56 protein-coding genes (1 of these 56 only partly in view) are annotated in these 56,991 nt (G+C 57.7%); 24 read left to right on the forward strand and 32 right to left on the reverse strand.

Features of this window, described 5'->3' with window-relative positions; genetic code table 11:
* Positions 1-280: 280 nt before the first annotated feature.
* Positions 281-2,137 (reverse strand): cobaltochelatase CobT-related protein, encoded by a 1,857-nt coding sequence (locus AC2TEL_RS20755; protein WP_480906727.1) that lies wholly within the window; start codon positions 2,135-2,137, stop codon positions 281-283.
* A gap of 3 nt (positions 2,138-2,140) precedes the next feature.
* Entirely contained in the window at positions 2,141-2,920 is a 780-nt protein-coding gene (locus AC2TEL_RS20760) for an IclR family transcriptional regulator domain-containing protein (protein ID WP_480844419.1), read from the reverse strand.
* A 185-nt stretch (positions 2,921-3,105) separates the two neighbouring features.
* Here AC2TEL_RS20760 and AC2TEL_RS20765 point away from each other — a divergent pair, with 185 nt between their 5' ends.
* From AC2TEL_RS20765 to AC2TEL_RS20830, 14 genes are all read left to right on the forward strand, one after another.
* Positions 3,106-3,609 (forward strand): cupin domain-containing protein, encoded by a 504-nt coding sequence (locus tag AC2TEL_RS20765; protein WP_480844420.1) that lies wholly within the window; start codon positions 3,106-3,108, stop codon positions 3,607-3,609.
* Between the two features lie 22 nt (positions 3,610-3,631).
* The gene (locus tag AC2TEL_RS20770) at positions 3,632-4,666 is read left to right on the forward strand and encodes a hypothetical protein (protein ID WP_480844421.1); all 1,035 of its coding nucleotides are present in this window, start codon (positions 3,632-3,634) and stop codon (positions 4,664-4,666) included.
* 110 nt (positions 4,667-4,776) lie between these two features.
* Complete coding sequence (locus AC2TEL_RS20775; RefSeq protein ID WP_480844422.1) at positions 4,777-6,285, forward strand: aldehyde dehydrogenase family protein; 1,509 nt, start codon at positions 4,777-4,779, stop codon at positions 6,283-6,285.
* Between the two features lie 129 nt (positions 6,286-6,414).
* Positions 6,415-7,467 (forward strand): maleylacetate reductase, encoded by a 1,053-nt coding sequence (locus tag AC2TEL_RS20780; RefSeq protein ID WP_480844423.1) that lies wholly within the window; start codon positions 6,415-6,417, stop codon positions 7,465-7,467.
* A 27-nt stretch (positions 7,468-7,494) separates the two neighbouring features.
* Positions 7,495-8,784, forward strand: a complete 1,290-nt coding sequence (locus AC2TEL_RS20785) for an ABC transporter substrate-binding protein (protein WP_480844424.1) — start codon at positions 7,495-7,497, stop codon at positions 8,782-8,784.
* Between the two features lie 67 nt (positions 8,785-8,851).
* Entirely contained in the window at positions 8,852-9,580 is a 729-nt protein-coding gene (locus AC2TEL_RS20790) for an ABC transporter ATP-binding protein (protein WP_480862918.1), read from the forward strand.
* Complete coding sequence (locus tag AC2TEL_RS20795; protein WP_480862920.1) at positions 9,573-10,295, forward strand: ABC transporter ATP-binding protein; 723 nt, start codon at positions 9,573-9,575, stop codon at positions 10,293-10,295. Before AC2TEL_RS20790 ends, AC2TEL_RS20795 begins: the two co-directional genes overlap by 8 nt.
* Entirely contained in the window at positions 10,295-11,161 is an 867-nt protein-coding gene (locus tag AC2TEL_RS20800) for a branched-chain amino acid ABC transporter permease (protein ID WP_480862922.1), read from the forward strand. Before AC2TEL_RS20795 ends, AC2TEL_RS20800 begins: the two co-directional genes overlap by 1 nt.
* Positions 11,162-11,165: 4 nt before the next feature.
* Positions 11,166-12,188 carry a branched-chain amino acid ABC transporter permease gene (locus tag AC2TEL_RS20805; protein WP_480862924.1) on the forward strand — a complete coding sequence of 341 codons (1,023 nt, stop codon included), beginning with the start codon at positions 11,166-11,168 and terminating at the stop codon, positions 12,186-12,188.
* Positions 12,185-13,015 (forward strand): intradiol ring-cleavage dioxygenase, encoded by an 831-nt coding sequence (locus AC2TEL_RS20810; RefSeq protein ID WP_480906731.1) that lies wholly within the window; start codon positions 12,185-12,187, stop codon positions 13,013-13,015. The genes AC2TEL_RS20805 and AC2TEL_RS20810 overlap by 4 nt, the downstream gene beginning before the upstream one ends.
* Positions 13,015-13,320 carry a YciI family protein gene (locus AC2TEL_RS20815; protein WP_480844430.1) on the forward strand — a complete coding sequence of 102 codons (306 nt, stop codon included), beginning with the start codon at positions 13,015-13,017 and terminating at the stop codon, positions 13,318-13,320. The genes AC2TEL_RS20810 and AC2TEL_RS20815 overlap by 1 nt, the downstream gene beginning before the upstream one ends.
* Positions 13,313-13,732 carry a Rieske (2Fe-2S) protein gene (locus AC2TEL_RS20820; RefSeq protein ID WP_480844432.1) on the forward strand — a complete coding sequence of 140 codons (420 nt, stop codon included), beginning with the start codon at positions 13,313-13,315 and terminating at the stop codon, positions 13,730-13,732. Before AC2TEL_RS20815 ends, AC2TEL_RS20820 begins: the two co-directional genes overlap by 8 nt.
* Entirely contained in the window at positions 13,717-14,709 is a 993-nt protein-coding gene (locus AC2TEL_RS20825; protein ID WP_480844433.1) for an AAA family ATPase, read from the forward strand. Before AC2TEL_RS20820 ends, AC2TEL_RS20825 begins: the two co-directional genes overlap by 16 nt.
* 40 nt (positions 14,710-14,749) lie before the next feature.
* Positions 14,750-15,577, forward strand: coding sequence for a 3-oxoadipate:acetyl-CoA acetyltransferase (locus AC2TEL_RS20830; RefSeq protein ID WP_480844434.1), 828 nt, complete (start codon positions 14,750-14,752; stop codon positions 15,575-15,577).
* A gap of 177 nt (positions 15,578-15,754) precedes the next feature.
* Here AC2TEL_RS20830 and AC2TEL_RS20835 read toward each other — a convergent pair whose 3' ends face one another.
* From AC2TEL_RS20835 to AC2TEL_RS20895, 13 genes are all read right to left on the reverse strand, one after another.
* Positions 15,755-17,257, reverse strand: a complete 1,503-nt coding sequence (locus AC2TEL_RS20835; protein ID WP_480906733.1) for an aldehyde dehydrogenase (NADP(+)) — start codon at positions 17,255-17,257, stop codon at positions 15,755-15,757.
* Between the two features lie 4 nt (positions 17,258-17,261).
* Positions 17,262-18,410 (reverse strand): fumarylacetoacetate hydrolase family protein, encoded by a 1,149-nt coding sequence (locus AC2TEL_RS20840; RefSeq protein WP_480844436.1) that lies wholly within the window; start codon positions 18,408-18,410, stop codon positions 17,262-17,264.
* Positions 18,407-19,189, reverse strand: a complete 783-nt coding sequence (locus AC2TEL_RS20845; RefSeq protein ID WP_480906736.1) for an alpha/beta hydrolase — start codon at positions 19,187-19,189, stop codon at positions 18,407-18,409. Before AC2TEL_RS20845 ends, AC2TEL_RS20840 begins: the two co-directional genes overlap by 4 nt.
* Positions 19,190-19,191: 2 nt before the next feature.
* Positions 19,192-19,815, reverse strand: coding sequence for a helix-turn-helix domain-containing protein (locus tag AC2TEL_RS20850; protein WP_480844438.1), 624 nt, complete (start codon positions 19,813-19,815; stop codon positions 19,192-19,194).
* Positions 19,812-21,161: a substrate-binding domain-containing protein gene (locus tag AC2TEL_RS20855; protein ID WP_480906739.1), complete on the reverse strand. Its 1,350-nt coding sequence runs from the start codon at positions 21,159-21,161 to the stop codon at positions 19,812-19,814. The genes AC2TEL_RS20850 and AC2TEL_RS20855 overlap by 4 nt, the downstream gene beginning before the upstream one ends.
* Before the next feature lie 15 nt (positions 21,162-21,176).
* The gene (locus AC2TEL_RS20860) at positions 21,177-22,148 is read right to left on the reverse strand and encodes an ABC transporter permease (protein ID WP_480844440.1); all 972 of its coding nucleotides are present in this window, start codon (positions 22,146-22,148) and stop codon (positions 21,177-21,179) included.
* A complete protein-coding gene (locus AC2TEL_RS20865; RefSeq protein ID WP_480844441.1) occupies positions 22,145-23,089 on the reverse strand; it encodes an ABC transporter permease in 945 nt (314 codons plus the stop codon). The genes AC2TEL_RS20860 and AC2TEL_RS20865 overlap by 4 nt, the downstream gene beginning before the upstream one ends.
* Positions 23,086-24,603, reverse strand: a complete 1,518-nt coding sequence (locus tag AC2TEL_RS20870) for a sugar ABC transporter ATP-binding protein (protein ID WP_480844442.1) — start codon at positions 24,601-24,603, stop codon at positions 23,086-23,088. Before AC2TEL_RS20870 ends, AC2TEL_RS20865 begins: the two co-directional genes overlap by 4 nt.
* A gap of 61 nt (positions 24,604-24,664) precedes the next feature.
* Positions 24,665-25,795 carry a substrate-binding domain-containing protein gene (locus tag AC2TEL_RS20875; RefSeq protein WP_480844443.1) on the reverse strand — a complete coding sequence of 377 codons (1,131 nt, stop codon included), beginning with the start codon at positions 25,793-25,795 and terminating at the stop codon, positions 24,665-24,667.
* 25 nt (positions 25,796-25,820) lie between these two features.
* Positions 25,821-27,104, reverse strand: coding sequence for a metal-dependent hydrolase family protein (locus AC2TEL_RS20880; RefSeq protein WP_480844444.1), 1,284 nt, complete (start codon positions 27,102-27,104; stop codon positions 25,821-25,823).
* Positions 27,105-27,442: 338 nt separating this feature from the next.
* Complete coding sequence (locus AC2TEL_RS20885; protein WP_480844445.1) at positions 27,443-27,868, reverse strand: GlcG/HbpS family heme-binding protein; 426 nt, start codon at positions 27,866-27,868, stop codon at positions 27,443-27,445.
* A 10-nt stretch (positions 27,869-27,878) separates the two neighbouring features.
* The gene (locus AC2TEL_RS20890) at positions 27,879-28,349 is read right to left on the reverse strand and encodes a MaoC family dehydratase (protein WP_480906742.1); all 471 of its coding nucleotides are present in this window, start codon (positions 28,347-28,349) and stop codon (positions 27,879-27,881) included.
* Entirely contained in the window at positions 28,346-29,362 is a 1,017-nt protein-coding gene (locus AC2TEL_RS20895) for an aldo/keto reductase (RefSeq protein WP_480844447.1), read from the reverse strand. Before AC2TEL_RS20895 ends, AC2TEL_RS20890 begins: the two co-directional genes overlap by 4 nt.
* A 158-nt stretch (positions 29,363-29,520) precedes the next feature.
* Between AC2TEL_RS20895 and AC2TEL_RS20900 the strand changes: the two genes are divergently transcribed.
* From AC2TEL_RS20900 to AC2TEL_RS20915, 4 genes are read left to right on the forward strand one after another with little or no spacing between them, the layout of a single operon-like run.
* Entirely contained in the window at positions 29,521-30,666 is a 1,146-nt protein-coding gene (locus AC2TEL_RS20900) for an acyl-CoA dehydrogenase family protein (protein ID WP_480844448.1), read from the forward strand.
* Entirely contained in the window at positions 30,663-31,433 is a 771-nt protein-coding gene (locus AC2TEL_RS20905; RefSeq protein WP_480844449.1) for a 3-ketoacyl-ACP reductase, read from the forward strand. Before AC2TEL_RS20900 ends, AC2TEL_RS20905 begins: the two co-directional genes overlap by 4 nt.
* Before the next feature lie 9 nt (positions 31,434-31,442).
* A complete protein-coding gene (locus AC2TEL_RS20910) occupies positions 31,443-32,591 on the forward strand; it encodes a dihydrodipicolinate synthase family protein (protein WP_480844450.1) in 1,149 nt (382 codons plus the stop codon).
* Positions 32,592-32,595: 4 nt separating this feature from the next.
* On the forward strand, positions 32,596-33,456 hold the full coding sequence (locus AC2TEL_RS20915) for a sugar phosphate isomerase/epimerase family protein (protein WP_480844451.1): 861 nt from the start codon (positions 32,596-32,598) through the stop codon (positions 33,454-33,456).
* A gap of 21 nt (positions 33,457-33,477) precedes the next feature.
* Here the strand turns inward: AC2TEL_RS20915 and AC2TEL_RS20920 are convergent, their stop codons facing one another.
* Genes AC2TEL_RS20920 through AC2TEL_RS20935 form a run of 4 tightly spaced genes read right to left on the reverse strand, consistent with a single transcriptional unit; the run spans position 33,478 to position 37,416 of the window.
* Complete coding sequence (locus AC2TEL_RS20920; RefSeq protein WP_480844452.1) at positions 33,478-34,734, reverse strand: glycerate kinase type-2 family protein; 1,257 nt, start codon at positions 34,732-34,734, stop codon at positions 33,478-33,480.
* A complete protein-coding gene (locus AC2TEL_RS20925) occupies positions 34,735-35,046 on the reverse strand; it encodes a Dabb family protein (protein WP_480844453.1) in 312 nt (103 codons plus the stop codon).
* Positions 35,047-35,071: 25 nt separating this feature from the next.
* Positions 35,072-35,839, reverse strand: a complete 768-nt coding sequence (locus tag AC2TEL_RS20930; protein WP_480844455.1) for an enoyl-CoA hydratase/isomerase family protein — start codon at positions 35,837-35,839, stop codon at positions 35,072-35,074.
* A 5-nt stretch (positions 35,840-35,844) separates the two neighbouring features.
* A complete protein-coding gene (locus AC2TEL_RS20935) occupies positions 35,845-37,416 on the reverse strand; it encodes an acyl CoA:acetate/3-ketoacid CoA transferase (protein ID WP_480906745.1) in 1,572 nt (523 codons plus the stop codon).
* A 145-nt stretch (positions 37,417-37,561) separates the two neighbouring features.
* Between AC2TEL_RS20935 and AC2TEL_RS20940 the strand changes: the two genes are divergently transcribed.
* Positions 37,562-38,380 carry an aldo/keto reductase gene (locus AC2TEL_RS20940; protein ID WP_480906748.1) on the forward strand — a complete coding sequence of 273 codons (819 nt, stop codon included), beginning with the start codon at positions 37,562-37,564 and terminating at the stop codon, positions 38,378-38,380.
* A 74-nt stretch (positions 38,381-38,454) separates the two neighbouring features.
* On the opposite strand, the gene AC2TEL_RS20945 is transcribed toward AC2TEL_RS20940, so the two are convergent.
* From AC2TEL_RS20945 to AC2TEL_RS20980, 8 genes are all read right to left on the reverse strand, one after another.
* Positions 38,455-40,059: a GMC family oxidoreductase gene (locus tag AC2TEL_RS20945; RefSeq protein ID WP_480906751.1), complete on the reverse strand. Its 1,605-nt coding sequence runs from the start codon at positions 40,057-40,059 to the stop codon at positions 38,455-38,457.
* Positions 40,056-41,558 carry an aldehyde dehydrogenase family protein gene (locus AC2TEL_RS20950; RefSeq protein ID WP_480844458.1) on the reverse strand — a complete coding sequence of 501 codons (1,503 nt, stop codon included), beginning with the start codon at positions 41,556-41,558 and terminating at the stop codon, positions 40,056-40,058. The genes AC2TEL_RS20945 and AC2TEL_RS20950 overlap by 4 nt, the downstream gene beginning before the upstream one ends.
* A gap of 28 nt (positions 41,559-41,586) precedes the next feature.
* Entirely contained in the window at positions 41,587-42,144 is a 558-nt protein-coding gene (locus tag AC2TEL_RS20955) for a hypothetical protein (RefSeq protein WP_480844459.1), read from the reverse strand.
* Positions 42,145-42,164: 20 nt separating this feature from the next.
* A complete protein-coding gene (locus AC2TEL_RS20960) occupies positions 42,165-43,202 on the reverse strand; it encodes a zinc-dependent alcohol dehydrogenase (protein ID WP_480844460.1) in 1,038 nt (345 codons plus the stop codon).
* Positions 43,199-44,140: an ABC transporter permease gene (locus AC2TEL_RS20965; protein ID WP_480906754.1), complete on the reverse strand. Its 942-nt coding sequence runs from the start codon at positions 44,138-44,140 to the stop codon at positions 43,199-43,201. Before AC2TEL_RS20965 ends, AC2TEL_RS20960 begins: the two co-directional genes overlap by 4 nt.
* Before the next feature lie 10 nt (positions 44,141-44,150).
* The gene (locus AC2TEL_RS20970) at positions 44,151-45,659 is read right to left on the reverse strand and encodes a sugar ABC transporter ATP-binding protein (RefSeq protein ID WP_480844462.1); all 1,509 of its coding nucleotides are present in this window, start codon (positions 45,657-45,659) and stop codon (positions 44,151-44,153) included.
* Positions 45,660-45,668: 9 nt separating this feature from the next.
* Positions 45,669-46,634, reverse strand: coding sequence for an ABC transporter permease (locus AC2TEL_RS20975; protein ID WP_480844463.1), 966 nt, complete (start codon positions 46,632-46,634; stop codon positions 45,669-45,671).
* Between the two features lie 95 nt (positions 46,635-46,729).
* A complete protein-coding gene (locus AC2TEL_RS20980; RefSeq protein WP_480906756.1) occupies positions 46,730-47,833 on the reverse strand; it encodes a sugar ABC transporter substrate-binding protein in 1,104 nt (367 codons plus the stop codon).
* Positions 47,834-48,099: 266 nt separating this feature from the next.
* On the opposite strand from AC2TEL_RS20980, the gene AC2TEL_RS20985 reads away from it, so the two are divergent.
* The 5 genes from AC2TEL_RS20985 (at position 48,100) to AC2TEL_RS21005 (ending at position 53,181) form a co-directional block, all read left to right on the forward strand.
* Positions 48,100-48,753 carry a TetR/AcrR family transcriptional regulator gene (locus AC2TEL_RS20985; RefSeq protein WP_480844465.1) on the forward strand — a complete coding sequence of 218 codons (654 nt, stop codon included), beginning with the start codon at positions 48,100-48,102 and terminating at the stop codon, positions 48,751-48,753.
* Between the two features lie 178 nt (positions 48,754-48,931).
* Positions 48,932-50,182 (forward strand): ABC transporter substrate-binding protein, encoded by a 1,251-nt coding sequence (locus AC2TEL_RS20990; protein WP_480844466.1) that lies wholly within the window; start codon positions 48,932-48,934, stop codon positions 50,180-50,182.
* A gap of 81 nt (positions 50,183-50,263) precedes the next feature.
* Positions 50,264-51,181: a carbohydrate ABC transporter permease gene (locus tag AC2TEL_RS20995; RefSeq protein WP_480906758.1), complete on the forward strand. Its 918-nt coding sequence runs from the start codon at positions 50,264-50,266 to the stop codon at positions 51,179-51,181.
* Positions 51,181-52,062: a carbohydrate ABC transporter permease gene (locus tag AC2TEL_RS21000; protein WP_480844468.1), complete on the forward strand. Its 882-nt coding sequence runs from the start codon at positions 51,181-51,183 to the stop codon at positions 52,060-52,062. The genes AC2TEL_RS20995 and AC2TEL_RS21000 overlap by 1 nt, the downstream gene beginning before the upstream one ends.
* A 3-nt stretch (positions 52,063-52,065) precedes the next feature.
* Positions 52,066-53,181: an ABC transporter ATP-binding protein gene (locus tag AC2TEL_RS21005; protein WP_480844469.1), complete on the forward strand. Its 1,116-nt coding sequence runs from the start codon at positions 52,066-52,068 to the stop codon at positions 53,179-53,181.
* 171 nt (positions 53,182-53,352) lie between these two features.
* On the opposite strand, the gene AC2TEL_RS21010 is transcribed toward AC2TEL_RS21005, so the two are convergent.
* The 5 genes from AC2TEL_RS21010 to AC2TEL_RS21030 all read right to left on the reverse strand — a co-directional run.
* A complete protein-coding gene (locus AC2TEL_RS21010) occupies positions 53,353-53,649 on the reverse strand; it encodes a putative quinol monooxygenase (RefSeq protein WP_480844470.1) in 297 nt (98 codons plus the stop codon).
* Positions 53,649-54,218 carry a flavodoxin family protein gene (locus AC2TEL_RS21015; RefSeq protein WP_480844471.1) on the reverse strand — a complete coding sequence of 190 codons (570 nt, stop codon included), beginning with the start codon at positions 54,216-54,218 and terminating at the stop codon, positions 53,649-53,651. The genes AC2TEL_RS21010 and AC2TEL_RS21015 overlap by 1 nt, the downstream gene beginning before the upstream one ends.
* 337 nt (positions 54,219-54,555) lie before the next feature.
* Positions 54,556-55,551: a zinc-binding dehydrogenase gene (locus AC2TEL_RS21020; protein ID WP_480844472.1), complete on the reverse strand. Its 996-nt coding sequence runs from the start codon at positions 55,549-55,551 to the stop codon at positions 54,556-54,558.
* Between the two features lie 18 nt (positions 55,552-55,569).
* Complete coding sequence (locus AC2TEL_RS21025; protein ID WP_480844473.1) at positions 55,570-56,643, reverse strand: ABC transporter ATP-binding protein; 1,074 nt, start codon at positions 56,641-56,643, stop codon at positions 55,570-55,572.
* Positions 56,644-56,653: 10 nt separating this feature from the next.
* Positions 56,654-56,991, reverse strand: partial view of a carbohydrate ABC transporter permease gene (locus AC2TEL_RS21030; protein WP_480844474.1) — the end only. It continues 487 nt past the right edge of the window; 338 of the gene's 825 nt are visible here — the last part of the coding sequence; its start codon lies off the right edge, out of view; its stop codon occupies positions 56,654-56,656.

A 56,991-nucleotide genomic window follows, 5' to 3' on the forward strand; every position in this document is an offset into this window, starting at 1 on the left:
GTCATTCACCCGCGGCATCTGACATCGTCAACAGCCAAAAGTTTGCAACAGATCCGTCAAAAACGCTTTTGTTGGTAGCTTTGGCTGTCCAATCCCAATCGAGATGTTGAGCCGAAATTCTCAACAACGCAATTGAGAAGGACCGACGTTTCATCAAGCGTAGGATACAGTCAGAACTCGGCCTAAAGTGTTTTTCATCTTCTTCTGCAAGCGGCACCGGCCCTAGGTCTGTAAGTTCCGAGCCCGCCTTTTGGTTGCGACAATAAAATATGCCGGGAACTCACCACCGACCCGGTAACAAGAAATTGTCCATCACCTCGACAACTGCATCGGCTAGATCCTCGATTTGATCAATACGCCGGTTGATAGGATAGTAGTTCGACACATCGTGCCTTATCCCGATGGCACAAAGTTCAATGTTCATATTTGACTGAACCCGCGCTATGACCTGCCGCAAGTGCTTATCTAGAATAGTCTTGTCTTCATTTTTCTCCAATGTAGCCTGATCAACCGGCGCGCCATCAGACAGCACTATAAGCACTTTGCGCCTTTCCGACCGTTGCGCCAATCGCCTGACCGCCCAATCCAGTGCTTCCCCGTCGATGTTTTCCTTCAAGATGGAAGGCATCAACATCGCACAAATACTGTCGCGCGCGCGGCGTAGGGGCGTAGCAGCATCCTTGTAAACGATGTGCAGCACGTCATTTAGGCGACCCGGCGACGTTGGCTTCCCCGCTCTCAACCAATCCTTGTACGATTTTCCTCCCTTCCAGGCCGAGGTGGTAAAGCCGAGGATCTCGGTCGAGATTGTGCAACGCTCCAGTGCAGCCACCAGAAGTTCGGCGACAATGCAGGCGGTTTCCACCTGCTTACCCCTCATCGAACCGGAATTGTCGATCAGTAGAGTCACGGCGGTATCTCGAAATGGGCTGTCGGTTTCCTGTTTGTAAGCGTGTTCGAAGCCCGGGTTGATGACCACACGGTCCAGTTTTGCCGCGTCGATCAGCCCTTCTTCCAGATCAAACTCCCATTGTCGCGTTTGCTGCGCGAGAATTCGACGTTGGAGCCGACTGACAAGGCGCGTGACTTCGGTACGGTATTCTGACATGCGCGCATCGAGCCTGAGCCGCGCCTCACGCAGACTGGCAGAGGGAGCAAGGTCGTTGGCGTGAACCACGCGATCATGTTGCGTCGTAAACACGCGATAGGGCCTGGGTTTCACTGATGGGCTTGCCGAAACCGGTTGTTGTAGGTCGTTGATGTCGTTTTCGACCTCGCCCGGCTCAAACAGCGGAGCATCGGCCAGGTTGTCGGACACGCGCCGTTCGCTGCTATCCGTTCCTGAATCATCATCCTGATCCGTCAAGGCGCGCCGTTCACGTTCACCGGCCGAGGGCAACTCGGCCAACAAAGCTGCAAGGAAAGATTTGGATTGCTCGGCAAAAGCCCGTTGGTCGTCGATCTCGCTCGCCATCTTGGTAAATTGCACCTGATACCGTTCGCGCAGCCACCTGTCCCACATACGGAACCCTGCGGTTTGCAGGCTTGGCTCGGGGGTGCCCAAGAAACTGTCGCGGCAAACCATGCGCAACGCCTCGGCCAAAGGCAGCAGCGAAGCGAGATGAGCATGCAACAATTGCGCGCGCTTCAGGCGGTCGACCTGCAGGGCGACAAGATTGTTGACCACGCCGGGAAAAGCCGAGGCTTCCAGCGCCTCGCAGCGCAGGTGTTCGAGAAGAAGGAACAGCCGTGCCCGGGTCGAGTCCTTGGGCGACAGTGTCAGATGCAGATCGGGGTCATGATGCACCAGAAAGCTTGCGCTGGCATCGCATTGCCCCCGTAGTGCCACCAGATTTGCGGCGTCCGGTTCGAGTTTCGGCAGTACGATACAATTCGTGTCGGCGCCGGCACCTGGTCCAAAACGCACCTCGACATCCTGCCCGACCATGGATCGCGCGGTGGCCGCCAGGCTGGCCTCGATGTCGCGCAACGCCTGATCCCGGTTTGCCTCTTCGCGCTTCTCGCTTTCGGATTTCAGGCTGTCAGGATCGGACCAGATCGTCAGCCACTCACCACCATGACGCACGACACCTTTGTCGTCGCGCTTCTGGATGGTGCTGCGGACCTCTTTCGTCACCTATCAGACCAGAAGCTGGGATATCTTGTCGGTGGCGGCCTCAAGCGCCGTCAGGCAGCGCGTTTCCAGATCGTCCAGCGATAAGTTTCCAGGATGGCCGCACACATTCACCGCCGCCAGCGTTTCGCCGTGATAGTTCTTTAACGGTACCGAAATGGCGACCAACGAGTTTTCAAGTTCGCGGTCGATCAGGCAATAGCCCTGTGATCGCACACGGCATATCGCGGCAGTAATGTCGTTGATATCAGTCAACGTATTTTCTGTATGCGCTTCAATGTGCGAGGCCAGAAGGACTTCTCGCACCTTGGTTTCCGGTAAAGCACCAAGCAGAACGCGTCCCATTGCCGTACAATAGGCCGGTTTCTGCGAGCCAATATCCATTGCCATCGTCATCACACGGTCGGTCTGAAACCGTGCAACGTAGACCACGTCCACGCCCTCCAGCACCGTGACCGACACTGCCTCATTCAATTCATCCCGCAGTTTTTCGAGGATAGGTGACGCCAGCGACAGCCAGTTTTGCGAGCTGAGATAGGAAAAGCCAAGCTCAAGCACCTTGGGCGACAGACTGTAATACTTGCCATCAGTATACATGTAGCCTAGTGCGTGCATGGTCAGAAGCAGTCGTCGTGCGCCCGCGCGTGGGAGTTCCGTGACGCGAGCCACGTCGGAAACCGTCATCTTTTCGGTCCCCTCCTTAAAGGATCGCAGCACGCGAAGTCCCTTGGCGAGCGATCCAACGAAATCCCGATTCGTGTGTTCTATTGGCTCCAGAACCGTCATTTTGGCGCTTTTTCCTCTCGATTCGCCTCAAATTTAACCGCATACCGAACAAATGGGCGTATTGCGAACATTTCCCGGGTCACTCTGTTGACGTAAAATAACGAACATGAGCACAGTTCGCAATATGAACAGCCGTTCGGAATGCGAACACATGGATCGGCTGAAATGCTAGGAGGAGATAGGCCGTGAGCCAGTACACCACAGATTTCGCCTCGATCGACGAGTATGACAGCGGATCAATCACCGTTATCAGCGAGGACAACAAGAAGAACTATGTCTTCTCGAACATGTACGAGGTTGCCGCAAAATCCGCCCCATACGAGCGCGTCGCTGTGGCCAAGAATTTCGAATACGTGATCGAGTCTACGCGCGCCGAAGGCACATCTCCCTGGTACACGGCCGCCCATGACGAGTTCGCCGTTGCGATGGACTACCCGGTTACGGTCGAACTGGTAAAACTCGAAGACCCCGATGCCGTTGTCGATCCCGAAAGCGAAGGCGCGCATAAGCTATCCGGTGATCCGCAAGGCCCCAAAATGGGCACGATCAAACTGAGCCGCGGCCATATGGCCCTGCTGCCGGTCGGTGCGGCATACCGTTTTAGCGCCGAAAGCCCAGCCACCCTTATGATCCAAACAATAGACGGACCCGTGACCCAGCACAAATGGGCCGAGTTCTGTCAACAGTAAGTTTCGCGGAGGAGACACCAAAATGGCTATGAAAGAAGATCTCGGCAACACCGAAATCAGCAATCCCCGCGGGCTGCCGCTGTCCGGCGGGTTCTCGGTCGACCCTGCCGATAACGTGACCGGATACAAATCCTTCAAGGCAGGCAAGTTCAATTTCCGCCGGGACGAGTATTTCGCCTATATCGAAACCCCGAAGGGCACCCACACCATGTCGGTGGACGTATTTCTGCGCGCATTGATGCGCGACGTGGCATGGGGCTTTTTCTACGGCACCGTGAATTTCGACCCGGTCTTCGGCACCACCAACTATTATGGTGAGGTCGAGATGTTCTACGGCACGCTGAACGAAGCCTATGTCGCCGATGGAAACGACTATATCGAGCGGTTCAAGGCTGATGAGCTGATGGAGATCTTCAAAGGCATGATCTCGGACTGGACCATCGAAGGGTTCGATCCCTTCGCGGCGCCTCGTGAAACCGGCACGCCCTGGGGCATCAAGAACGGAGATAATGACGATGCAGTCAGCCGCCAGCGCGTCACCGCTCGCCGAATGGTCGGCGTCCCCGGAGACACACCGCTGCGTACCGATGTGAACGGCTATCCCGTCAACGTCATGTTCGATGATGTCGATCAGGGTCAGCCCGAGGTGGATGCAGAGCCGGGTTTCGAGCATGAGGTTCAGGCCTATAACCTGTTCGGCTATCTCAGCCGCTCGGACGTGACCTGGAACCCGTCGGTTTGCTCGGTAGTCAAGGACAGCCTGTTCTGCCCGACAACCGAGGAATACATCCTGCCTGTCGAGCATGGCAATGACCGCTGCGAGTGGTTCATTCAGATGTCCGACCAGATCACCTGGAACATAAAGGACGGTGAGCGAGGCCGCCCCAAGGCGGTGGTGCACATGAAGGCCGGCGACGTGGCCTGCATGCCTGCCGATGTCCGCCATCAGGGGTTTTCGCCGAAGCGGTCCATGCTTCTGGTTTGGGAAAACGGCTCGCCCAAAATCCCGGATCTTATCCGTGACGGCAAAGCACCCAACGTAGCCGTCGATTTCTGATCTGAACAAATTTCCGGGCAGGGAACCGCTTTGCCCGGAGCAACCTCGAGACACGCGATAAGCGCTACCCGTGGAATGCCCGCTTTCCATGAACGGAGGAGATTTGCGCGATGACCATCCTGCCCGCCTTCAAGAACGCTGGGTTGACCCGGCCGATCCAGACCAAGCTGTTTATTGGCGGTGAATTCGTCGACGCCGTCGGCGGCGGCACGATCGACGTTCTGAACCCTTTCGACAACTCCAAGATTTGCGAGATAGCCGAAGCCCGCGAGGAAGACGTGGATCGCGCAGTGGAAACGGCAAAGGCCGCGTTCCCGGCCTGGTCGCGCATGGACCCCGCCGATCGTGGCCAGCTTCTGCTGAAACTGGCGGATGCCATCGAAGCCAATGCCGAAGAGCTGATCCGGCTTGAGGCGCTGGACACTGGCCACCCGGTGCGCGATGCACGCAAGCTCGACGTTCCACGCACCGCCCGCTGTTTCCGTTATTTCGGCGGTATGGCAGACAAGGTCGAAGGCTCGCTGCCGCCAGTCTATCCGGGCTTCATCAACTATGTGCAGCGCGAACCGCTTGGCGTGGTGGGGCAGATCGTGCCTTGGAACTTCCCGCTGATGTTCACCAGCTGGAAGATGGCGCCGGCGCTGGCCGCCGGGAACACGATAGTCATCAAGCCTGCCGAAATCACGCCGCTGTCGACGCTGCGTGTTGCGGAGCTAATGAAAGAGGTCGGTATCCCTGACGGCGTGGTCAATGTGGTGCCCGGTTACGGCCACGCCGCCGGCGCTCGCCTGGCGGAACACCCCGATGTGAAAAAGATCGCCTTTACCGGCTCCACCGCCACCGGCCGCCGCATCGTACAAGCCTCGGCCGGTAATCTGAAGAAGGTGCAGCTGGAGCTGGGCGGCAAAGGACCCAATATCATCTTCAAAGATGCTTTCCTGCCAGCCGCTGTCGGCGGATCGGCCTGGGCGATTTTCCACAACCAGGGTCAGGCCTGTATCGCCGGTTCCCGCATCATCATTCACGAGGATGTGGCCGATGAATTTACGGAAAAATTTACTGCGCTGGCCAAATCCATCCGTCTCGGCAATCCGCTGGATACAAATACCGAAATGGGTCCGCTGACATCGAAGATGCATCAACAACGGGTGTTGGAGTATTCCAGGATCGCCGTCGATGAAGGCGGCGAGATTGTCACCGGCGGCAAGGCCCCCGACTCAGCCGAGCTGAAGGAAGGCTGCTTCGTCGAGCCCACCGTGGTGCGCGCCACAATCGACAGTCGCGTTTGCCAGGAAGAGGTGTTCGGCCCTTTCGTCACTGTCTCGACCTTCCGCGAGGAAGAAGAGGCGCTGAAGATGGCCAATGGTGTGATCTACGGGCTGGGATCGGGCTTGTGGACGCAGAACCTGTCCCGTGCGCACCGTTTTGCACGGGATATTCAGGCCGGCATGGTCTGGATCAACTCCTACAAAGTTGTCCACCCGGCCTCGCCTTTTGGCGGCATCGGCGAAAGCGGCTACGGCCGGGAAATGGGGTTCGAAGTGATGCGCGAATACACCCAACCGAAATCGGTCTGGGTCAATGTCGATGCACAAATCCCACCTCATTACGAGCGCTGAGGGAGGCTGCGATGACTAAGAGTAACGACTCCGTCTGCTGCGGAAAATGCAAAAAGGCCGAACTCGGCACGTGCACGAAGCTGGAAAAGATGCTGGCCGCGCTGAAACCTCCGGCTAAGGAGAAAACCCGTGCAGTTTGACTATGACAGCTTGTCCTCACGCGTGATCTTCGGTGCCGGACGCTGCGCCGAAGTGGGCGAGGAGCTCGACCGGCTGGGCATCAAACGGGCGCTGGTCCTGTCTACCGCCGATCAGTCCGAGGCCTGCGCGACTTTTGCTGCCATGATCGGCGACCGGGTGGGCGCGCTCTATCCTGGCGCGGTCATGCATACGCCGGTGCAGGTTACGGAATCCGCGATGCATCAGATGGAGCAGATGAACTGCGACGGTATCCTGTCTGTTGGCGGTGGATCGACCATCGGTCTGGGCAAGGCCATCGCCTACCGCACGGATCTGCCGCAGGTCGTGGTGCCCACCACCTATGCAGGGTCGGAAATGACACCGATTCTCGGCCAGACCGAAGGCGGTGTGAAAACCACGCTGCGCTCGCCCAGGGTTCTGCCCGAGACCGTTATCTACGACCCCGAGCTGACGTTAACCTTGCCGGATTTCATCTCGGGCCCGTCCGGTATGAACGCCATCGCCCATTCGGTCGAAGCGCTTTACGCGCAAGATGCCAACCCGATCATCTCGATGATGGCAGAAGAGAGTATTCGCGCCCTCGGCGCGGCGCTGCCAAAAGTGATGGACGACGGCAGCAACGTCGACGCCCGTGCCGAGGCTCTATACGGTGCCTGGCTGGCCGGGGCTTGTCTCGGTTCAGTCGGCATGGCGATCCATCACAAGATTTGCCATACGCTGGGCGGCTCATTCGACCTGCCTCATGCCGATGTGCATTGCCTGATGATTGCCTACTCTGCGGCCTATAACCGCGAGGCAGCACCCGACGCAATGGCGCGCACTGCGCGCGCGTTGGGGGCCGAGGATGCGCCTTCAGCCCTGTATGATCTGTTGCAATCGGTCGGCCGAGTCAAATCGCTGGCCGAGCTTGGCATGACCGAGGCCGGGCTGAACAAGGCCGCCGATCTGGCGGTGCAGAACCCCTATTACAATCCGCGCCCCGTCACCCGCGATGGGGTACGCGAGATGCTGCAGGCGGCCTTTGACGGAACCCGCCCGTAACCAACAAACTTGCTAAGGGAGGAAGTAATGTTAATTCGCCAACCCGGTCTCATCGACCGCAGAACTCTTATAAAAACCACGCTTGCCAGCGCCGCGCTGACATCCAGCCTGTCCTTCACCCGCCGCGCCCACGCAGCCGACGGCGTGATCAAGATCGGCTATGTCAGCCCCCGAACCGGGCCGTTGGCGGCATTCGCGGAATCAGACGAATACATCCTTGCCGGGATAAACGCCGCGTTCAGCGAAGGTATCACCATTGATGGCAGCACCTATGGTGTTGAGGTGATCGTCAAGGACAGCCAGTCGAACCCCAATCGCGCAGCGGATGTAGCGGCGCAGTTGATCCTCGAAGACGAGGTCAATCTGATGGTCGTCTCATCAACCCCGGAAACCACAAACCCGGTCTCAGACCAGTGCGAAATCAACGGGGTGCCCTGTATCTCAACCGTAGCACCGTGGCAGCCTTGGTTCTTCACCCGTGGCGGCGAGCCGGAAACCGGGTTCGAATACACTTACCACTTCTTCTGGGGCCTTGAGGACGTCATTGCCGTCTTTACCGAGATGTGGGGGCAACTTGACACCTCAAAGGTCGTGGGTGGCATGTTCCCCAATGACGGCGACGGCAATGCCTGGGGTGATACGGAACTGGGCTTTCCCAAACCACTTTCAGAACTTGGCTATGACCTGATCGATCCGGGCCGCTATCAGAACCTGAGCGATGATTTCTCAGCCCAGATTTCCGCCTTCAAAAATGGCACTGCTGATATTGTCACAGGGGTCATGATCCCTCCGGATTTCACCACTTTCTGGACCCAGGCCCGGCAACAGGGTTACACGCCGAAAATCGCTTCGATGGGCAAGGCCATCCTGTTCCCGGTGGTGGTCGAGCAACTTGGCGACGCGGGGCAGAACCTCAGTTCCGAGGTTTGGTGGACGCCAAACCACCCGTTCTCATCCTCGCTGACAGGTCAAAGCGCCGCGCAGGTTGCGGACGGCTACACAGAGGCAACCGGCCGCCAGTGGACTCAACCCATCGGTTTTGCCCATGCCCTTTTCGAGGTGGCCGCCAACGCCTTGTCGCGCTCGGGCGATCCGTTCGACTATGACAAGGTGCGCGATGCTGTTGCAGAAACCAAGCTGGACACCGTCGTCGGCCATATCGACTTCAGCGCCGGGCCGGTGCCAAACGTGTCCAAGACCCCCTTGGTAGGCGGTCAGTGGCGTCTGGGCGGACCATTCAAATACGACATGGTGATCACCGCCAACGGGATCGCTCCAGAGGTACCGACCGGTGGGTCTATGGAGGCTATTTCCTGATCCACATGTTCCGCTCCGGGCATCTCTCCCCCGCTCGGGGCACAACCTGTATTCCGGAGGACGCTTCATGAGCGACATCCTGACATTGGAGTCAGTGTCTAAGAGCTATGGCAAGCTCAAGGTGACAGACGATCTGAGCTTCACGCTGAAAGATGGTGAGGCGCTTGGCGTCATCGGTCCAAACGGTGCCGGTAAAAGCACCATGTTCAATCTGATCGCGGGTGGCGTGAAACCCGATGCCGGGCGCGTGAACTATCAGGGCAATGACGTGACCGCCTTTTCCGCGTCGAAACGCTGCCGGCTGGGTGTCGGGCGGAGCTACCAGATCCCGCACCCCTTCGCAGGGATGACAGTTTTTGAAAACCTGCTTGTGGGTGGTGCCTTTGGAGACTCGGTTCGCGAAAGCGAATGTTACGACCGCTGCGTCGACGTGCTGGACCGGACCGGCCTGCTGCCCAAAGCCAATGTCCGCGCCGGAGCTTTGACGCTGCTTGAACGCAAGCGTCTGGAAATGGCGCGCGCATTGGCCACCAATCCCAAGCTGCTGCTGCTGGACGAAATCGCCGGCGGCCTGACCGAACATGAATGCCAAGAACTGGTCGATACCATCAAAAACATCCACAAGTCGGGCGTTTCCATCATCTGGATCGAACATATCGTGCATGCGCTTCTGGCCGTGGTCGACCGGCTGATCGTGATCAATTTTGGTGCCAAGATCGCCGAGGGCGATCCGAAGGAGGTGATGAACTCACCCCAGGTCAAGGAAATCTACATGGGGATTGAAGGCGATGGCTGATCCGGTTCTGCAAACCCGTGGGCTGACCGCCCACTACGGCGACTTTCAAGCCCTGTTCGGGATCGACTTCGAGATCTACGAGGGCGAAACGGTCGCCATCATCGGCTCGAACGGGGCGGGAAAATCAACCTTCCTGCGCTCGATCACCGGCATGATGGACACCACTAGTCAGGATATAACTTTTCTGGGCCGTCCGGTCGGTGGCACCGCTGCGCACAGGCTTGTCAAACGGGGGCTGGCAATGGTGCCCGAGGGGCGCAGGCTGTTTCCCTCTCTCACGGTCGAAGAAAACTTGCTTATTGGCTGCTACGGCCGCAGCGGACCAAAATGGACGCTGGAAACCATCTACGACCTGTTCCCGATACTTGCCGAGCGGCGCCATCACGGCGGCACCGACCTGTCCGGCGGTCAGCAGCAGATGGTGGCAATCGGACGGGCACTGATGTCGAACCCGAAGTTGCTGTTATGTGACGAAATCAGCCTTGGTCTGGCGCCCATCGTCATCAAGGACATTTACGAGGCCGTCCCCAAGATCAAGGCGCATGGCGCGACCATGATCGTGGTCGAACAGGACGTGAACCAGGCGATGGCCGTCGCGGATCGGGTATACTGCTTTCAGGAAGGTCACGTCTCGCTGACCGGTAAACCCGGGGACCTGACCCGCGAACAGATATCGGCCGCCTATTTCGGCCTTGAGGATGGGGAGGCTGCCTAATGGACTGGGTAAATGCAATCATACAGGGGATCCTGCTGGGCGGGCTCTATGCGCTCTTCGCCGCGGGGCTGAGCCTCATGTTCGGCGTGATGCGCTTCGTCAATATCGCACATGGTGATTTTATCGTGGTGGCGGCCTATGGCGCGCTGATCGTTGTCGCGGCCTCCGGGGTTCACCCGCTGTGGGCCATGCTTGTCGTGGTGCCAGGGATGGCCCTGATCGGATATGTGGGCCAGCGGGTGCTGCTGAACCGAACGCTGGGCGAAGATATCCTGCCGCCATTGCTGGTGACCTTCGGGTTTTCGATCATCATCCAGAATGTGCTGCTTGAGGTGTTTTCGGCCGACAGCCAGAAATTGCAGGCGGGATGGCTTGAAACCGCCTCGATTCCGATCAACCAGAGCATTTCCATCGGGGTCATGCCGCTGCTGATCTTCGCTTCGGCGTTGATCGTGATCTCCGGATTGCAGGCGTTCTTCTACAAAACCTCGCTGGGCCGGGTGCTGCGCGCCACGTCCGATGATCAGGATACGGTGCGCCTGATGGGGGCCAACAACGCCAAGATCTTCGGCTATGCCACGGCGATTGCCTCGGCTGTTGTCGGGATAGCCGGTGTCTATCTGGCGATGCGCACAAATTTCGACCCCTCGGTCGGACCCGCGCGCCTGCTGTTTGCCTTCGAGGCCGTGATCATCGGCGGGCTGGGCAACCTCTGGGGTACTCTTGCGGGTGGCATCATTTTGGGCGTGGCGCAGGCCATTGGCGCTCAGATCGATCCGGGGCTCCAGATCCTCGCGGGCCATCTGGCCTTTCTTGTCCTGCTGGTGGTCAAACCACAGGGCCTGTTCCCGAAGATGAAAGGATAATCCGATGAGCCTGAACTACACAGTCCAACGCTCGACCCGCGCCAGCCAGATATCCATGAGCATTGCCGCCGTCGTTCTGATCGTCCTGATCGCCGCGCCCTGGTGGGCCGGACGGGCCGAGCTGCGCCTGATGGTCGAAATCTTCTACTATCTCGCGCTGGCGCAAATGTGGTCACTGCTGGCGGGCTATGGCGGCCTTGTCTCGGTCGGACAACAGGCCTTTGTTGGTCTGGGCGGCTATTTGTTGTTTGCATTGGCAGCCTTCGGCGACGTGCATCCGATCATGGCGCTGGTGCTGGCGGGTGTGCTGACCGCGCTGGTCGCGATGCCCACTGCTCTTGTCGCCTTCCGGCTGCAAGGCGCCTATTTTGCCATCGGCACATGGGTCATCGCCGAAGTGTTCCGGCTGAGCTTTGCGCAAATCTCGGCGCTTGGCGGCGGCTCGGGCATGTCGCTGCCAGCGTCCATTGTCAAATCCATCGCTGCCAGCCGCGCGGGCCGCGAACATCTGGTCTACTGGGTGGCGCTCGGCATCGCGGTCGGAGCCATCGCGCTGGTGTTCTTCCTGCTGCGGTCGCGCTGGGGACTTGCAATGACTGCCATTCGCGACAGCGAGCCCGCATCAGAAAGCCTGGGGGTCGAAACCTACCGCACCAAGTTCATCGTCTATGTCGTAGCCGCCGGAATGACTGGGCTGGTCGGCGCGCTGATCTTCCTTCAAAAGCTGCGGATCTCGCCCGACGCGGCCTTTTCCGTTCAGGACTGGACTGCACTGGTGATCTTCATCGTCGTGATCGGTGGCATCGGAACCATCGAGGGCCCGATCCTTGGCACAATCATTTTCTTCATCCTCCGAGAGATCGCGGCGGATTGGGGCAGCTGGTACCTGATCGTGCTGGGCAGCATCGCGGTGTCGGTTATGTTGTTTGCACCCAAAGGCATTTGGGGCCTGATCAGCGCGCGCTACGATATCCATCTGTTCCCTGTAGGACGCCGCCTGATTGTCAAAGAGGAGAAACCCAAATGAGTTATTTTTCTGAAGACAATTCGGAAGCCGCCGTCATCAAACGTCTGGGCGACGACGTAAACCCAAGGTTCCGCCAGATCATGGAAAGCGCGGTCAAGCATCTTCACGGCTTTGTCAAAGAGGTCGAGCCGACCATGGATGAATGGTTTCAGGCCATTCAATTCCTGACCGCCACGGGCAAGATGTGCGATGACAAGCGGCAGGAATGGATTCTCGCCTCGGACACGCTTGGCGTATCGATGCTGGTCGACGCCATCAACCACCGCCGCCCGGATGGCGCCACCGAGAATACTGTCCTCGGCCCTTTCCACGTAAGCGGCGCGCCCGAACGGGCGCTGGGGGACAATATCTGTCTAGACGGCAAGGGCGCGCTCTGCGTGGTGTCGGGAACCGTGACGGATGAAAACGGCGCGCCGATTGCTGGGGCCAAGTTGGATGTTTGGCAAACCAACAACGAAGGCTTCTACGACGTCCAACAGCCGGGCGTGCAACCGGATATGAACATGCGCGGCCTGTTCACCACCGATGAAAGCGGCCACTACCACTATACGACTGTCAAGCCCCTGCCCTATTCCATCCCGACAGATGGACCAGTGGGCGAATTGCTGGAGGCAATGGGACGGCATGCGATGCGCCCGGCCCATATCCACTACATCGTCTCGGCGCCGGGTTACGAAACACTTGTGACGCATATTTTTCCAAAGGGCGATCCCTATCTGGACAGCGACGCGGTGTTCGGGGTCAAGGAAAGCCTGATCGTCGATTTCGTGGACGAAGGCGGCAGTATCTCTGCCCGGTTTGACGTGAAGCTCAAAAAGGTCGGCTAATGCCCTATTTCGTCGTTCATGCGCTGGATGCACCGGGCAAGGCCGAGGCGCGAGCCGCGAACCGGCCTGCCCATCGCGCCCGCCTGCGCCAGCATGACCATCCAGTGACCGTCAGGATCGGCGGGCCGTTGCTGGACGACAGCGACCAGATGTGTGGCTCCATGCTTGTGATCGAGGCCGCCGCACGTGCCGATGTCGAGGCCTATCTGGCGGGCGACCCGTATATTCTGGCCGACGTCTACGATCAGATATCGATCCACGGCTTCAACTGGGGGCTTGGACAACCGGAGGAAAATCATGGCTGATGCATTAAGCAAGCCGGACCCCTGGCTTTGGCGAACACGACCGCGAGCGCCGATGCCCGGTGCCGAGCTGGGTCCGCTGGATGAGATCGCGGTCGGTTCGGCCAAGGAATATGTTTTTGGCCGCGGCACGACGGTGTTTTCGATGTTTGTCGTGCGGCAGGGCGGCGACCGCGTCTATGGCTATCTCAACCTGTGCCCGCATTACTCGCAACCGCTGAACTACCGCAAGGGCATGTTCATGAACGATGATGGCAGCCGCATCCGCTGCACCATGCATTTTGCCGAATTCCGGGTCGAGGACGGATATGGCGTCTCGGGCGCGGCTGAACGGTGCTGGCTGGACCCGGTGCCGGTTCTGGTCAAGGACGGTATCCTTCATATCGCCACGCCCGATGAATGGGAGGCAAAGTGATCAACATCGAGGATCTGCCTGCCCGTCCTGACAGGGATGTATCGATCCGCGAAGTGTTCGGGATCGACACGGACGCGACGGCCGCGGCATTCTCCGATCCCTGCGATCATGTCCCCACGATCGACCCCGGCTACCTGTTCGATCCGGCGGCTACCATGGCGATCCTTTCGGGGTTCTCCGGCAACCGGCGCGTTCTGATTCAGGGTCCTCACGGGACCGGGAAATCAAGCCATATCGAACAAGTCGCGGCCCGTCTGAACTGGCCCTGCGTGCGGATCAATCTCGACAGCCATATCAGCCGGATCGACCTTCTGGGCAAGGACGCCATCGTGCTACGCGACAACTTGCAGGTGACCGAGTTCCGCGAGGGCATGCTTCCCTGGGCCTATCAGCACCCCGTGGCGCTGGTGTTCGACGAATATGATGCCGGACGGCCCGACGTCATGTTCGTCATACAAAGGGTGTTGGAGGCCGAAGGCCGCCTGACCATTCTGGACCAGAACCGGGTCTTGCACCCGCACCCGTTCTTCCGCTTGTTCGCCACTGCCAACACCATTGGTCTGGGTGACCTGACGGGGCTGTATCACGGCACCCAACAGCTGAACCAGGCGCAGCTGGACCGCTGGACCGTGACCCAGCGGCTCGATTACCTCGACGAAGCGGATGAGATCTGCATGGTCCAAGGCAAGGCAGCGTGGATGGCTAAGGATGAGAACCTGCCACTGATGGTGCGCATGGCCGGACTGACCCGCAACGGCTTTCGCACGGGCGATGTGTCCACAGTCATGAGCCCGCGAACAGTGCTGGCCTGGGCCGAAAATATCCGCCTGTTTGGCGATATCGACTACGCTTTCCGCACAGCCTTCCTCAACCGCTGCGACGAGACAGAGCGCGGCATCTTCTGTGAATATTATCAACGTTGTTTCGGCCGGGACCTGAAAGATAGCGATCCCGCGCCCTGGGGACGCGCGACCTGAACCCGCTGTTCAGACGCGCGCCCAAAATTCGGAGAAACCCATGCCCAAACCCTGCATCATCTGCGTTGCCATCACCGGATCGCTTCCAACCAAGAAGAACAATCCGGCGGTACCGATCACCGTTGAGGAACAGATCGAAAGCACGCAAGAAGCCTTCGAGGCCGGAGCATCCATTGTGCACGCTCATGTCCGCAACGACGACGAAACGCCAACAAGCGACCCGGAAAAATTCGCGAAGCTTATGGAAGGTATCAAAAAACACTGCCCTGGCATGATCATTCAACTGTCAACTGGTGGGCGTTCGGGAGCGGAGAGAGAACGTGGTGGAATGCTGCCGCTCAAACCCGATATGGCGAGCTTGGCGGTTGGCTCCAACAATTTTCCGACCCGTGTCTATGAAAACAGCCCAGATCTGGTGGATTGGTTGGCCGTGGAAATGCGGACCTACAACGTAAAGCCCGAGATCGAGGCTTTCGACCTGTCGCACATCCATCAGGCGGTGGCCATGAACAAAGATGGCCGTATCCAGGGTTCGCTCTACGTGCAGTTCGTCATGGGTGTGAAAAACGCGATGCCCGTGGATCGGGACGTGTTCGACTATTACGTGCGCACGGTTGAGCGTCTGGCACCCGATGCGGAATGGTGCGGTGCGGGTATCGGACCACATCAACTGACCCTGAATGAATGGTGCATTGCCGCCGGAGGCCATGCCCGCACCGGGCTTGAGGACAATGTGCGGTTGGACAAGGACACGCTCGCCCCCTCCAACGCAGCCCTTGTGGCACGCACCGCAAAACTTTGTGCAAAACACGATCGCCCTGTTGCAACGTGGCAAGAAGCCAGACAACTGCTGGGCCTTGCTGGTTGAGATTGGTGTTCACGAGCACAACCGGATCTTTTGCAAACTTTGACCGTTGACGCCCGGGAATGCAGATAGTGAATGGCCGCCAGTGTATTTCAACACCGATGCGTTGATCGCCTCGTTTCCTGCCCGTTGCGGAGCGTATTGGCAAAAAAGCCCAGACGACCTCTTACATACAGGGTATCAAGTGCCAATTCTGATCTCTGCGGGCACATTCTGATAACATACCGGTCGCAAGAAACGGCGGATCGAGAGTGTACCAACACTTGTTGCCCCGAAATTGGTCGATGCTGGATAAGGGCCGCCATGCACCATACTGTCGGCGACTTCGACTCCGGTCGGAAACCCATTGAACAAAACACGTCCGGCTTTGCGTTCCAGTATCGGCATTAGCTGAGCCGCATACTCGGTGTCTTGGGAGTCCATATGCATCGTTGCAGTCAACTGACCTTCCAGCGCACGTGCGATAGAGGTGAAAGCACTGACATTTTTGGCAACGACCACTACTCCCAAGGGTCCGAAGACCTCATGCGACAAGACCGGCTTGGCTTCGAAAGCATCAGCCGAAACCCTGAAAAGATAGGCTCCCGCAGCCCGGTTCTCTGTTGTTCCAGAGACCACTGTCGTCACATCTGGAGTCGATGCAATCCGATCCCGGCCCTCACAAAACGCCTGGGCAATGCCATCTGTCAGCATGGTTTGGGGGGCCGTTTCCTGCAACGAAGCGGCGGCCTCGTCAATGAATGCCTCAGCGTCCGGTCCTTCGGGCACAAAGGTAATTCCAGGATTGGTACAGAACTGACCCGCGCCCATGGTCAAAGAGGCAGCCCAACCTTTTGCGATCTCGGTGCCGCGCGACTTAAGCGCTCCGGGCAACAGGAACATTGGGTTGACCGATCCCAACTCACCAAAAAACGGGATAGGCTCAACCCTCGCCGCGCATAGATCGAACAAGGCGCGGCCACCGCGCAACGACCCCGTAAAACCGACCGCTTTGATGAACGGGTTCTGAACCAGTGCACCTCCTACAGCGATACCACCATCTTGCACAAAGCTGAAAACGCCCGGATGCAGTTCCAGGGCCTGCCGGGCGGCGTCGATAGCCTCAGCCACGATCTCGCCCGTGCCTGGATGCGCTGGATGGCCTTTGACCACCACAGGACACCCCGCAGCCAGAGCCGCTGCGGTATCACCGCCAGCGGTGGAAAAGGCCAAAGGAAAATTCGACGCGCCGAATACAGCCACAGGACCGATCGGGCGTTGGACCATCTTCAGATCCGGGCGTGGCAACGGCTGGCGATCCGGCAAAGCAGGGTCATGACGATAGTCCAGATAGGTACCTTCGCGGATATGGTCGGCGAACAGGCGCAGCTGCCCCGTGGTGCGACCCCGCTCACCTTCCAGTCTACCAGCTGGCAAACCTGTTTCAGAGCAGCCAATTTCGGTGATTTCTGCGCCGCGCTTTTCGATCTCATCAGCGATGCGTTCCAGAAATACAGCGCGCGTCTCGCGCGTAGAATAACCGTACGACCAAAAAGCGTCTTCTGCCGCCGCGCAGGCATTCTCGACCAGCGCCGGAGTACCTGCGGAATAGGTTTTGGCATCGCCGGTTGCAGGGCTGGATTGAAAGCTGCCTTCACCTGCGATCCATTCTCCGGCAACTAGGCTGTTTCCGTTCATGTCCATTTCCTTAGATTAGTTTGCGCGCGGCAAGATTTTTCATCAATGCGCTCGTGCCGAAAACCCAAGGTGGGCATTCAGTTGAAAGGCGGACGGTGTTGGCCAATGAACCCAGCATCGGGTTCGATATTTCGACGCGATCACCCATCTTATGAGTGAAACCGCCACCTGGCGTGTCACGGTCCTGCGTCGGCGCAAAGAGCGTGCCAAGCATAAGAAAAAACCCGTCAGGGTATTGATGATGCGCCCCACGCGCCTGTCCCACAAGGTCTTCCGGGTCCCGGCTGATCTCAGCCATCGAACTGGTACCATGCAACTCAAAACCCTCTTCACCAGTTACCTGCAATGTCAGTTCAGCCTGCCTGACGTCATCAAGATCAAAGCTGTCATCGAACAGCCGCAACATTGGGCCTATCGCGCAAGAGGCATTATTGTCTTTGGCTTTGCCCAGTAACAGGGCCGAGCGCCCTTCGACATCGCGCAGGTTCACGTCATTGCCAAGGGTCGCGCCTTTGATACGGGCCTCGCTGTCGACGGCCAGGACAATTTCAGGTTCCGGATTGTTCCAGGTTGAAATCGGATGTAGTCCGATGCTGGCCCCAAAGCCAACTGCGGACATGGCCTGCGATTTGGTGAACACCTCGGCGTCCGGGCCAATCCCAACCTCAAGGTATTGCGACCACACGTCTTCCGCGATTAGCGCGACTTTCAATGCCATTGCCTTGTCTGAACCGGGAACCACCGCGCGCAGGCTATCGCCCAGAATTTCGGTACAGCGGGCACGGATTGCGTCGGCTTTGGCCGGATCGCCCTTGGCTTTCTCTTCGATCACACGTTCCAGCATCGACGACACAAAAGTCACGCCACAGGCTTTAATCGGTTGTAGGTCGGATGGTGCCAGGAAATAGGGCTTGGAGGCGTTCGGAGACTCGCTCGAATTGGCGGCGATATCGTCAATGCGGCCAACATCCGTGCCGTCAATAGCTTGAACGGTCGAAGCCGCGTCGTCCAATTCCAGCAACGCCTGCATGGTCGGCACGACCGGTGAGGTGATGTCGAGCAGACGTTCTCCCCTTCGCACCACAAGCGCAGGACCTTGCGCTTGAGGCAGCCAGATCCGGCCAACGAACGTTCCAATGTCGGGTAAGTTCAGTGTCATTTGGTGTTTCCCAGAGAAAAGAGTTTGGACAGAAGCGCATCAGCCTGATCGCAGGTGGCCCAGGTCAGAGACAAGTGGTCCGCATCGTCGATTATATGCCAATCGGCGTTTTCGGGTTGCGACATCAGCGCTCCACCCCGCAGGTATTCGGGCGTTTCTGCGCCGCCGTTGATATAGAGAACGGGCGGACGGTCCGCTTGCGGTGACAGAGTGAATTCTGACACCTCCTCCGTGGACAAGGCCAATTCCGATTGCAAAAAGGAAAGCCGCACCGGGGCCAGGTCATACACTCCGCTGATCGACAGAACGCCCAATGTCCGCTCTGCAAGCGCATCATCGGTTAGGGCGGATAAGGCAAGATGCGCCCCGGCGGAATGGCCAATCAAAACGAACCTCGCGGTGGGGAAAGCCTCGGCCAGCGTGCGCAGAGCCGATTTGACGTCTTCCACGACATCGGTCAGCCGAACCTCGGGTATCAGACGGTATTCTGTGTTGGCGACGGCCGCCCCGGTGGACAGAAATCCCGGCATCATGAAGCGATGCGTTTCCGCCTGAAGCGCCCGCCAATAGCCGCCGTGGATGATCACTGGCAACACGGACTGAGGTCCCGTGCCCTCGACCCATTCCACCCATTGCCGCGGATGGTCGCCATAGGTGGCACGCAAAAACTGCACCTGTTTGGCGACGGCCTCACTGTCCTTCGCCATGCGGTTCAACGCATCGTAAAAATCAGGAATGACCTCGGAAAACTTGAATTGACGATCCCAGAAAGCCTGCATGTTCAGATCTCTTGCTCTTTGATCTGCTCGTATGCCTGTCGCAAAACCCGGGTCTCCACGTCGCTGGTACCGCGTGCCGCACTCAGAACCAGCCCCAACAGCGCAATGCTGCTGGTCGAGCTTTCGACAGGGATCAAGGCCACAGTCGTACGACGGGCGACCGAACCTTCAAACCAACGCAAGCCGATCTCGGAAACATCGCCGATGGCAAGATCGGGGATGGTTTCGAACCCGTATGACGGTTGCACCGGAATGCCACGCGTCTCGCGACCGACCGTGTGCGGACCCATGCGCAATTCCATATCCTGCGCGACAGCCAGAAAGGACGTAAGCTGAGTGCTCTGGCGCAGTTGCAGAAGAATGGGCTGCACCGGCGGTGCCATTCGGCCAATGCCAAAACCATGCAGACCAACCCGGATAGCGGACATGCCGGACAGGTAGTGGCCCTGAGCGTCGCGACGCAGCATCCCCTCGGCTTCAAGCGTGGCGGTGTGACGGTACCCACTGCTGGCGGGCACGCCCGCTGCTCGGATCAGTCCCGCCGGAGACGCAAATGCGTCGTGCCCCGGCGCCGTTATGAGCGCTTCAAAAACGTCGACGGCGCGAGCATAGGCAGAATGGGTCATCCTGTGGCACTCCCTTTGATGGATCGTTTGTCTCGACGCAAGGCCGGGCCTTGCGAAAGGATTGCATCGTCCGGCAAATCCCAGGCGACATGCAGTTCAGCCCAGCTGTCAGCCTTGACCGAAGTCGTCTCCAAGCCCCGCGGCAAAACGATCTGCACAGGCTCTTCCACGCGTTGCGGAACCGTGTTGCCTCCCAGAATATCCAGTGCCAACCCCAGCGCCCTTGCGCCCATGCTTGCCGGATAGTCGAGTGCGGCCATCGGCACCTTGTGATGGAGGCACAGTTTGTACATCTCGTTCAGGTCCCCACCGGTATGGGCAGGAATATTGAAGCCGCCATCCAGAAACCGTCGGACCGAGCCTACGCCCTGCAAGCCGCTGTCACACCAAACCCCGTCCGGTGGTCGGCGCGCCTCGGCCAATACGTTGTCAATTGCGTCATAACCACCTGCTTCGGTCCAATCGGTGTAGCTGACATTCTCAACCCTGATGCCTGGAAATTCGGAAAATACCGCCAGCGCCGCCTGTTGTCTGCGCAAGGCCGGGCTCGCCCCATCGAGCCCGCTCAGCATCCAGACGCGGCCTTGACCGGACAACGTCTCAGCCATCCACTGGGCGCTAATGCGCCCGATCCGGCTGTCCGATGCCGTGACAAATGAAACGAGCGATGACCGGTCATTCGGTCGCCGGTCGACTGCGACAATCGGCAGGCCCTCATGGGCCAGCTCTCCTAAACGGTCGCTGAGGGCCTGATCGTTGACCGAGGTGATGGATATCAGCAGAAGATCAATGCCCTGAGCAACAAGCTCATCTATCTGTTCAAGCTGCAAGGCCGGGTCATCCTGCGCATCCAGCACGATTAGCGCTTCGATCTGAGATTGCGCAATCCGCTCTGCATAATACAGGCTTTGTAGCATTGCGCGGCGCCAGGCGTTGCTTGTTGATGCGTTTGAAAAACCGATACGAAATGGGGTTGCGCGCCGATACCGGCTGGCGTCTACGGTTCGCACCAGCGCCGGGTCCCATTCCAGATCTGGGACGTTGCCTTTTATCTCTGCCCCTGGATTTCCCAGTCGCGCCGATAGCTTCTTCCCTTCCATGGTTTCAGGCACCTCAAGTGCGGCGAATATCATCTGCCGGGCTTTTGGCCCTAGACGCAGAAATCCGTGGTCGAAACGCTCCAGCCAACCCGCTGCCACCATCGCCCTCAGCAGGCCAAAGCCGGTAGAGCGGGTAACGCCCAGATCTTCGAGGATGTCATGCGTGCGGCGCGGCGTATTGCCGGCGTCGAACCCTTTCAGGACCGCCGCAATGCGTTGCACGTTTGATTTCTCATCCTGAGACATGGGCGCCTTTCCGGATCAGCCTTGCGACCGTTTCATGTAAACGGCTGCGGCGAGGATAATCAGCGTGCCCTTGATCACCAACTGCAACTCGATGGACAGACCAAGGATCACCACGATGTTGAACAAAGATACAAGGATCAACGCGGCCAGCAAAACGCCAGGGACAGAGCCCTTGCCACCCGAGAGTGTCGCGCCGCCGATTACGGCTGCGGCGATGCTGTCCAGCTCGTATCCACGTCCGGTCCAGTTGTCGACAATGCCGACATAGCCCACCAGAAACAGTCCTGCGATGGCCGCAAGTACGCCAGAGATGACAAAGGCCATAACAACCAAAAATCGGGTCGGTGCGCCGGTCATATAGGCGGCCTCCGGGCTGTCGCCATAGAGTTTCAGGCGGCGGCCAAAGACAGTCCGTTCCAGCAGCCAGTGCATCCCGAAACCAACGATGGCCAAGGCGATCAGCGCAACGGGTATTCCAAGAATGTCGCCGCTCGCGAGCCATCGGAAGGTATCCGGCAAGGTCCCGCCCGGAGCGCCCTTGGTATAGGCAAAACGCACCCCTTGCAGCACGATCATGGTGGCCAACGTCGCAAGGAACGGAGTCACCTTTCGGTAGGCGACGAGATAGCCGTTGATCGCTCCGATAAACCCGCCCAGCAGCAGGCCGACGATGAAGATGACAGGCGTCGAGTCGATCAGTGAGGTCGACAAAACCGCGACCGTTGCCATGATCGACGCGACAGACAGGTCGAGCCCTCGGACGATAATGACGATCATCTGACCAATAACAACAAAGCCTAACGGTGCGGTCTGGATCAGAATGTCCTTCAGGTTTGCCGGTGTCAGGAACCGGGGAGACAGCATGGTGGTCACCGCCCAGATCACGGCTAGGAATCCCAATAGGATCAGCAACTCTCGGCGCTGGGTCGCGCGGACCGTATTGCGATTGGGTTTAGTGTTTGCGGGGTTGGTGGCCGTCGTGGTCATGACTTGCACTTTCCTGCAAAAAATGAAACAGCGGCGATGATGATCAGACCTTCGGCGATCCACTGGTAGTAACTGGAGATGTTCATGAAATTCAGAACATTTGCCAGAAACGCCAGTAATATCACGGCCAGCGCGGTTCCCAGAACGCCGCCTTTACCCCCGGCCAGAAGCGTACCGCCGACAATCACTGGTGTAATTGAGCGCAGATCGAACCCGACACCCGCGCGCGGATCGCCGACCCCGAACCGTCCCGTCATATACATGGCGGCCACGGCGCAGAGCAGCCCGGACAAGGCATAAATTGCCACTTTGGTCTGCTTCACCGGCAGGCCGGAGACAGCGGCGGCGTTCTCATTGTCACCAATCGCATAGATGCGGGTTCCGAAACTCGTGCGCCACAGCATGAAGCCGATCAGCAGGTACAACGCGATGACGAACATCATGCCGTAGGGCATCACGCCGAGACGGCCATAGGCGAAATCTTCGAAGAACAACGGCACCGAGCCCGATGGCTGCCGGGTGATCAACAGCGCCGCACCCGCAAGGATGGTCGAGGTACCAAGCGTAGTAATCAGGGGATGCACGCCGACATAGGCGGTAATGCCTCCGTTAATCATACCGATGAGGATGCCAAGGGCGACCACAGCAGCCACCGCCAACAACAAGGTCCCCGTTGTGTCCCCGGCTATGGCTGCGAAAACCACACAGAGGAAGCTTAGCGCCCCGGCATAGCTGAGGTCGATGCCACCAGAAAGGATCACGACGGTCTGCGCCAATGCGACAATAGCTAGGGCAACCATCTGGTCCTGTACATTGGCTATGTTGAGCGGCGTCGCGAAACGGTCTGAGGCCGATATGCCAATCACGAAGACGATGGCAATCAGTGCAACAACGACTAGATGAACGGGCTGGGCGCGTGTGGCGCGGGCGATCGTGCTCATGCCGCTACTCCGTGATGGGTTGAGGTTTCGGCAGCGGCGACGGTGATGATTGCCTCTTCGGTGATCTCATCACCGACCAGCTCTTTCGCCAGTTCTCCGTCGCGCATAACGTGCACGCGGTCACAAAGCCCAACGATCTCGATCAGTTCGGACGAGATGACCAGCAGGGCCATACCTTCATCCGCCAACTCACGCAGGGTCTTGTAGATCTCTGATTTTGCACCGACATCGACGCCCCTGGTGGGCTCGTCCAGGATCAGCAGTTTGGGCCGGTTCTCAAGCAATCGCGCGATCAGGACCTTTTGCTGGTTACCACCCGACAGCGCCGAGATCGGCAGGCCAACGTGATCCACCACCACGCCACGGCGTTCTTTCAGAACCGCGGCGCGACGCTCCTCATGCCCCGGTGGGATGGCGTTGTGGTGCACGCCGAAGCCCGGTGTCGTTGCCGCGAAGTTTCGCGCGACCGAGGAGTTCAGGAACAACCCGTCATCTTTGCGGGATTCGGTCAGCATCAGTATGCCCGCCTCGATACAGCCCGCCGGATCGCGATGTGGTATTGGCTCACCCATCAGGGTTACTTGCCCGGTGGCCGGTGCGGCCCCGAACAATGCCAGTGCCAGTTCGGTCCGGCCCGAGCCGACCAGACCGGCCAGCCCAACAATCTCACCCGCGTGGACGTCCAGATTGGCGGGCGGAAGGTGCGGAGCCACAACAAGGTTCTCCACCTCCAGCACCTTCTCGCCCGCCGTTGGGTTCGCGGCCTTGTGCGGGAAGAGGTCACCAAGCTCGCGCCCCACCATGGCAGCAATCACGCTGTCATGGGTATAGTCCGTAGTCGGCCCTCTCGAGGTAACGACCCCGTCCTTGATCACCGTGATGTCGGTGCATATCTCGAAAATCTCATCCAGCCGGTGCGAGACGTAAACCAGCCCCATCCCCCGTTCCCGCAGGTCGTTGATGATGCGGAATAGGTGCTTGGTTTCGTTCTGGCTCAGCACGGCTGTCGGTTCGTCCAGGATCAGAACCTTAGCTTCAACCCTTAGAGCTTTGGCAATCTCGACCATCTGCTTGTCGGCAACCGACAGGGTTTCAACAAGATTGTCCGGGTTCAGAGAAATCCCCAGATCATCCAGCAGAGCCTGCGCGTCACGCTTCAAAGCCTTGCGATCGATCAAACCCAATTTGGTGCGTGGTTCGGCGCCAAGATAGATGTTTTCGGCAATCGACAAGGCCCCCAGCACTGAGAACTCCTGATGCACAACTGCAATCCCGGCGGCAAGGCTCTGGCGCGGATCGGACCAACCCGCTTCCCGGCCTTTGAACTCCACATGCCCGCCCGTTGGGACATACAACCCGGTCAGCAGTTTGATCAGCGTCGATTTTCCGGCTCCATTTTCACCGCACAGCGCAACGGCATGGTGACCATGGACTTCGAACTCGATCCCCTTGAGCACCTCGTTGGGGCCAAATGACTTGCTGAGACCGCGCGCGGCCAGATATGGCTGTGCCATTGTTCTCTCCTCCCGTGGTGGCGGGGCGATGCAATACCGCCCCTGCCTGTTTTGATCCCGGTTACTTGGGATAGACCGCCGAGAAGGTGGCCGGATCGTAGTCGTCCCCAACGCCCGAGGACATGATGACTGAGCCCGGCTTGTCCATCAGCGCATAATCCGCGACGAACACGTCCGCCTGCACGGAAGGCGTCTCGTGCCCTTCAGACACAACAACCTGCTGATTTACTTCGATCCGCTTTGGGATGCCCTTTCCGTCCAGAACGTCGAACAGAACCTCAAACGCGCGCGCGCCCATGGCTGGGGGGTAGTCAATGCCGACCATCGGCACGTCGTTATTCACCGACAGCTGATACATCGCGTTGAAGTCGCCACCCGTATGCGGCGGGATAGTTCCGGCCTCATATCCGGCAGCAAGGAAGGCTTCGATCGAGCCCGAGCCTTGCAGGCCCGAGTCTGCCCAGACGCCCGAAATCTCATCACCGTATTTCTGGATCAGTGCGGACATGATGGTTTTACCGTTGGCGGGTGACCAACTGGTGTATTGCGTCTCCAACACTTCCAACTTGGGAAACTGGTTGAACACCTCCATTGCGGCCTGAATGCGTGCTTCGGCAGGGGACGCCCCGGCCAAACCGCCCAACATCACGACCTTGCCTTTACCGTCCAGCTTCTCAGCCAGCCATTGAGCCGAAATCCGACCCAGCGCCTGATCCGAGGCAGTAACAAAGCTGATGAAGTTCTCGTCCGAGGGCACCGAACGGTCGACCAGAACCACCGGAAGACCCTGCCGCTTGGCGCGGCGAATGACCGGGTCCATCGCTTCGGCTGTTGCTGGCGAGATCAGCAGAATGTCAACGCCCTGTGCGATCAGATCCTGCACATCGGCAGCCTGTTTGCTGGGGTCGTCATTTGCATCGGTGATGATGAAGCGGCTCAGCTTGTCAGCGTTGCGCTCGGCTGCAGCTTCGATCCCATGCAGCATTGCCACGCGCCATGGGTTCGAGATCGAAGCGTTCGAGAACCCGATCGTATAGGGCCCTTCTTTCTTGTACTCGGCCGCGTCATAGATTTCCAACGCGCCGGGGTTCCACAGAAAGGTGCGCGGCACCCCTTGATATCCATCCGCCATCGCCGATCCGACAAACAGCCCCAGAGTCGCGGCCGCGGCCGCGGTTTTCAGAATACGCATGCGTTTCCTCCTTAACGTATTGATTTTATTCGGCAGCGCGGATCAAGCCGCTTGCATTGATGCCGGTTCGAGGGTCTTTGAACATCACCCCGTCCTTCATGATCATCGACAAGTTGTCCTGATGCTGCACGAGGCTCACATCCTTGGTAACGTCGCCTTTGACCAGCAGCAGATCAGCCAGAAAGCCCTCTTTGACCTGACCGATCTGATCCTCCATCTGCATCAGCTGAGCACCAACCATTGTGGCACAGCGCAGCGCCTCGATGGGTGTGTAGCCGAAATAGCGCACGAAATGTTCGAGATCTCGGGCGTTCTGACCCATCGGCGTCACAGCAAAACCATAGTCTCCACCAACGGCCACGCGCAGACCGCGTTTGCGGATTTCGTGATACGTGGCGCAGGTGGCGTCGAATTTGCGGAAAAGGTTCAGGTCTTCGGCCACTTCTTTGGTGATGCCCACCGCCTCACCTTCGCGGGTCGCGTTGTGAACCAGACCAAAGGCGGGGCCGAGGATGACGCGATCCTTGGCCTCTTCCAGCATGTCCAGCGCTTCTTCGTCTGCGAAGTCACAGTGGTAGATGCAATCTACGCCGTGACGCACTGCCATTTTTACCGACTCCGACGACCGGGCATGTGCCGCAACCGTCTTCCCGTACTTCCGGGCCACTGCCATGAAGGCGGCCAGCTCATCATCTTCCAGCGGTGTGATTTCGGCGCGCGCGAATGAGACGAACTCATCCCCCGAGATATTGATCTTCATATTGTCGACATTGTCGCGAACGCATTCACGTGCCACGCGGCGCATCTCGATTGGACCGTCCGCGACCAGACCGAAGCTTTCCTGATAGATGTGGCGCTTTCTCTCGTCGCCCAAACCGGCGGTTGTTGTAATTTCGGGGCTTGAGGCGCGCATCCGGGGTCCGGCCAGCATACCGGCATTAATTGCGTCCCGCGCGGTCACACCCAGCATTGGCTTTGCGGAGGCAGCTTCAAATATCGAAGTGAACCCATGGCTTAAAAGCAGTCGCAAATTCTGAGCCGTCAACAGCATATGCTGTTCCGGGCAAAGCTGGCCGAGTTCCCAAGGTTCGCCCACTCCGGTGAAACTGGGATGGCAATGACCCTCGACCATACCTGGCATCAATGTGTGACCGGTGCCGTCTATCGTCTCGCCGACATTTTCGGCGGAACGGCTTTCCCCTCTGGTGACCGTTGTAATTTTGTTGTCCGTTACGATAACGGTGCCCGGATAACAGTCGTCCGAAACGCCATCCCAAATATTCGCACCTGTAATACTGAACTGTGACATTGTCTCCTCCCAGTGCGCATACGTTTGCCGATGCGACGTGAAAAAAGATGCATCAGTTTCCCATCAAATACCGGTGTGATTCACGGGATGTTTCTCATATTTTGTATTAGTTCACTTTATGGTGCTTGATTTGAATGCAATCGAAAGGGCGGAATAGGTTGATGCCAGATTGACTGCAGCTCGCCACCCGTTCCCGCCGTCCACTTGGATGCAGAGGCAGCAAAGAAACGTTTTGTCAGGAAAATACTCTTCAGACCGAGACAGTATCAGGTCTTCGGCGCTGGATCATGTAACCGTTGCCGCCAACGCCCTTCAACGCAACAACGGTCAAACTCAATTCAATCGCCCGAACCAATCGCCGTCAGGCCAGCCTTAGCACACTGAATGTCGTCAGGACCGGCTGCACCCGATACACCCATTGCACCGATCAACACACCGTCTTCATAGATAGGAACACCGCCATCCCAGGCGCACAATCCCCGGCGGTTCAGCAAACCCATTTTCAAGTTCGGATGCGAGGACATGCGTTCGGCAAACGCCCGCGTGGATTTTCCCAGAACGGCTGTGCGCGCTTTGTCCTGCGCGAATTCGGCCACGGCGGCGGGCGCCGTGTTCATCCGTCCGGCGGCAACCATTTGCCCACCCGGATCGACCACAATTGCGGCAACAGACCATGCGTTCAGCGCCGCATGATCCAGCGCTGCCAGAACCGCCGCATTGGCCGCCTTATGCGTGATGACTCGTTTGGTGATTGATATCGACATGTACCCCTCGTCAGCCCTGTTGAAGTTGCAGGTCAAAAATCAACTCATTGGTTCCGTGCTGAACTCTCAGATCATCCTGATTGAAAACATCAAACTGAAACTCAGTGATCCCGCGTTTTCCCGATGCCGTAATGCGTTTTGAGACGACGATTAGCTCAGCCCGAATCGTATCACCCGCGAAGACGGGCATTTTGAAGCGCCAGTTCCACCCCAGCGAGGCCAGCCCGTCAGGCCGTGCATCGGACTGGAACTTCAACCCATCGACAACAGATAGGACCAGCAGCCCATGCGCCACTCGCGCCTTGTAGCCAAGCTGTCGGGCCACATCATCATCCAGATGCAGCGGGTATTTGTCGCCGGTCAGTTCAGCAAAAGCGGCAATCAGGTCTGCCGTTATCTCGGCAGACCCGGTTTTCATCACATCCCCGACCTGCAGATCGTGATAGCCATAGGTCCCTGCAGCCAGGGGATCAGCGGTCATTCCGGAACCGGAGCATCTTCGCGCAGCAAACCCTTGGTTTTCAGGTCTGCCCAGAACTCGGTCGGGATGTCATGGCTGAACCAGTTCAGGTTTTGATCCAGCTGCTCGACCGTGCGAGTGCCCGCCATGAAAGTCGGCACCGCCGGGTGCGCGACCACGAATTGCAGCGCGGCGGCGGGCAGCGGCACGTTGTATTCGGCACAGACAGCTTCGATGTTGCGAACCTTGTCCATGATATCAGCAGGGGCCGGAGCATAGTTGTACTTGGCTCCTTCCTTTGCACCCGTAGCCAGAATGCCCGAGTTGAAGCCGCCACCGACGACCACTGCGGCGCCGCGCTCTTCACAAAGCGGCAGGAACTTGTCCAAAGCGTCCTGTTCCAGCAACGTATAGCGCCCGGCCAGCAGGAAGCAGTCGAAATCGCGCTGTTCAAGTGCGGCATGGCACACTTCCCACTCGTTCACGCCGACGCCGATAGCTTTGACAACACCCTGATCACGCAGGCTTTCCAACGCTTTCCAGGCCTCATCCATGGCCTGCTTGAATACCTCGGGTTGCTCGGCGCCGCGCGTGAAAACGTCGATGTCGTGGATAAAACAGATATCCATATGCTCCAGCGCCATGCGCTGCAGGCTGTCCTCGAATGACCGCATGATCCCATCATAGCTATAGTCGAAATGCATGGTGAAGGGCGCGGCGTTGGTCCAGGGCTCGAAATTGATGTCCTGACGGCGCGCAGGTTTCAGCACCCGGCCAACCTTGGACGACAGGATGAAATCACCGCGGTCCTTCCAGCGCAGGCTGTGCCCCGTCCGCATTTCGGACAGGCCATGCCCATACATCGGAGCGGTGTCGAAATACCGAACGCCTTTGTCCCAGGCGTGCTGGATCATCGCGTCCGACGTTGCCTCGTCGATCTCGCGAAAGATGTTGCCAATCGGCGCAGTGCCAAAACCAAAGGCGGATACGTTCAGATCCACCCGGCCAAACTTGTTCAGTGTATTCGGATTCATGCAAGCCTCCCATATGCAAACCGGATCGCCGATAATTACGCAGTCATTAAGTAACTGGTTGGTTATTTACCTCATGTGGCAAAACCGATCAACCCACTTGACGAACCGCCTCGGGCACGCGTATTAGTAACTGATTAGTTACATCTTGGGGCACAGCTATGTTTCTGACGGAAACCCATATTCAAGTCCGCGATATGACCCGACAATTCGCAGAAGATGTCATCCGCCCTGCGGCGGAAGAACTGGATCGCGACTCGCGCTTTCCCGCAGAAATCTATGATCAAATGGCCGAACTTGGCCTGTTCGGCATCGGCGTCCCCGAAGAACTGGGCGGACCCGGTTTCGACACGGTGACATATGCGCTGGTGATGGAGGAACTGTCGCGCGGCTACGCCTCGATCGCGGATCAGTGCGGCCTGCTTGAACTGGTCACAACCCTACTGGTGCGTCACGGAACGGCGGATCAGCAACAGAAATGGCTGGGCGATCTGCTGGCCGCGAAACTGCGCCCCGCGTATTGCATCACCGAACCCGAGGCGGGCACAGACGTGTCGGGTATTCGCACCACTGCCAAACGCGATGGCGATGGTTGGGTTCTGAACGGCGGCAAGATCTGGATTCACAACGCACCCGTTGCGGATCTGGGGTTTGTTCTGGCCAAAACAGACCCCGAAGCGGGACATCGCGGCATGTCCATCTTTGTAGTCGACCTGCACGCCGACGGCGTTTCGCGTGGTCCGAAAGAGCTCAAGATGGGCCAGCGCGCCAGTCAGGTTGGGCCATTGTCATTCGACGATGTACGCCTGCCCGCTTATGCGTTGCTGGGCACAGAAGGGCGAGGCTTTCACATGATGATGAGCGTACTCGACAAAGGACGGGTAGGCATCGCAGCTCTGGCCGTTGGAATAGGTCAGGCAGGCCTTGAAGCCGCCACCGATTACGCGCAGCAGCGCAAACAATTCAACAAACCCATCTCAGACTTCCAGGGGGTTCAGTGGTTGCTGGCCGACATCGCCAAGGATGTCGAAGCGGCCAGACTGCTGGTTCATTCTGCCGCCTACAAGATCGATAACGGGCAAGATGCAACCAAGGCCTGTTCAATGGCTAAGTGTTTTGCCGGAGATATGGCGGTACAGCGCTCTTCGGACGCTGTGCAGGTATTTGGCGGGTCCGGATATATCCGCGGATTCGAAGTGGAACGCCTGTATCGAGATGCGAAAATCACTCAGATTTATGAGGGCACAAACCAGATTCAACGTATGATCATAGCTCGGGAATTGCTGACAAAAGGGGCAGCAACATGAGCATCAGCGCAGCACTTGTAACCGGGTCCTCCCGGGGGATCGGCCTTGCGGCAGCCGTGGCTTTGGCGCGCGAAGGCTTTGCCATAGCCGTCAACGGTCCCCAATTGGATGATGAACTGAGCGCCGCCGTGGACAAGGTCCGCGAATTCGGCGTTCCGGTTGTCGCCGCCGCTTTTGACGTTTCGGACACTGCCATCCACGATGAGCAATTGGCGGCCATTGAGGCCGAAATCGGGCCCCTTACAACACTGGTCAACAATGCCGGCGTCGGCGTGATGCAGCGTGGGGATCTGCTGGACGTGTCCGAAGAAAGCTATGATCGCTGCATGTCCGTGAACACAAAGGCGATGTTCTTCCTGTCGCAAGCTTTTGCCAGACGCCTTTTGGCGCGGGATCGGGACGCGGCGACCTTTCATAGTATCGTCAACGTGACCTCATCGAACGCTGTGGCAGTCGCTACCCCTCGTGCAGAGTATTGCGCCTCCAAAGCGGCAGCTGCGATGATTTCCAAAACATTTGCCGTGCGGCTTGGACCAGAAAACATCGCTGTATACGACGTGCAGCCCGGCCTGATTGCCACCGACATGACAGCCCCGGTGATCGATCAATACGACCAGCGCGCTAAAGATGGGCTGACCCTATTCCCCCGCCTGGGCCAGCCTGATGAGATGGGTACAATCATCGCTTCTCTGGCCAGCGGCAAACTTCCCTATACAACCGGACAGGCAATCTCGGCAGATGCCGGAATGCTTGTTCCCCGTTTCTGAGGTCACCCGATGAAGATCAAGCTTCCCGACACCACAGGCAAATTGCATGATTACACATTGGTCGGAACACCCGTTGCTCCCTCGAAGCTGACACCCAATTCTGCCCGCGTATTGTATTCTGCCGCGCATGTGGTGGTCGATCCGTTTGGAGACCACGACCCGACCGGCCACGCCCATGTCGACTGGGGCAAGACGATGGAGTTTCGTCACTATCTAGCAGGCATGGGCATGGGCATCGCCGAGGCGATGGATACCGCTCAGCGCGGCATGGGGCTGGACTGGGAGGGCGCATTAGAACTGATCCGGCGCACCAGGGAAGAACTGCCGGATGCGCTGGTCGCCAATGGCTGTGGCACCGATCATCTTGATCCTGCCGATGCACGCACTCTGGACGATGTGCGCCGCGCTTATCTGGATCAGGTCGAAGCCATCCAGAAGGTGGGTGGTCGCCTGATCCTGATGGCCTCGCGCGCGCTGGCGAAAGTGGCCAGAGGCCCCGAAGATTACATCGCCGTATACCGCGATGTTCTGGCCGCCTGTGATCAACCCGTGATCCTGCACTGGCTGGGCGAGATGTTTGACCCGCAATTGGCTGGCTATTGGGGATCAGACAGCTTCGAGGCCGCGCTGGAAACAGCCCTTGCGATCATCGAGGAAAACGCCGCCAAAGTGGATGGCATCAAGGTATCTCTGCTGGAAGCGGAAAAAGAGGTTGTCATGCGCCGTCGTCTGCCCGACGGCGTGAAAATGTATACGGGCGATGATTTCAACTATCCGGAATTGATCCAAGGCGACGATCAGGGCTATTCTCACGCGCTGCTTGGCATCTTTGACCCACTGGCCCCGGCGGCAGCCTATGCCGTCAGCAAGCTGAGCGAGGGTGACGCCAAAACATTCCGCGCCACGCTTGATCCCACCGTGCCGCTGGCGCGCCATATCTTCCGTGCACCAACGCAATATTACAAAACCGGCGTGGTGTTTCTAGCCTGGCTGAACGGCTTTCAGGACCATTTCATCATGCTGAACGGCGCGCAAGCAACGCGGTCCCTGCCCTATTTCACCGACTGCTTCAAAATGGCGGATGAATGTGGCTTGCTGCGTAATCCGGATCTGGCGGTTGAGCGGATGGGTAATTTGCTGAAACTTTACGGGGTCTGAGCGGATGCGCGATTTCTCGCAGGACCATTCCGCGCTGGCCCTGAATACGGCGACCCTTGGTCACAACCTTGAAGGCCATGGCGCTGGATGGTCCCCCGAGCGTGTCATCTATGCCTGCGCCGAGCGGGGATATGGCGGCATCACTTTCTGGCGGCGCGAGCTGGACGGGCGCGAGGCCGAGATCGGGCAGCGCGTTCACGATGCGGAAATGCAGATTGTAGGTCTGTGCCGAACACCTTTTCTGACCGGCCCTCTGGCTTTACCCACCGATCAGGAGATCATGGATGATTTCCACCTGTCCATTGATCAGGCTGCGGCCTTGGGGACCTCGGTGCTGACCATCGTCACTGGTGGCCCGGAACCGGGCACTAAAGGCGTTCTGGAAAGCCAGAAAATCCTGACCGACCGCGTTGCCCGCGCAGCCCCTTATGCGGCGGAGCGCGGGATCCATCTGGCACTGGAGCCGCTCAACCCGGCAACTGCAGGCAACCGCACCTGCCTGATGACCGCCGCCGATGCGCTGAATGTCTGCGACGCGGTGGGGGCCGACAATGTAGGCGTGGCGATCGATGTCTACCATGTCTGGTGGGACACGACGCTTGCCGAAACACTGGCGACCCGCGCGCAGGGCCGCATACTGGGATATCATCTGTGTGACTGGCTGGCCGATACGACGGACGTGTTGCTGGACCGGGGCATGATGGGTGACGGGGTTGCGGATTTGCGTTCCTTGCGCACCGCGGTCGAAGCTGCCGGGTATGCTGGACTGTGCGAGGTCGAGATTTTCTCGGCCCAAAACTGGTGGAAGCGCGACCCGAACGACGTTCTGGACACGATAGTTGACCGCTTTCGAAACTGTTGCTGAAAGGCCTGCGAGCCTGTCGGGTCATCGCACCAGAATGGCGCGAAAATCATTGACGTTTGTACCCGTGGGACCCGGTGAGAACAGATCTCCAATTGACTCAAAGGTCGAAAAGGCGTCGTTTTCGGCAAGATCCGCTGCCGGGTTGCGACCGGCGGCACGCATCCGGGCGCAGCTTGTTCCATCCACAAATGCGCCAGCATTGTCTTCCGAGCCATCGATACCATCGGTATCCGCCGCCAGCACCACAATTCCATCCATCCCGTCAATTTCCTGCGCCAGAGACAGCAGGAATTCGGTGTTGCGCCCGCCTTTTCCTTTTCCGCGCAAGGTGACCGTGGTCTCTCCGCCCGAAAGGATCACGACCGGCTTTCTGAAGGGCCGGTCCTTGCCCGCCACTTCGCGGGCGATCGCTGCGTGCACACGGGCCACGTCCCGAGCTTCACCCTCGATGGCGTCCGACAGGATCACGGCGGGAACACCCTGCGCTTTGGCAGCGCGGGCGGCCGCGTCCAAAGACAACCCGGCCGAGGCGATGACACGCACCTCGTTGCCAAAGAACCGCACATCCCCTGGTTCAGGGGCTGCGGCGGCAGGTGTATTAAGGTGGGCCAAAACCGACCCGGGCAACTCGATACGGTAATCGGTGATCAGGCGCAGTGCGTCATCGCGCGACACCCCGTCCGGCACCGTCGGGCCCGAGGCCACCTGCGCGGGATCGTCTCCTGGCACATCCGAGACCACAAGGGAAACCACCCGGGCAGGATGCGCAAGCGCCGCCAGTCGACCGCCCTTGATGCCGCTGACATGCTTTCGAATGGCGTTCATGACCGAGATCTGTGCCCCTGATGTCAGAAGTGCCCGGTTGAGGGCCTGTTCATCCGCAAGCGACAACCCGTTGGGCGGGCACGGCAGCAACGATGAACCACCTCCACAAATCAGCGCCACAACCAGATCATCCGGTCCCAAGCCGGACACCGCCTGCATCAAAGCCTGACTGGCTTGTACCCCGGCTTCATCGGGAACCGGGTGCGAAGCTTCAAGCACTTCGATCCCGGAACACGCGGCCCCATAGCCATAACGGGTAACGACCACACCGGACAATGGACCGTTCCACAATGTTTCGAACGCCTGCGCCAGTTGCGCTGCGCCCTTGCCTGCGCCGATCACAACGGTGCGTCCTTTGGGCGGGCCGGGAAGTTGGGTTTTCAGCGCCGCAAGCGGGTCGGCAGCCTCGACGGCCGCGTCAAACAGCGAGGTCAGAAACACTGTGTCTTTCATTCACAGCTCGATGTCGCAGACAAAGACACCCTCCGCGCCACCTTTCAGCTTTTCAACGATTCGCCCGCCGATTTCCTGATGGGTGCTGTCGTTCAGATAAACCTCGCGCACTGCCGCATCCTGAAAGTCGAACCAGAACATATCGTTGAAATCCCGCACAAGCGGCGTTTCGATCGAGACGTTCTTGCGATGCTGAAAGTCCAATATCCCGTCGATATGCCCGGAAAGTCCGCCCAGGTCGGAATACAATGCCGCCTTCTCTGCATCGCTTGTGTTTGCTTTGAAACGCAGGTGAACAAGGTGACGTATCATATTGAGCTTACCTTTCAGCGAGATGTTACCAGAATTTTGCTTTTTTGCGGTCCTTGAATGCGGACAGGCCGGTTTGCAACTCGGGCTGTGCGGCAGCAATACGACCGGCGAGCGCCTCAAAGACACGTTCGCGCTCTTCTCCTTCGGCGGCATTGATCAGCATTTTTGCCAGTTCAATCGCGACAGGTCCGCGATGGCGCATCCGTTCGACCAGATCGTCAACCGTAGCCAGACCCCGTCCCTTTTCAACTACTTGATCGACGATCCCTGCCGCCAGTGCCGCTTCGGCCGAAAACTCTTCGCCGAAGATAGCCATGCGCCGCACGAGCTGGGCGCCAAACCGACGCACCGCCCGCTGAGTTCCGGACCAGCCGGGGATAATTCCCAGCGCGGGCTCGGGTTGTCCGATCCGGATGTGGGATTCTGCGATGCGGTAATCCGCGCATGCTGCCAACTCAAGTCCACCGCCCAAAACATGGCCGTTGAGGACGGCGATGACCGGTTGACGCAAACGCGTAAGCGCGTCCAACGCCTGATGCCCATCCCGTAACCAGTGTCGGCCAAACCCGTCGGGAGAGCGGCTTGCCCACGCATCAATGTCGCCGCCCGCACAGAACGCCTTACCCGCGCCGGTCAGGATGACAACATGCGCATCGTCGGTATGTTCGATCTGACGGCAGATGGACAGAAGGTCATCCATCATGGCTTCGTCTATCGCATTCAGCCGGTCGGGCCGGTTGATGGTCAGCCGCGCAATGCCGTCTTTGATATCCAGCAGAAAGTGTTCCATCATGCTGTCTACAATTGCAGACCCATGGGGGCCGGATCAAACAGTTCCGCGTCCATCATCACCAAATCATCCGCCACCAACAACGGGGTCGCCGCCTGATCCAGAATGTCTTGCTGCAGGTCCACGCCTGGTGCGATCTCGGTCACCGTCAGGCCACGTTCCGTCAGTTTGATCACACAGCGCTCGGTCACATAGGTTACGTCCTGCCCCTGCGCTTTTGCACGCGTACCGGAGAATGAAATCTGATCGACCTCATCGACGAATTTGGCAACTTTTCCTTCCTGCAGGATGTTCAACTGACTGTCTTCAATGGTCATTTTTGCCCCGGCATTAAAATTGCCGGAGAATACAATCTTCCGGGCCCGCGCCGTAATATCCACAAAGCCGCCCGCCCCGGCCGTTCTGTGGGGTATGGCGGAAAGACGTGACACATTCACCGAACCGTTCCTGTCGACTTCAAGAAATGACAGGAGCGAGGCGTCAAACCCGCCGGCCTGAAAATAGCAGAACTGATGAGGTGACGGGACGAACGCCTCGGCATTGGCCGAGCAGCCGAATTTGAAATCCAGCAATGGCACGCCGCCGACTGCGCCCTGCTCGATCATCCAGGTGACTGAACCATGCAGCCCCTCCTCGACGAGAATGCGGGGGACATTGGCCGAGATACCAAACCCAATGTTCACGGCCCAGCCATCTTTCAGTTCTTTCGCAACCCGGCGGGCGATGACTTTGCCGACGTTAAATTCCGCCGTGCGGAAACTGTCGATTGGACGAGTCAATTCACCAGATATTGCTGGATCGTATTCTGTCGCCGTCGTCTGCAACTGATCCGGGGCCTCGACAATCGCGTCAACCAGAATGCCCGGCACATGGACGTCGTGGGGGCGAATGCTGCCGGCGGCGGCGATGCGCTTGGCCTGAGCGATCACGACACCACCGTTGTTCCGGGCGGCCAGTGCCATCTCCATTGCACCCAAATAGGCGCCTTCGTGCTCGAAACTCAGATTACCCTTTTCGTCAGCGGTGGTAGCTCGGATGATCGCCACGTTTGGGGCCTTGGATTTGAAATACAGCCAATCCTCACCTTCGAACTCCATGCGTTTGACGATCGGTTCGGCACGGGCCGCATCGTTCATGGCGCAACCTTCGATATCGGGATCGACAAATGTGTCCATCCCGACTTTCGTCAACACACCAGGCCGCTTGGCCGCCGCTTCGCGCAACATGTCAAAGATGATACCCGACGGGACATTATAGGCGCGCACCTGTTCACCTGTGATCATCTGCCAGATCAGCGGTGGCTCAGCCTTGCTGGGACCCGACGGGTACGACCCGCCAATGATCCGCGTCAAAAGACCGGGCTTGGAGATGTGATCCACGCCTTTGGTGCCAAACATATCACCAGCAGCAATGGGATGGATCGTCGTCAGATTCTTTGGCGCACCTTCCTCATCAAAGCGTTCGCCTAACCCCTTGAGTACCGCATCGGGGCAGCACAGACCACTCGACGAATTCACTGCTACTGTCGCCCCGTCAGGAACAAGGCCTGCTGCTTCGCGCGCCGTCATTTGCTTTGTCATGCGATCCTCACAAAGTAACTAACTGGTTATATGCTTATGCCCCGGCAGACGCCCAAAATCAACAAGAATAAATCACCGGGTGGAATTGACCTGACATCAAGTAACCAATAAGTTACTTACAAGGCTGATATCAGGGAGGACCGCAATGAATATCTACTTTCAAAATACCAATCAGCGCACTTTTGGCACGTTTCCACTGACAGGGAACGAACTTCGGGACGCCATGATGATCGCGGCAGAGGTTGGATACCGTTCGTTTGATACCGCGCAAATGTATGAAAACGAAAAGGAAACCGGCGATGCATTGGCAGAGCTTGGCCTTGCCCGCGACGAGATTTGCGTCACCACCAAAGTCCATCCTGACAGTTTCAGCGAAGCGGCATTTTTGCCCTCTGTTGAAGAAAGCCTAAAGAAACTGAGACTGGATTATGCCGACGTTTTGCTTTTGCACTGGCCCCCAGTTGGCGGCGACATCGCGCCATCTCTGAAACTGTTGGAACAAGCGCACGCGAAAGGGCTGGCCAAGAATATCGGCGTTTCGAATTACACGGCGCAGATGATGCGGGACGCAACTAAAATCATCGACACTCCGCTGGTAACGAACCAGGTAGAATTTCACCCCTTGCTGAACCAGGACACCTTGCTTGCCGCAGCCAGCGAAACCGGGATTCCGCTGTCGTCTTATTGCTCGGTTGCGCGCGGCGAAGTTTTCAAGAATCCGATCTTTGCCGAAATCGGTGAAGGCTATGGAAAGACCGTAGGTCAGGTCGTGTTGCGGTGGATTCTGCAAAAAGGCGTCTCGATCAACACGATGTCGACCAAACGCGCCAATATCCAGGCCAATTTCGACGTAATGGACTTCACCCTGTCCGGCATCGACATGGACCGGATCGATACATTGACCCATACCGGCTACAGAATCGTTACCGAAGATCTGGTGCCTTGGGCGCCTGAGTGGGACTGAATAAAAAAACGGCGGTGCCATTATTCGGCACCGCCAGTTCGGGGAGTTATCCAAGCCTTTGAGAGCGGAACAGCTCAGTGATTACCCCTGATCATGTCAGAAGCTTTTTCTGCCATCATTATTGTTGGGGCATTGGTGTTTGATCCAATCAGGCTGGGCATGGCCGAGCTGTCGCAAATCCGCAGCCCGTCAACCCCATGCACCCGCATTTGCGGATCGACCACCGCCATATCATCCACGCCCATTTTACAGGTGCATGTAGGGTGATAGGACGTGCGCCCAAATTGCCGCGCATAGGCTTCGAAATCGGCCTGTGTCTTGACGCTGTCATCCGGAAAACGGATCTGGCGGATGTATTTCTGCAAGCTTTTCTGCCGGAAAATCTCGACACTGTGCTTCACACCCTCGACCGAGGTTTTCAGATCATCGGGATGCCCGAGGAAATTGGGGTCGACCAGCGGCATGTCTTCGACCCGGTTTGACCGCAGCCGCACGGTTCCCCGCGCCTTGGGGCGCACAGTGTAGGAGTTCAGAGTGATACCCGAGCTGCCCTTGGGGACACTTGGCACACCGGCTTCGGCACCAGCACCTGCCAAGAAATGGAACTGCAAATCGGGCACGGGTGCGGATGTGTCACCATACCAGAACGCGCCGCCTTCTACCACGTTCGATGCCACCGGCCCCGACCCGAACAGGTAATACTGAATTCCGGCCCACGCCGCCCAATGCGGTTTATTGTATTTGTCGAGGCTTTGATGCCCGTTCAGTTCCGCGACGATATCGATCCCGAAGTGGTCATTCAGGTTCTCGCCGACCCCCGGCAGATCGTGTTTGACCTCAATCCCATGCTCGCGCAGGTGCGCGGCCGGGCCAACGCCCGACAGCATCATCAGCTTGGGCGTTCCGATGGCACCAGACGTCACCAGGACCTCCTGATCGGCGGTCACCGTCCGGACCTGCCCGACCTTGTCGTATTCTATCCCTGTTGCGCGTCCACCTTCGATCAAAATGCGATGCACCTGACAGCCGGTCTCGACCGTCAAGTTGGGGCGCGACAGCGCTGGTTTCAGATAGCCCACCGCAGCCGAACAGCGTTTCGCGTTCCAGATTGTGGTCTGATAGACCCCTGCCCCTTCCTGAACCGGACCGTTGAAGTCGGGGTTGTAGGGGATGCCCGCCTCCTGACACGAACGCACAAACGCGCGCGTCATTTCCTGCGGCGCAGCGATATTCGACACACCGAGGGGGCCTTCGGTTCCGTGCCAGTCGCCGGACAAGATGGCGTTGCGTTCCGAGCGGACGAAGTACTTCTGGATCTCCTTGAACGACCAGCCTTCGCAGCCCTCTTCGTTGGCCCAACGGTCATAGTCCGCGGGGTGGCCGCGGGTGAAGACCTCAGCGTTGATCGAACTGCCGCCACCGATGACCCGGCCCTGGGCATAGGGGATTTCGCGATTGTTGGCATTCACCTGCGGTACGGTCGTAAATCCCCAGGTGTGCGGCCCGTCGGTCATCTTGGCGAACCCGACCGGCATATGGATCAGCGGATGACTGTCCTTGCCGCCCGCTTCCAGCAACAATACCTGCGCATTGCTGTCTTCACTGAGACGGCTGGCCAGAACGCACCCGGCCGCACCGCCCCCGACAATCACATAATCGTACCCGCTTTGCGCCATCATTCCACCCAATGCGTCCGCTTGCCAATCTCGACATGGATCGATTTGACCTGCGTATATTCCTCGACCCCGTGCATCCCGGCCTCGCGGCCCCAGCCCGATGCCTTGAATCCACCAATGGGCAGTTCCGGACCTCCTGCCAACGTGGTGTTAACCCAGAACCGGCCCGCCTGAACCCGGCGCGAGATGGTCAGGGCCTTGTCGATATTCTTGGTCCAGACACTGGCGGCCAAACCGTATTCCGTATCGTTGGCAATCGCGATGGCATCGTCAATCGTATCGAACGGGATCACAACCAGAACCGGCCCAAAAATCTCTTCCCGAGCAATCGCCATATCCATTGTGACATCGGTGAAGACGACCGGATCTATGTATTGCCCGCCGGATATCTCGGGCGTAGTCCCGCCGGTCAGCAGGGTCGCACCCTCTTCCTGACCTTTGGCGACATAGGACAGGATAGTGCGGTTCTGCGCATCCGTGGTGATCGCTCCAGCTTGCGTGCGTTCGTCCAGCGGGTCACCGACGCGCACATTGCGCAGCTTGTCTGCCACCATCTTTGAAAACTCATCAGCGACAGAGCGTTCCACCAGCAGCCGCGCGCCGGAGACACAGCACTGCCCGGTATTGAATGCGATGCCAAAAGCGACGCCATCGGCGGCATCCTCAAGATCGGCATCCGCAAACACGATCTGCGGATTCTTTCCGCCAAGTTCCAACCCCAGCTTCTTGAAGTTGCTCTGGCCCGCAGCCGCAACCACCGACCGGCCCACAGCAGTCGAGCCGGTGAATGACAGCATGTCGACATCCATATGCTCGGCCAGTTTCTGGCCAATCACACTGCCCGATCCGGTGACCACATTGAACACACCATCAGGCAGCCCGGCTTCACTGAGAATCTCCGCAAGCAACAGTGTTGTCGCGCTGGTCACTTCGGAAGGTTTGGCGACAATCGTACACCCCGAGGCAAGGATATACGGCACCCGTTCACACAGGATCAGAAACGGAAAGTTCCAGGGCGTGATCAGACCTACAACGCCAACGGGTTCACGGGTGACGACTCCCATTGCCCCGTCACCGCTGTTGTTGAAGCTCTCTCCATGCAACGCGCGCGCAAGACCCGAGGCAAACTCGAACATGCCAACGGTGCCCTGAACCTCGGCCCGCGCCTGACTTATGGGCTTGCCGTTTTCCAGAGTTTCCCAATAGGCGATCTCATCCGTGCGGGCACGGATCAGCTCTGCTGTCTTCAGAAGAATCGCGGCACGATCAGCGCCGGACAACCCGCACCAGCGGCGATCATCGAAGGCCGCCCTGGCCGAGGCAACGATATTGTTCAGATCGTCCTCGGTGCAGCGGGGGATACGGGTTACGGGAACACCGTGACCGGGCGAGGATCGTTCGAATACTTCCCGGTCTCCGGCAGGCACCCATTGCCCGTCCACGAAGAAACCAAACTCCCGCGGCTCAGACGGCGGTTTCAGAATGTGGCTCTTTTGATCCATTTGATGTGCTCCATCATTGCGTTACGACTCAGGCTGACGCATCCAGCCTGTCGCGAAATTCATTCCATCCGCTATCAACCGAAGACGGCGCATCATGCCATTGGTGCAAGATCTCTCCGGTCGCGGGATCCTTGTCCGGGATTGGCAGCATCATGATCCGTTTGACGGCGGCCTGATACATCTCGGGCGTCAGGAATGCTTCCTGAATGTTGTCCCAGTCGCGGCCTCCGGCATAGCCGCCGCACATCATGATGTCGTCCGAGCGTCCAACCATCTCATGGCTGACACCGGCGGGCATGACGATCACGTCACCGGCTTCGATCCGCACTTTGGTCCAGCCTTCCACAGACAGGTTGAATTCCATCCAACCGGCGGCGCAGCCTAGGCATTCGTGTGAGGTCGAATGAAAATGTGGGTATTCGTAAACGCCGGGATACTCCCAGTTGTTGCCCCAGCCATTTGCGCGGAACCGCGCCTTGACCGCATCCACCCCGCCCCCGGGCATCGCTCCGCGATGGATCAACAGCGGGAAGCGGCTGTTGGGGATCATGCCTTCGGGTTTCGACATATAGACTTCAACGGTCATTTGCAGTTCCTCCCGTTTGACTAGTGCGCCATGACAATCTGGGTCTTCAAATCCATTGGCCGGTCAGGGAAGCTATCGAACGCCTCCTGAATGCGATCCAGCGGGTAAGCGGCACGCGTAAAAAGGTCGGTATTGATCCGGCCATGCGTCAGCAAAATCAGGGCATCGTGCATGTCCTGGCCCATACCTGCGACAGACCCTTTGATCGAGTTTTCCTGCAGGATTGTCTGCAGGATATCGACGGGCAACGTCTCACCGGCTCCGGTCAAGCCGAAGGCCGCGATGTGGCCGCCTTTGCGGATCAGTTGCATCGCCTGCTCATACAGGATCGGCAATCCAACGCTTTCGATGACGATATCCGCACCGCGCCCGTCAGTATGGTGCAAAACCGTCTGTTTCAGCTCCGAAGGATCGGAAACACCGGCATCCGCACCATTCTGCAGGGCCATGTGCACACGGTCTTCCGATACGTCAGCCACAATGATCGGAGCGGCACCAATCGCGCGCAATAGCTGCACATGCAGATTGCCGATCGGACCGGCGCCCAAAACCACAACGGACTGACCAAAGGTAACATTTGCCTTGCGGGCGCAGCGGACAACGCAGGCCAACGGTTCGGTCAATGCCAGAATATCCGCAGGGACATCGTCGGGGGTCGAAATGACCAATCGTGCAGGAACCGAGATATATTCGGCAAATGCGCCATCCATTGATATGCCCATTTGCTTCATTTCGGGGCAATTCAGGATTTCGTTGCGCCTGCACCAATAACAGGTTCCGCAACCAATGTTCATGTCCACTACGACCGGCGTACCAACGTCAAGACCTGTGACATCTTCCCCGATTGCCGCTATGGCGCCGGTGAACTCGTGGCCCGGGATCATCGGCAGGTTTTCCGCCGCATAGTGGCCATTGAAGATATGCATGTCCGTGCCGCATATGCCGACCCGCGATATGCGGACCAACACCTCGTCCCGGCCGGGCTCGGGGCGGGGCACGTCTCGCACCTCGAATTGTCCCGGCCTGATCAGGACTGCGGCTTTCATGGTCCCGGTCATTTCACGACTCTGAGTTTTGATCGATCGATCGTCAGGGCAATTGCCGCAATCAGGATCAGGCCAAAAACCATCTGCTGTTGCGTGGCATCCACCTCGAAATACAGCATCGAGGAGCGGATCACCGCAACGATCAGCGTACCGATCAGGGTGTTGATTACGCCGCCAACGCCACCGGTCAGGGGTGTCCCACCAACCAGAACCGCAACGATTGCAGGCAGCAGGAATCCGTTCGCCAGTGTGGGAGAGCCACCGGACAGCTTGACCGAGAACAGCAAACCCGCAATCGCCGCAAGTCCACCGGACAAGGCAAATGCCATGATCTTGATCCGGTTGACATTAAGACCCGAGGCGACAGCTGCAGGTTCACCCGCACCAACCGCCTTGAGAGCGCGTCCAAATGTTGTTCGCGATTGCAGAAACCACGCGCCCAGAACTAGGATCGCGGCAATGATCAGCTCACTTGGCAGACCAAAAACTGTCTCGGTCATCCAGCCGAAGGTCGCATCCCGCAGCGTCGCATCCATGAACAGGGCGCGCTGGCCCGACAGGTATTGCGCCGTCGAAAACGCGATACCGCCAACAGCCAGCGTTGAAATGAAGGATGGCACGAACAGTCGCGTCGTCACATAGCCCGAGACACTGCCCAGAACCACGCCCGACAGAATGCAGATCAGCGCCGCTCCAATGCCAAAGGTTGGCAAAGCGATGGTGGCCACAACGGTTGTCATATTTGCAATTGATTGGGCCGACAGATCGATACCGCCGATATAGATCGCAAAGGTCATGCCAAGCGCCATGATGAACAGCGGCACGATATCCGCCATCATCGAAATCAGATTGGCCGGGCGCAGGAAATTCGCGTCGGCAAGACCAACCACCAGCACAAGCGCCAGCAAGGTGATCCAGGGCAGATGGGGTTTGATGCGTTCAAAACTCATGGCGCGGGCCTCAGATCATGTGGTGGACAAGGTCATACAGCGACGGCTTGTCCCCCGGGCTGCAATCGAAACGTTTCTGTGCGACACCGTCCTTGAGAACGATGATCGTGTGGCTAAGCCCAATGGCTTCTTCCAGCGTATCCGCGACCAGAATGATGCCGACGCCGTCATCCGACATTTCGCGTACCATGTCATAGACATCCTCTTTCGCGCCGATATCCAGACCGCGCGTCGGATGGTCGAGCAGAATGATATCGGATCCGGCGGATCGCCATTTGGCCAGAACAACTTTTTGCTGGTTGCCCCCGGACAGCCCGCCGCAATCCTTGTAGACATCCGGCGTCTTGATCGCGAGGCGATCTATCCATTGGCGGGCCAGCGATTTTTCCTCACCAATCCGCAGCACACCGGAATTGGCATAGTTTCCCATCTGGCTGAGCGTCATGTTTTCATAGACATTCATTCCCGCGACGATGCCTTCGACTTTACGTTCGCGCGGGATGTAACCCACGCCCCCCGCGACACCTGCTTGCGCGTTGAACCTGCCAACAGCCTCACCCTTGAGCGTCACGGTTCCCAATGATGGCGTCTCAAGCCCGAAAATCGTGCGCAGGATCGCTTCGCGACCTGATCCTTCGGTCCCGACAAGGCACAGCACCTCTCCCGGACGCAATTCAAAGGAAATGTCCGAGTACTTTCCGTTCAGTGAAACGCTATCGAAGGCTACCAGCGGGTTTGCTTCGGCCTGATAGGGCTTCTGTTTCTGCTCGCGATAGTATTCCTTGTCCACATCCCGGCCGACCATCTTGTGCTGGATCGCATCTACATTGGCCTCGCCCTTAGTGACTACGTCGACAACCTCACCATCTTTCATCACATAGATGCGGTCGGACAGATCAAGAACCTCATCCATACGGTGGCTGACAAAGATGAACGACGCGCGGTTGGTGAGTTCGCGCACCAAACTGAACAACAGTTCAACCTCTTCCTTGGCCAGAACCGAGGTCGGCTCGTCCAGCAGGATGACCAGATCGCCGTCGATCCGCTCCTCCAGCGTCAGAACCTTGGCCAGTTCGACCAGTTGCCGTTGCGCGAAAGACAGCTTTGAGGTGACCATACCGGGGTCGATATCCAGTTTGACCTTGGCCAGTTGTTGGCGCGCGGCATCGGCCATGGCTTTCCAATTGATCACGCCATAGTTGACGAATTGCTGCTCGAACCCCAGAAAGATGTTCTCCATCACGGTCAGGTTGGTGATCAGGGATTGTTCCTGAAACACCATGCCGATGCCGTGATCCATCGCCTGACGCGGGTTCTGAAAGCGAACCTTTGTGCCATCGATGGTGATATCGCCGCCATCGGGCTGATAGGCGCCATAGATGACCTTCATCAGGGTCGATTTCCCGGCACCGTTTTCACCGACCAGCCCGACGATTTCGCCCCGTCCAATCTTGAAATCGACGGATTTCAGTGCGTGGACCCCGGGGAATTTCTTGTCAACGTTTATAAGTTCGTACATCTGCCGCCCCTATTTCACGAAGGTCACGGATTTACGGTCGGTCGACAGAACCACCGCAGCAATGACCAGAACGCCCAGAACGCCGTCTTGCACGTAGCCGGGTAACCCGATCACAACCATGCCGTTGTTAATGACGTTCACGATCAGAACACCCACCAAGGTGTTCCAGACACCGCCAATGCCACCCCACAGCGCGGTGCCACCCACGACGACTGAAGTGATCGACACAAACATGAAGTTCGACCCTGTTGCGGTTTCGGCAATCCCGATCCGGCCGACGGCCAGCAGCGCGCCTACCGCATAAAACACGCCAGCCAGCGCAAAGCCCATGATCCGCACACGATTGACGTTCAGGCCCGAAGCATGGGCCAGTTCCTCACCCCCGCCCACGGCATAGAAGTTGCGCCCCAGCGTTGTGCGAGACTGGATGAACCAAGCAATCAATAGGAAGATCAGCGCCACGTAGCACATGATCGGGAAGCCAAACCAGCGCTCGGTCAGAAGCGAGCGGAACAGATCATCCTCGACCCTGATCCGGTCTCCGCCGGTCAGCAGCAATGCAAACCCGGTGCCAACAAAACCCATCGCCAAAGAGGCCATGAAGGACGGAATTTTGAGCAAAACATGGACAAGACCGTTCACCAACCCGATTGAGGCACCAACCAGCAGAGCAAGCGGAAGGGCCAGCCATCCCCATGAGGCCAGCGTCCCGCCCATGGCGATAAACGCAAAGGCGAACACAACCGCGCAGACGGAAACAGTGCCCTCCATCGACAGGTCAATAGACCCCATGATGATGATGAAAGTCACGCCGATGGCGACCATCAGCGCCGGTGTGGACGAGATACCGATCCGCGCAAAATTTCGCAGCGAGAAGAAACGCGGCTCCATTGCGGTAAAGAACAAAATCAGGACGATAAGGACAATCAGGGGCGCCCATTTGATCAGAACATCCCGTTTCAGCACATTACTCATGTGCTTCCTCCCACTGAGTGAATTGCATAGCCGCCTGGTGAGTGTACCCAGCTCAGACGGACGGACCGGTGCGAACACCGGCCCGCGACGCCTTGCTAGTACTGAATCTGACCGTTCGACGTGGACCAGAAGTCTTTCCAGTCATAGGTCGGAACGCTGTCCAGATACTCTGCTTTGAACGCCAGCGCATCCTCAGGACGGACCATGATGGTCGGACCGTAGAATTCACGGTGTTCGTGCGGTTCTTCAGACGGTTTGAAATGACCAGTTGCCGCGTAATATGCGAGTGCCGCGGTGATACCGCCACCCCAATGTGGGTTTGTGAATACAGTGGCCAGAATCTTGCCTTCGCCCACCAGTTGCACAGCTTGGGGGTTGCCGTCATAGGACACGATCGGCATGTCTTCGATACCCTCGGCGCGTAGAGCTTCGAGCACGCCGTAAGCTATGGTGTCGTTGGCGCAGTGGACGCCTTTGATCTCGTCGCCGTAACGCGTCAGGAAAGCACTCATGACTTGGTTGGCTTTCTGCGTGTCCCAATCCGCCGGTTCGGCGGCCAACAGCTCGGCGTTGGGATAGTCTTTCAGTGCGGTCTTGAGGCCTGCCAGACGCTCGATAGCCGGGTTATTCGATGCAATACCGCCCAGATGCACAACGCCTCCAGACCCACCCATTGCGTCCAACAGTATGCGGGCTGTTTGTTCTGCCGGGCCTTCGTCTGACCAGCTCATGTGGCTGACATAGTTGTCGCCAAAGTCCCACGGATGCAGATCATCGGTTTTGTTCCATAGGGTCGAAACATAGGCACCCGCTTCCACGCACGATTCCACTACCGGACGGGCATTTGGTGCATCGTTGGTATCGATGGCCAGCGCCAGCTCACCGTTGGTTTTGGAAAGCAACGCCTTAACGTCTGCAAGCGACTTCTCTGACGATCCCTCGTTGATCAAATGTGTCAGGAAGTCTTTAGGCTTGCCCAGACTTTCAACAAAAGCTTCGCCACCAGAAACGATTTCGTTCCAATACGGATTGGTGCGGTTGCGATATGACCACGCAATCGTTGGATCCGCTATGGCGGCTCGGGCCACTCCACCCAGCATGCTTGAGACTGCAGCCCCGCCCAAACCGTAGGCAGAGGCCAGCAGAAAGTTGCGGCGGGTTATAGTCTCCTGCTCGATATACTTCTTGATAAATGACATAGCGTCCTCCCTTTCGATTAGCACTCGGGACCGCGGACATCCTTGTTCAGCCCCTCCCCGGCACATATCCGCGCAGCGGGATGCCGCGCCCTTAATGCACTAACTAGTTACTTCTTTACGAAGGGCTATGTCAAGCGTTAAGAATGGGGTAGAAACAGCATTGTACAGCCTGAAGCTGTGCTTTTTTGATTTCTGAAGGTCAGGCATAAGGAACGCATTGACCTAATATTTTCGCGCTGAAAAGCCTGTAAGAAAGGAAGCTCGCGGTGGTCGAGAATACAAAAAACAAAAAGAAAAGAGATGCTGAGGCGACAAAAGCGCGGATTCTACAGGCCGCTAAGAAGGAGTTCGCCAAACACGGTCTGGGTGGCGCGCGGGTAGATGAAATTGCCGAGCGTGCGAATGCGAACAAGCGCATGCTCTATCACTACTTCGGCAGCAAAGAGGATTTATTCCGCACAGTTCTGGAAGCTGCGTATCTTGATATCCGAAACGCAGAACGCAAGTTGAATCTCGAAAGCCTGTCGCCATCTGATGCACTTGAATCACTGGTACGGTTTACCTGGAAATACTACCTCAAAAATCCCGAGTTCATTACGCTCGTCAATAGTGAGAACTTGCACCGAGCACGACACATAAAGTCCCTTTCGAGTCTTCCAGAATCGACCAAAGGACTTGTTCAGATGGTAGAAAAAATTCTGAAGCGCGGCGAAGAAAGTGGTGAATTTCGCTCTGGCATTGACGCCACGCAGCTAAACATCACCATTGCCGCCATCGGGTATTATTACCTGACGAACAGGTTTACCGGCTCATTCCTGTTTCAACGTGACATGATGGACGAGCAGGCACTAAACGAGCGCCTGGACTTCAACGTCGATAGCATTCTGCGGATCGTTCAAAATGAACGCCCTCAAATGTAGAGATCTGATCGCAACGGGAGATTGAAAGGCAATTCTCCTGATCCACGTGCGCTCCGAATTTTGGCAATAATTTGGTGTGATCGTCGTTCGCAGGATATGTATTCTTGACTCAATGAAGCCTTGCGCCAATATTAGCAAGTAACCACACAGTTACAACAGTTTCATAAGGGAGGAAAGCATGAACAAGATAACCAGCATTATTAAACTTTCGACAACGGCTGTTGCCCTTTCCATCACAGCTGCACATGCCGAAGATGTGGAAGTTCTGCATTGGTGGACTTCGGGTGGTGAAGCAGCAGCGCTGAACGTGCTCAAACAAGACCTTGAAAGCCAGGGTGTAGGCTGGCAGGACATGCCGGTTGCAGGTGGCGGCGGCACCGAGGCCATGACCGTTCTGCGTGCTCGCGTCACCGCGGGCGACCCACCCACTGCAGTTCAGGCACTGGGCTTCGACATTCTGGATTGGGGTAACCAAGGTGCACTGGCGAATCTGAACGACCTAGCCGCCAAGGAAGGTTGGGATGACGTTGTGCCCGAAGCGCTGCAATTCTTTGCCAAAGTTGATGGCAAGTGGATTTCTGCACCGGTCAATGTGCATTCTACCAACTGGGTTTGGGCCAACAAATCCGTGCTCGACGCCAACGGAATTGCAGTGCCCGAAACCTGGGAAGATTTTGTAGCCGCAGTTGAAACACTTAATGCAGCAGGCGTTACGCCGATCGCGCACGGCGGCCAGGCCTGGCAGGATGCGACCGTGTTCGACGCGGTAGCAATGTCCGCGGGCGGGCCGGAGTTTTACAAAGCCGCCTTCATCGATCTAGATGAAGAGGCGCTGGGTTCAGACACGATGAAAGAAGCCTTCGACAGGATGGCGTTCATTCGCGAAAACGTCGACGATAATTTCTCGGGCCGCGACTGGAATCTGGCGACGGCGATGGTCATAAATGGTGAGGCCGGCTTCCAAATGATGGGTGACTGGGCGAAGGGTGAGTTCCTGAACGCAGGTAAAACTCCCGGCGAAGATTTCCTGTGCTTCCGTTTCCCGGGCACTCAGGATCAGGTCACATTCAATGCGGATCAGTTCATGATGTTCGATCAGGGTGGCACTGTTTCTGTAGAGCAGGCCGCACTGGCCAGCGCGATCCTGTCACCATCCTTCCAAATCGCGTTCAACAAGGTGAAGGGTTCCGTCCCTGCACGAACAGACGTGGATGGAAGCGAGCTGGACGCTTGTGGCCAGCAGGGTATGAAGGACCTTGCGGCGGCTGCATCGTCGGGCAACCTGTTCGGCTCGATGGCACACGGCCATGCTGCTCCAGCTTCGGTGAAGAATGCGGTCTATGACGTGGTCACCGCGCATTTCAACGGCGAGTACGACAGCGAAACGGCAGTTCTGGAATTGGTCGACGCGGTTTCCATCGCCAAATAATCTACTCTGGTAGGGCGGTCCTGATCGCTCGCCCTGCCTGCCCTTGCTATTTTCGCATAACCTGCCTTTCGGAGAGTTGCCATGGCCACGGCTGCCGAGGCGGATTTCAAAACCCGTCTACAGAACCGGATTCCCAAGCTTGTCCTTTCGCCGTCACTGGCAATGGTCCTGATCTTTGTTTACGGGTTCATACTGTTCACAGTCTATGTTTCTTTCACGGACAGCCGTATTCTACCGTTCGTCGACAAGGACGGGCAGCGCACCTTCGACCTGATTGGACTGGCGAACTACGAAAAACTGTTCAAACTGTCCCACTGGGAGATCGCGTTGACCAACATGGCCGTCTTTGCCGGCCTTTATATCGTTGTCTGTACGATTATCGGTCTGACACTGGCCATCCTGTTGGATCAGAAGATCAGAGGCGAAGGTTTTTTACGCCCACTTTATCTCTACCCCATGGCTCTGAGCTTCATTGTGACCGGTACAGCCTGGAAGTGGTTTCTGGATCCGGGCATCGGGCTTGAAAACATCGTGCAAGCCTGGGGGTGGGAGAATTTCCAATTCGACTGGATCAAAAACCGCGACTTCGCAATCTATACAATCGTTCTCGCGGCCGTCTGGCAGACTTCGGGTTTTGTTATGGCCATGTTTCTGGCCGGGTTGCGCGGGATCGACAATGAAATCCTGAAAGCCGCGCAGATGGACGGCGCGTCAAACTGGAATCTTTATCGGCGCATCATCATTCCGCAGCTCCGGCCCGCGTTTCTTTCGGCGTTCGTGATCCTCGCCCATCTGGCGATCAAGACTTTCGACCTTGTAATCGCGATGACCGGGGGCGGTCCCGGCAGGGCGACTGAGCTGCCCGCAACGTTCATGTATTCCTATACCTTCAGCCGCAATCAGATGGGGATAGGCGCGTCTTCGGCGGTCATCATGCTGATCACAATCGCAGCGATAATGATCCCCTACCTGTACGCTGAATTGAAGGAGAAGAAGTGATGGCATTCGCAAGCTCAGATACCGCCATCCGCACGGGCCGCTTCGCCCGGACGCTAATCTACGTGGTGCTGATCCTGTTCGTGTTGTTCTACATGCTTCCGCTTTACGTCATGATGGTAAATTCGGTGAAACCGCTTTCCGAAATAACGGGCGGCGGAATGATGTCCCTTCCAAGTGCCTTCACATTGGAGCCCTGGGCAAAAGCGTGGTCCACCGCACAGGTCGGGGTCGAACCGACAGGACTCCGGCCCTATTTCTGGAATTCGATTTCGATGGTCGTCCCGGCCGTCGCCATTTCTACGGTGCTTGGGGCCTTAAACGGGTACATCCTGACAAAATGGAGGTTCCGCGGCGACACGATCCTGTTTGGGTTGATGCTGTTTTCCTGCTTCATCCCGTTCCAGATCGTCCTGATCCCCATGGCTGCCATCCTCGGCGTTCTTGGCCTGTCCGGCAAGACAGCAGGACTGGTTCTGGTCCATGTGGTTTATGGTGTCGGATTTTCGACCCTGTATTTCCGAAACTACTACGCGGCGTTCCCAACCGAATTGGTTCGGGCTGCTCAAATCGATGGCGCCGGATTCTTTCAGATATTCTGGCGAATCCTGTTACCTTCGTCGGGCCCGATTATCGTGGTTTGCGTGATCTGGCAGTTCACCAACATCTGGAACGACTTCCTGTTTGGTGCCTCCTTCGCCTCGGGCGATGGTGCCCCGATGACAGTCGCCCTGAACAATCTTGTGCAAAGCTCGACCGGCGTAAAGGAATACAACGTCCATTTTGCAGGTGCGATCCTTGCCGCAATGCCAACCCTGCTCGTCTACATCGTTGCCGGACGCTATTTTGTGCGCGGCCTGATGGCGGGCTCTGTTAAGGGGTAACCGATGGGTTTTCTCGATATAGACAACGTCACCAAATCCTATGGCCCCGTCGAGGTGCTGCACGAGGTCAACATCGCGGTGGAGGAAGGCGAGTTCCTTGTTTTGGTCGGGCCTTCGGGCTGCGGCAAATCCACCCTACTGAACATGATTGCCGGGCTGGAAGACATCACTTCGGGCGAAATTCGGATCAAGAACTCGGTCATGAACGGGGTTCACCCCTCAAACCGCAATATCGCGATGGTCTTCCAATCCTATGCGCTCTATCCGAACATGACTGTTGGCCAAAACATCACCTTCGGCCTTGAAATGCACGGTGTTCCCAAGCCTGAACGTGAAAAGGCCATGGCAGATGTCGCAAAGCTGCTGCAAATAGAACAGCTTCTGGATCGCAAACCGGGTCAACTGTCAGGCGGCCAGCGTCAGCGTGTTGCCATGGGTCGGGCACTGGTGCGCAACCCCGACGTGTTTCTTTTCGACGAGCCTTTGTCGAACCTTGATGCCAAACTTCGGGTCGATATGCGCACCGAGATTAAGAAGCTGCACCAGAACCTCGGTACAACAATCGTCTATGTAACCCATGACCAAATCGAAGCGATGACCCTTTCAACCCGGATCGCCGTCATGAATGGCGGGTATGTACAGCAACTGGGCACCCCGAAGGAAATCTATGACACACCTTCGAACTTGTTCGTGGCTACGTTCATGGGCTCTCCGTCAATGAACCTGATCCGGACAACCATCCGGGTCGAAGGGACTTCGGTTGACGCGATGACACAGAATGATCGCGGCGAGGAAATCCGCCTTGCTCTTTGCGCACCATCGGACGCGATAAAGACATATGATGGTAAAGAAGTGATACTGGGCATCCGCCCCGAGGCACTGACCGATATGGAAGGCGCAGATCACCGGTCAACGCACATTGTGTCGATCCGAAACACAGTGACCGTGACAGAACCTGCGGGTTCGGACACATTCGTGGCCACGGCCGTCGGAGGCGCCGAATGTGTCGCACGGATGCGCGCGGATGCGGAGGTCGCCCCCGGACAAGAAGCCGAATTCGCTTTCAACATGGAAAAGGCCGTGGTGTTCGACCCAGATTCCGAGAACAGAATTCTATAAACGCCCAAGAAAAACCGACGGAAGCATGAGCCGTATCTTTCCGCCAACTCAGGAAACTGTATTTCCAAGCACCTCTGCCGCGGTTTAGTGAGGTGAGTCTCACCTTTGTCAACAGGGGCCAATGTATCAAACGAGTTGGGATTCCTCATTCGCGCAGACGCGAAACTTGCTTCAGTCTTCGACCGAAATCAATTGGCGCAAGATGAGCGGCGTCGCTTGCGCCGCCTCCATTTTGGGAGCCCAATCCGCAAACCATCCCTGTGCCAAATGTGCGTCCAGCGCGGCCTGACTCGACCAAACCTCTACTATGGTCATTTTCTCCGGCATCTTCGGATCGCGCCAGAGCTCGTATTGCTCGCACCCCTCCTCACCGCGGGATCGGGTCATAAACTCATGCCGGAACATTTCAACGAAGGTCTCAGCTTCGTCGGGTTTGACGTCAAGTTCCACCAACAACCGTGCCTTCATCAGTCCGCAAGCTCCCAAAAACGTTCGTATTTTGCTTCAAGCGGGTGCAAGTCTTTCCGCCCCTCCATGAAATATCCGACCCACTCGGCCAAGCGACGCCCAGCCCGTCGACATGCTTCCTTTGCGTGTTCCGCACGTGGTTCCCCTGCAACGACCGCACCGTAGTGCAGGCTTTCTTTCTTGGCGACATAGTCGGTAATTCCGAAGACGAAATAGCCCATATTCATCATCATGATCGACATAGCCATGCAGGCAAGTTCGCCACCGCCACCTAGGCTACCGGCTGAAGTGAACGGTACGGCGAACTTCCCGTCGGTCTTGAACCAAATGTCGGGAGTGCGCTCGTCCCACCATTGCTTCATCTTCCACGACACCCCACCCAAGTGCGTCGGGCAGCCAATCGCAATTCCGTCCGCCCAAAATACGTCCTCGGTTTCGGCCGCATCTACATGACGTACACGAATCTCCATACCTGGTACGGATTCAACCCCTTCCTCGACAAAGGGCACGGTGGTTGAGGTGAATTTACGGTCGCTTTCACTATCGTAGATAATGAGGATATTTGCCATGGTTCTCTCCCTAACTGTCGCGTCCGCGTAACCACGCGGTGATAACTTAGGAAGGTTCCCGACCTATGCTCGTCGCACAATTGCCGACCGATCAGCACTGTCCCGGATAGTGGAGTTTTCTGAAATATGGATACAAACAGGCATTGATCGGTCCTTCACTGACAATTTGGGCGTGCTGAACGGTTCTGGTTGGCAGAAGAAAACAGGCCGCACAGGTGAGTTGAGCGGCTAACTCCGCGAATTAACGTAATGGGCAGAGTCGTGGTGGGAACGGACTTTTTGCAAGAACTACTGAAACGGCAAGAGTCCGTGGTTTAGTCCAGAGAAAATCTGAAGTTCAGAAATCGGTCCAATCCAGCACGACTAAAGGTGCGTCGATTACCCTGTCGGCGATTTTTGAGTAAATGGTATCCACATTGGACACGGGATGTCGGCTCATGAGCCCCCCCACGTCCAGACGTCCGTCAGAAAGCCATAACATGGCTTTTTCAAAACCCGAAAAGATACTGTGTGGGGCGTTGTTGTAGCCTTCCAGCAACTCCTCCCAAACGAAATCACGGCCGTGGATCGGCAACTCCCATTCCCAGCCACTGCGCAGATTTACGTAACCGAAGAAGACCTCGTGCAGGACGTCGTGGGCGGGTATGTCGGTGCGCTGTTGCCAGGGCACACCGACCAGAACAACCTCTCCTCCCTGACGGACGATGCGACACGCATCGAGCACCGCTGCCTCATGCCCTGAGCAATCAACCACCAAAGCGACTTTGCGGGCATACGCTGGGTCGTCCAGTGGCATGGACGCGAATGTGCTGCCGATACCCGACTGTTCAACTTGAGATCGACGCTGCGCGTCCGGTTCGACCACCGAAACGTTGAATCCGCCGATTTTGAAGTTCTGGGCGGCCAGCAACCCGACCGGACCAGCCCCACAGATGATGACCGTATCGCCGGGGCGGGCCTTGGTTGTCATTAGCGTTGTCATGGAGACGCCCATCAGCCGGGCCAACAGCGCTGTTTCGGCATTCATGCCTTGCGGCACGGGCAGAGTATGGCGCACCGGATGTTGCTGCGTCGACCGATGATGCCCCATGCAAAAGCACAGGTCCCCGATATTGACACCCTCAACCTCGGTGCCAACCTTATCGACACGAAACACGGCGGCGTATCCTGGTCGGATTGGAAAGTCATCTCCGTTGGCCCAGGCAAGCTCGGTCCCCTGGCTGATCAGGGTTGCAACAGTCCGGCCTCTGACCTCGTCAGCGGCAAGCGGAGCGTCCTGATAGTCGGACAGGGTAAAGGTGTTTTTGGCTGGAAAGATGATTTCCTGAGGCATGGGATTGATGTCCTTTCGTCAGAGCGAGAGACTGACGCCGCTTTTGCTGTCAAACAGATGGATGGCTTTGGGGTCGAAATGCACCGTGATTTCAGCCCCTGGAGTCGGCCTGCCGATGGCCGGAACCTCAGCGATCAACTCATGCGGCCCGGCGCGCAGGTCCAGCAGGGCCTCGTTGCCCAGATATTCAGTAACCTCGACACGGGCGGGGGCCGTGTTTTGAGCTTCGGGATTTGCTGACGACAGGCCATTGGGCCGAATGCCGATGGTCACCGCCTGACCATCGCTCACAACACCATTGAAGCGGCTTGGCACTTCAAGGTGCAGGCCGTCAGCCAATAGTAGCCCCTTTTCGGCACGCGCTGGAATCATGTTCATTGGCGGCGAACCGATGAAGGTGGCAACGAACATATTGTTGGGCTGGGTATAAACCTGCTCCGGTGTGCCGACCTGCTCGATATTGCCGTCCCGCATGATGACAATCTTGTCGGCAAGGGTCATCGCCTCGACTTGATCGTGTGTCACGTACAGGACGGTTGTGCCCAGACGATTATGCAGCTTGGCAATTTCCAACCGGACCTGCGTGCGCAGCTTGGCGTCCAAATTGGACAGAGGCTCGTCGAACAAGAACACATCCGGTGTGCGTACCATAGCACGGCCCATCGCGACGCGCTGGCGTTGCCCGCCAGACAGTTGCGCAGGGCGGCGCGAAAGAAGCTCTGACAGGCCCAGCGTATTGCCGACCTCATCAACGCGGCGGGCAACCTCGTCTGCGGACAGGCTCAGCGGTTTGAGCGCGAACTCCATGTTCTGCCGAACGGTCATGTGGGGATAGAGGGCATAATTCTGGAATACCATCGCCACGCCGCGATCCTTGGGTGCGACCTCGTTCACGCGAATCTCGCCGATCGTGAGGTCCCCGTCCGACACATCCTCAAGCCCCGCAACCATGCGCAGGGTCGTGGTCTTGCCGCAGCCAGAGGGGCCCAGAAGGACGACAAATTCGCCCTCTGCTACATCTAGATCAATGCCATGAACGACCTCGACCGACCCGTATCGTTTGAAGACATTTCTCAACGTTATTGCCGACATTGAATTTCCTTTACTTGACCGAACCCATCGTCAGTCCGCGCACCAGCCAGCGCTGGCAGGTCAGGACAAAGACGACACCGGGAATGAGAACGACAAAGGACCCGGCCATGATACGACCCCATTGCACCGCGTCCGATGACCAGAAGGACATGACCGCCACGGGCGCGGTTTGCGCGTTTGAGCCAGTTAGCATCAGGGCAAACAGGAACTCATTCCAAGAGAAGATGAAACAAAACACGGCGGATACTGCGAGGCCCGGCGCGGCCAGCGGTAGGGTGACCTTCCAGAAGATCGAGATCAGCCCGTGCCCGTCGACGGCGGCGGCCTCTTCCAGTGCGGTTGGTACCT

Source organism: Ruegeria sp. HKCCD9138 (assembly GCF_057220975.1).

Excerpts from the sequence above, each read along its gene's own strand:
- AC2TEL_RS20760 (WP_480844419.1), bottom strand. The coding sequence starts at position 2,920 with ATGACGGTTCTGGAGCCAATAGAACACACGAATCGGGATTTCGTTGGA.
- AC2TEL_RS20770 (WP_480844421.1), top strand. The coding sequence starts at position 3,632 with ATGGCTATGAAAGAAGATCTCGGCAACACCGAAATCAGCAATCCCCGC.
- AC2TEL_RS20775 (WP_480844422.1), top strand. The coding sequence starts at position 4,777 with ATGACCATCCTGCCCGCCTTCAAGAACGCTGGGTTGACCCGGCCGATC.
- AC2TEL_RS20785 (WP_480844424.1), top strand. The coding sequence starts at position 7,495 with ATGTTAATTCGCCAACCCGGTCTCATCGACCGCAGAACTCTTATAAAA.
- AC2TEL_RS20790 (WP_480862918.1), top strand. The coding sequence starts at position 8,852 with ATGAGCGACATCCTGACATTGGAGTCAGTGTCTAAGAGCTATGGCAAG.
- AC2TEL_RS20795 (WP_480862920.1), top strand. The coding sequence starts at position 9,573 with ATGGCTGATCCGGTTCTGCAAACCCGTGGGCTGACCGCCCACTACGGC.
- AC2TEL_RS20800 (WP_480862922.1), top strand. The coding sequence starts at position 10,295 with ATGGACTGGGTAAATGCAATCATACAGGGGATCCTGCTGGGCGGGCTC.
- AC2TEL_RS20805 (WP_480862924.1), top strand. The coding sequence starts at position 11,166 with ATGAGCCTGAACTACACAGTCCAACGCTCGACCCGCGCCAGCCAGATA.
- AC2TEL_RS20810 (WP_480906731.1), top strand. The coding sequence starts at position 12,185 with ATGAGTTATTTTTCTGAAGACAATTCGGAAGCCGCCGTCATCAAACGT.
- AC2TEL_RS20815 (WP_480844430.1), top strand. The coding sequence starts at position 13,015 with ATGCCCTATTTCGTCGTTCATGCGCTGGATGCACCGGGCAAGGCCGAG.
- AC2TEL_RS20820 (WP_480844432.1), top strand. The coding sequence starts at position 13,313 with ATGGCTGATGCATTAAGCAAGCCGGACCCCTGGCTTTGGCGAACACGA.
- AC2TEL_RS20825 (WP_480844433.1), top strand. The coding sequence starts at position 13,717 with ATGGGAGGCAAAGTGATCAACATCGAGGATCTGCCTGCCCGTCCTGAC.
- AC2TEL_RS20830 (WP_480844434.1), top strand. The coding sequence starts at position 14,750 with ATGCCCAAACCCTGCATCATCTGCGTTGCCATCACCGGATCGCTTCCA.
- AC2TEL_RS20835 (WP_480906733.1), bottom strand. The coding sequence starts at position 17,257 with ATGGACATGAACGGAAACAGCCTAGTTGCCGGAGAATGGATCGCAGGT.
- AC2TEL_RS20840 (WP_480844436.1), bottom strand. The coding sequence starts at position 18,410 with ATGACACTGAACTTACCCGACATTGGAACGTTCGTTGGCCGGATCTGG.
- AC2TEL_RS20845 (WP_480906736.1), bottom strand. The coding sequence starts at position 19,189 with ATGCAGGCTTTCTGGGATCGTCAATTCAAGTTTTCCGAGGTCATTCCT.
- AC2TEL_RS20850 (WP_480844438.1), bottom strand. The coding sequence starts at position 19,815 with ATGACCCATTCTGCCTATGCTCGCGCCGTCGACGTTTTTGAAGCGCTC.
- AC2TEL_RS20855 (WP_480906739.1), bottom strand. The coding sequence starts at position 21,161 with ATGTCTCAGGATGAGAAATCAAACGTGCAACGCATTGCGGCGGTCCTG.
- AC2TEL_RS20860 (WP_480844440.1), bottom strand. The coding sequence starts at position 22,148 with ATGACCACGACGGCCACCAACCCCGCAAACACTAAACCCAATCGCAAT.
- AC2TEL_RS20865 (WP_480844441.1), bottom strand. The coding sequence starts at position 23,089 with ATGAGCACGATCGCCCGCGCCACACGCGCCCAGCCCGTTCATCTAGTC.
- AC2TEL_RS20870 (WP_480844442.1), bottom strand. The coding sequence starts at position 24,603 with ATGGCACAGCCATATCTGGCCGCGCGCGGTCTCAGCAAGTCATTTGGC.
- AC2TEL_RS20875 (WP_480844443.1), bottom strand. The coding sequence starts at position 25,795 with ATGCGTATTCTGAAAACCGCGGCCGCGGCCGCGACTCTGGGGCTGTTT.
- AC2TEL_RS20880 (WP_480844444.1), bottom strand. The coding sequence starts at position 27,104 with ATGTCACAGTTCAGTATTACAGGTGCGAATATTTGGGATGGCGTTTCG.
- AC2TEL_RS20885 (WP_480844445.1), bottom strand. The coding sequence starts at position 27,868 with ATGTCGATATCAATCACCAAACGAGTCATCACGCATAAGGCGGCCAAT.
- AC2TEL_RS20890 (WP_480906742.1), bottom strand. The coding sequence starts at position 28,349 with ATGACCGCTGATCCCCTGGCTGCAGGGACCTATGGCTATCACGATCTG.
- AC2TEL_RS20895 (WP_480844447.1), bottom strand. The coding sequence starts at position 29,362 with ATGAATCCGAATACACTGAACAAGTTTGGCCGGGTGGATCTGAACGTA.
- AC2TEL_RS20900 (WP_480844448.1), top strand. The coding sequence starts at position 29,521 with ATGTTTCTGACGGAAACCCATATTCAAGTCCGCGATATGACCCGACAA.
- AC2TEL_RS20905 (WP_480844449.1), top strand. The coding sequence starts at position 30,663 with ATGAGCATCAGCGCAGCACTTGTAACCGGGTCCTCCCGGGGGATCGGC.
- AC2TEL_RS20910 (WP_480844450.1), top strand. The coding sequence starts at position 31,443 with ATGAAGATCAAGCTTCCCGACACCACAGGCAAATTGCATGATTACACA.
- AC2TEL_RS20915 (WP_480844451.1), top strand. The coding sequence starts at position 32,596 with ATGCGCGATTTCTCGCAGGACCATTCCGCGCTGGCCCTGAATACGGCG.
- AC2TEL_RS20920 (WP_480844452.1), bottom strand. The coding sequence starts at position 34,734 with ATGAAAGACACAGTGTTTCTGACCTCGCTGTTTGACGCGGCCGTCGAG.
- AC2TEL_RS20925 (WP_480844453.1), bottom strand. The coding sequence starts at position 35,046 with ATGATACGTCACCTTGTTCACCTGCGTTTCAAAGCAAACACAAGCGAT.
- AC2TEL_RS20930 (WP_480844455.1), bottom strand. The coding sequence starts at position 35,839 with ATGATGGAACACTTTCTGCTGGATATCAAAGACGGCATTGCGCGGCTG.
- AC2TEL_RS20935 (WP_480906745.1), bottom strand. The coding sequence starts at position 37,416 with ATGACAAAGCAAATGACGGCGCGCGAAGCAGCAGGCCTTGTTCCTGAC.
- AC2TEL_RS20940 (WP_480906748.1), top strand. The coding sequence starts at position 37,562 with ATGAATATCTACTTTCAAAATACCAATCAGCGCACTTTTGGCACGTTT.
- AC2TEL_RS20945 (WP_480906751.1), bottom strand. The coding sequence starts at position 40,059 with ATGATGGCGCAAAGCGGGTACGATTATGTGATTGTCGGGGGCGGTGCG.
- AC2TEL_RS20950 (WP_480844458.1), bottom strand. The coding sequence starts at position 41,558 with ATGGATCAAAAGAGCCACATTCTGAAACCGCCGTCTGAGCCGCGGGAG.
- AC2TEL_RS20955 (WP_480844459.1), bottom strand. The coding sequence starts at position 42,144 with ATGACCGTTGAAGTCTATATGTCGAAACCCGAAGGCATGATCCCCAAC.
- AC2TEL_RS20960 (WP_480844460.1), bottom strand. The coding sequence starts at position 43,202 with ATGACCGGGACCATGAAAGCCGCAGTCCTGATCAGGCCGGGACAATTC.
- AC2TEL_RS20965 (WP_480906754.1), bottom strand. The coding sequence starts at position 44,140 with ATGAGTTTTGAACGCATCAAACCCCATCTGCCCTGGATCACCTTGCTG.
- AC2TEL_RS20970 (WP_480844462.1), bottom strand. The coding sequence starts at position 45,659 with ATGTACGAACTTATAAACGTTGACAAGAAATTCCCCGGGGTCCACGCA.
- AC2TEL_RS20975 (WP_480844463.1), bottom strand. The coding sequence starts at position 46,634 with ATGAGTAATGTGCTGAAACGGGATGTTCTGATCAAATGGGCGCCCCTG.
- AC2TEL_RS20980 (WP_480906756.1), bottom strand. The coding sequence starts at position 47,833 with ATGTCATTTATCAAGAAGTATATCGAGCAGGAGACTATAACCCGCCGC.
- AC2TEL_RS20990 (WP_480844466.1), top strand. The coding sequence starts at position 48,932 with ATGAACAAGATAACCAGCATTATTAAACTTTCGACAACGGCTGTTGCC.
- AC2TEL_RS20995 (WP_480906758.1), top strand. The coding sequence starts at position 50,264 with ATGGCCACGGCTGCCGAGGCGGATTTCAAAACCCGTCTACAGAACCGG.
- AC2TEL_RS21000 (WP_480844468.1), top strand. The coding sequence starts at position 51,181 with ATGGCATTCGCAAGCTCAGATACCGCCATCCGCACGGGCCGCTTCGCC.
- AC2TEL_RS21005 (WP_480844469.1), top strand. The coding sequence starts at position 52,066 with ATGGGTTTTCTCGATATAGACAACGTCACCAAATCCTATGGCCCCGTC.
- AC2TEL_RS21010 (WP_480844470.1), bottom strand. The coding sequence starts at position 53,649 with ATGAAGGCACGGTTGTTGGTGGAACTTGACGTCAAACCCGACGAAGCT.
- AC2TEL_RS21015 (WP_480844471.1), bottom strand. The coding sequence starts at position 54,218 with ATGGCAAATATCCTCATTATCTACGATAGTGAAAGCGACCGTAAATTC.
- AC2TEL_RS21020 (WP_480844472.1), bottom strand. The coding sequence starts at position 55,551 with ATGCCTCAGGAAATCATCTTTCCAGCCAAAAACACCTTTACCCTGTCC.
- AC2TEL_RS21025 (WP_480844473.1), bottom strand. The coding sequence starts at position 56,643 with ATGTCGGCAATAACGTTGAGAAATGTCTTCAAACGATACGGGTCGGTC.